The organism is Pseudomonas sp. PDM28 (genome assembly GCF_019219115.1).
In the GTDB taxonomy this organism is placed as follows: Bacteria; Pseudomonadota; Gammaproteobacteria; order Pseudomonadales; family Pseudomonadaceae; genus Aquipseudomonas; species Aquipseudomonas laurylsulfatiphila.
This window is the reverse complement of record NZ_JAHUWG010000012.1, coordinates 169,504-227,174: the sequence shown is the minus strand read 5'-3', so window position 1 is coordinate 227,174 and position 57,671 is coordinate 169,504. Positions and strand designations below refer to the sequence as shown.

The 57,671-nt window shown below is 59.5% G+C and carries 52 protein-coding genes (2 of these 52 only partly in view); 27 read left to right on the top strand and 25 right to left on the bottom strand.

The annotated features are described in order from the left end of the window. A protein-coding gene (locus KW841_RS26225) for a hypothetical protein (protein WP_218480298.1) crosses the window boundary here: on the top strand, window positions 1–548 show its 3' portion. Its footprint begins 1,282 nt before the window's first position; 548 of the gene's 1,830 nt are visible here — the last part of the coding sequence; its start codon lies off the left edge, out of view; the stop codon is at window positions 546–548. 6 nt (window positions 549–554) lie between these two features. Here the strand turns inward: KW841_RS26225 and KW841_RS26220 are convergent, their stop codons facing one another. Then, window positions 555–896: a hypothetical protein gene (locus KW841_RS26220; protein WP_007970902.1), complete on the bottom strand. Its 342-nt coding sequence runs from the start codon at window positions 894–896 to the stop codon at window positions 555–557. A gap of 303 nt (window positions 897–1,199) precedes the next feature. Beyond that, window positions 1,200–3,638, bottom strand: a complete 2,439-nt coding sequence (locus KW841_RS26215) for a Lon protease family protein (RefSeq protein WP_218480297.1) — start codon at window positions 3,636–3,638, stop codon at window positions 1,200–1,202. Window positions 3,639–3,918: 280 nt separating this feature from the next. Between KW841_RS26215 and KW841_RS26210 the strand changes: the two genes are divergently transcribed. The 4 genes from KW841_RS26210 (at window position 3,919) to KW841_RS26195 (ending at window position 7,520) form a co-directional block, all read left to right on the top strand. Then, window positions 3,919–4,407, top strand: coding sequence for a DUF3015 domain-containing protein (locus tag KW841_RS26210; protein ID WP_007970900.1), 489 nt, complete (start codon window positions 3,919–3,921; stop codon window positions 4,405–4,407). A gap of 121 nt (window positions 4,408–4,528) precedes the next feature. After that, window positions 4,529–6,382, top strand: coding sequence for a DUF4105 domain-containing protein (locus tag KW841_RS26205; RefSeq protein ID WP_218480296.1), 1,854 nt, complete (start codon window positions 4,529–4,531; stop codon window positions 6,380–6,382). Between the two features lie 216 nt (window positions 6,383–6,598). Beyond that, entirely contained in the window at window positions 6,599–6,955 is a 357-nt protein-coding gene (locus KW841_RS26200) for a hypothetical protein (protein WP_218480295.1), read from the top strand. A 70-nt stretch (window positions 6,956–7,025) separates the two neighbouring features. Next, window positions 7,026–7,520 carry a GreA/GreB family elongation factor gene (locus KW841_RS26195; RefSeq protein WP_218480294.1) on the top strand — a complete coding sequence of 165 codons (495 nt, stop codon included), beginning with the start codon at window positions 7,026–7,028 and terminating at the stop codon, window positions 7,518–7,520. Here KW841_RS26195 and gdhA read toward each other — a convergent pair. After that, on the bottom strand, window positions 7,517–8,854 hold the full coding sequence (gene gdhA / locus KW841_RS26190) for an NADP-specific glutamate dehydrogenase (RefSeq protein ID WP_218480293.1): 1,338 nt from the start codon (window positions 8,852–8,854) through the stop codon (window positions 7,517–7,519). The two genes, KW841_RS26195 and gdhA, sit on opposite strands and share 4 nt — an antisense overlap. A 374-nt stretch (window positions 8,855–9,228) precedes the next feature. Beyond that, entirely contained in the window at window positions 9,229–10,893 is a 1,665-nt protein-coding gene (ettA, locus tag KW841_RS26185; RefSeq protein WP_218480292.1) for an energy-dependent translational throttle protein EttA, read from the bottom strand. A gap of 288 nt (window positions 10,894–11,181) precedes the next feature. On the opposite strand from ettA, the gene KW841_RS26180 reads away from it, so the two are divergent. The 7 genes from KW841_RS26180 to KW841_RS26150 all read left to right on the top strand — a co-directional run bounded on the left by KW841_RS26180 (window position 11,182) and on the right by KW841_RS26150 (window position 21,072). Beyond that, entirely contained in the window at window positions 11,182–15,030 is a 3,849-nt protein-coding gene (locus KW841_RS26180) for an EAL domain-containing protein (protein ID WP_218480291.1), read from the top strand. 233 nt (window positions 15,031–15,263) lie between these two features. Then, window positions 15,264–16,517, top strand: coding sequence for a serine hydroxymethyltransferase (glyA, locus tag KW841_RS26175; protein WP_007970889.1), 1,254 nt, complete (start codon window positions 15,264–15,266; stop codon window positions 16,515–16,517). 319 nt (window positions 16,518–16,836) lie between these two features. Further along, window positions 16,837–17,379, top strand: coding sequence for a hypothetical protein (locus KW841_RS26170; RefSeq protein ID WP_218480290.1), 543 nt, complete (start codon window positions 16,837–16,839; stop codon window positions 17,377–17,379). A gap of 61 nt (window positions 17,380–17,440) precedes the next feature. Next, entirely contained in the window at window positions 17,441–17,992 is a 552-nt protein-coding gene (locus KW841_RS26165) for a hypothetical protein (protein ID WP_007970885.1), read from the top strand. Between the two features lie 307 nt (window positions 17,993–18,299). Next, window positions 18,300–19,613: a C4-dicarboxylate transporter DctA gene (locus KW841_RS26160; RefSeq protein ID WP_218480289.1), complete on the top strand. Its 1,314-nt coding sequence runs from the start codon at window positions 18,300–18,302 to the stop codon at window positions 19,611–19,613. Window positions 19,614–19,661: 48 nt separating this feature from the next. Then, complete coding sequence (locus KW841_RS26155; RefSeq protein WP_218480336.1) at window positions 19,662–20,366, top strand: FadR/GntR family transcriptional regulator; 705 nt, start codon at window positions 19,662–19,664, stop codon at window positions 20,364–20,366. Window positions 20,367–20,391: 25 nt separating this feature from the next. Continuing rightward, a complete protein-coding gene (locus KW841_RS26150; RefSeq protein WP_218480288.1) occupies window positions 20,392–21,072 on the top strand; it encodes a GntR family transcriptional regulator in 681 nt (226 codons plus the stop codon). Window positions 21,073–21,195: 123 nt separating this feature from the next. Here the strand turns inward: KW841_RS26150 and yjiA are convergent, their stop codons facing one another. The 3 genes from yjiA to KW841_RS26135 all read right to left on the bottom strand — a co-directional run bounded on the left by yjiA (window position 21,196) and on the right by KW841_RS26135 (window position 24,609). Then, entirely contained in the window at window positions 21,196–22,167 is a 972-nt protein-coding gene (gene yjiA / locus KW841_RS26145) for a GTPase (RefSeq protein WP_218480287.1), read from the bottom strand. 162 nt (window positions 22,168–22,329) lie between these two features. Then, window positions 22,330–22,527 carry a YbdD/YjiX family protein gene (locus tag KW841_RS26140; RefSeq protein WP_007895266.1) on the bottom strand — a complete coding sequence of 66 codons (198 nt, stop codon included), beginning with the start codon at window positions 22,525–22,527 and terminating at the stop codon, window positions 22,330–22,332. 15 nt (window positions 22,528–22,542) lie between these two features. Further along, window positions 22,543–24,609, bottom strand: coding sequence for a carbon starvation CstA family protein (locus KW841_RS26135; RefSeq protein WP_218480286.1), 2,067 nt, complete (start codon window positions 24,607–24,609; stop codon window positions 22,543–22,545). Window positions 24,610–24,769: 160 nt separating this feature from the next. Here KW841_RS26135 and KW841_RS26130 point away from each other — a divergent pair, with 160 nt between their 5' ends. Continuing rightward, window positions 24,770–25,138, top strand: coding sequence for a PilZ domain-containing protein (locus tag KW841_RS26130; RefSeq protein WP_218480285.1), 369 nt, complete (start codon window positions 24,770–24,772; stop codon window positions 25,136–25,138). Between the two features lie 128 nt (window positions 25,139–25,266). Here the strand turns inward: KW841_RS26130 and radA are convergent, their stop codons facing one another. Continuing rightward, window positions 25,267–26,634 (bottom strand): DNA repair protein RadA, encoded by a 1,368-nt coding sequence (gene radA / locus KW841_RS26125; RefSeq protein WP_104451380.1) that lies wholly within the window; start codon window positions 26,632–26,634, stop codon window positions 25,267–25,269. Window positions 26,635–27,240: 606 nt separating this feature from the next. Here radA and mscL point away from each other — a divergent pair. Continuing rightward, the gene (mscL, locus tag KW841_RS26120) at window positions 27,241–27,654 is read left to right on the top strand and encodes a large-conductance mechanosensitive channel protein MscL (protein WP_007981043.1); all 414 of its coding nucleotides are present in this window, start codon (window positions 27,241–27,243) and stop codon (window positions 27,652–27,654) included. Window positions 27,655–27,695: 41 nt separating this feature from the next. Here the strand turns inward: mscL and KW841_RS26115 are convergent, their stop codons facing one another. Next, window positions 27,696–28,472, bottom strand: a complete 777-nt coding sequence (locus tag KW841_RS26115) for a ferredoxin--NADP reductase (protein ID WP_218480284.1) — start codon at window positions 28,470–28,472, stop codon at window positions 27,696–27,698. Between the two features lie 307 nt (window positions 28,473–28,779). Between KW841_RS26115 and KW841_RS26110 the strand changes: the two genes are divergently transcribed. Together KW841_RS26110 and KW841_RS26105 are read left to right on the top strand one after the other, a co-directional pair. Then, the gene (locus KW841_RS26110) at window positions 28,780–29,493 is read left to right on the top strand and encodes an autoinducer binding domain-containing protein (protein WP_218480283.1); all 714 of its coding nucleotides are present in this window, start codon (window positions 28,780–28,782) and stop codon (window positions 29,491–29,493) included. A 175-nt stretch (window positions 29,494–29,668) separates the two neighbouring features. Continuing rightward, a complete protein-coding gene (locus KW841_RS26105; RefSeq protein ID WP_218480282.1) occupies window positions 29,669–30,793 on the top strand; it encodes a methyltransferase in 1,125 nt (374 codons plus the stop codon). A 64-nt stretch (window positions 30,794–30,857) separates the two neighbouring features. Here the strand turns inward: KW841_RS26105 and KW841_RS26100 are convergent, their stop codons facing one another. The 3 genes from KW841_RS26100 to KW841_RS26090 all read right to left on the bottom strand — a co-directional run bounded on the left by KW841_RS26100 (window position 30,858) and on the right by KW841_RS26090 (window position 33,546). Beyond that, the gene (locus tag KW841_RS26100; RefSeq protein WP_007975773.1) at window positions 30,858–31,025 is read right to left on the bottom strand and encodes a DUF2474 domain-containing protein; all 168 of its coding nucleotides are present in this window, start codon (window positions 31,023–31,025) and stop codon (window positions 30,858–30,860) included. A gap of 73 nt (window positions 31,026–31,098) precedes the next feature. Continuing rightward, window positions 31,099–32,106, bottom strand: coding sequence for a cytochrome d ubiquinol oxidase subunit II (cydB, locus tag KW841_RS26095; RefSeq protein WP_218480281.1), 1,008 nt, complete (start codon window positions 32,104–32,106; stop codon window positions 31,099–31,101). A gap of 3 nt (window positions 32,107–32,109) precedes the next feature. Then, window positions 32,110–33,546, bottom strand: a complete 1,437-nt coding sequence (locus KW841_RS26090; RefSeq protein WP_218480280.1) for a cytochrome ubiquinol oxidase subunit I — start codon at window positions 33,544–33,546, stop codon at window positions 32,110–32,112. Between the two features lie 484 nt (window positions 33,547–34,030). Between KW841_RS26090 and KW841_RS26085 the strand changes: the two genes are divergently transcribed. Then, a complete protein-coding gene (locus tag KW841_RS26085) occupies window positions 34,031–35,281 on the top strand; it encodes an MFS transporter (protein WP_218480279.1) in 1,251 nt (416 codons plus the stop codon). A 5-nt stretch (window positions 35,282–35,286) separates the two neighbouring features. Here KW841_RS26085 and KW841_RS26080 read toward each other — a convergent pair whose 3' ends face one another. After that, window positions 35,287–35,838: a DJ-1 family glyoxalase III gene (locus KW841_RS26080; protein WP_007975779.1), complete on the bottom strand. Its 552-nt coding sequence runs from the start codon at window positions 35,836–35,838 to the stop codon at window positions 35,287–35,289. A 68-nt stretch (window positions 35,839–35,906) separates the two neighbouring features. Further along, the gene (locus tag KW841_RS26075) at window positions 35,907–36,353 is read right to left on the bottom strand and encodes a DUF4879 domain-containing protein (protein WP_218480278.1); all 447 of its coding nucleotides are present in this window, start codon (window positions 36,351–36,353) and stop codon (window positions 35,907–35,909) included. A 222-nt stretch (window positions 36,354–36,575) separates the two neighbouring features. Here KW841_RS26075 and KW841_RS26070 point away from each other — a divergent pair, with 222 nt between their 5' ends. Further along, complete coding sequence (locus KW841_RS26070; RefSeq protein WP_218480277.1) at window positions 36,576–37,871, top strand: NCS2 family permease; 1,296 nt, start codon at window positions 36,576–36,578, stop codon at window positions 37,869–37,871. Next, complete coding sequence (trmA, locus tag KW841_RS26065; protein WP_102702072.1) at window positions 37,868–38,947, top strand: tRNA (uridine(54)-C5)-methyltransferase TrmA; 1,080 nt, start codon at window positions 37,868–37,870, stop codon at window positions 38,945–38,947. The genes KW841_RS26070 and trmA overlap by 4 nt, the downstream gene beginning before the upstream one ends. A 52-nt stretch (window positions 38,948–38,999) precedes the next feature. Here the strand turns inward: trmA and KW841_RS26060 are convergent, their stop codons facing one another. Then, window positions 39,000–39,446: a DUF2442 domain-containing protein gene (locus KW841_RS26060; RefSeq protein ID WP_218480276.1), complete on the bottom strand. Its 447-nt coding sequence runs from the start codon at window positions 39,444–39,446 to the stop codon at window positions 39,000–39,002. Further along, complete coding sequence (locus KW841_RS26055; protein ID WP_218480275.1) at window positions 39,443–39,871, bottom strand: DUF4160 domain-containing protein; 429 nt, start codon at window positions 39,869–39,871, stop codon at window positions 39,443–39,445. The genes KW841_RS26060 and KW841_RS26055 overlap by 4 nt, the downstream gene beginning before the upstream one ends. A gap of 226 nt (window positions 39,872–40,097) precedes the next feature. Here KW841_RS26055 and KW841_RS26050 point away from each other — a divergent pair, with 226 nt between their 5' ends. The 3 genes from KW841_RS26050 to KW841_RS26040 all read left to right on the top strand — a co-directional run bounded on the left by KW841_RS26050 (window position 40,098) and on the right by KW841_RS26040 (window position 42,450). Beyond that, window positions 40,098–41,009, top strand: coding sequence for a LysR family transcriptional regulator (locus tag KW841_RS26050; RefSeq protein WP_218480274.1), 912 nt, complete (start codon window positions 40,098–40,100; stop codon window positions 41,007–41,009). A 140-nt stretch (window positions 41,010–41,149) separates the two neighbouring features. Further along, window positions 41,150–41,590: a type II 3-dehydroquinate dehydratase gene (gene aroQ / locus KW841_RS26045; RefSeq protein WP_218480273.1), complete on the top strand. Its 441-nt coding sequence runs from the start codon at window positions 41,150–41,152 to the stop codon at window positions 41,588–41,590. 5 nt (window positions 41,591–41,595) lie between these two features. Beyond that, window positions 41,596–42,450, top strand: coding sequence for a shikimate dehydrogenase (locus KW841_RS26040; protein WP_218480272.1), 855 nt, complete (start codon window positions 41,596–41,598; stop codon window positions 42,448–42,450). Window positions 42,451–42,528: 78 nt separating this feature from the next. Here the strand turns inward: KW841_RS26040 and KW841_RS26035 are convergent, their stop codons facing one another. Continuing rightward, window positions 42,529–43,206, bottom strand: a complete 678-nt coding sequence (locus tag KW841_RS26035) for a TetR/AcrR family transcriptional regulator (protein ID WP_116581842.1) — start codon at window positions 43,204–43,206, stop codon at window positions 42,529–42,531. A gap of 102 nt (window positions 43,207–43,308) precedes the next feature. Then, window positions 43,309–45,210 carry a 3-dehydroshikimate dehydratase QuiC gene (quiC, locus tag KW841_RS26030; RefSeq protein WP_218480271.1) on the bottom strand — a complete coding sequence of 634 codons (1,902 nt, stop codon included), beginning with the start codon at window positions 45,208–45,210 and terminating at the stop codon, window positions 43,309–43,311. 345 nt (window positions 45,211–45,555) lie between these two features. Between quiC and KW841_RS26025 the strand changes: the two genes are divergently transcribed. Next, complete coding sequence (locus tag KW841_RS26025) at window positions 45,556–46,893, top strand: MFS transporter (RefSeq protein WP_218480270.1); 1,338 nt, start codon at window positions 45,556–45,558, stop codon at window positions 46,891–46,893. Between the two features lie 126 nt (window positions 46,894–47,019). On the opposite strand, the gene KW841_RS26020 is transcribed toward KW841_RS26025, so the two are convergent. Then, window positions 47,020–47,904 (bottom strand): DMT family transporter, encoded by an 885-nt coding sequence (locus KW841_RS26020; protein ID WP_218480269.1) that lies wholly within the window; start codon window positions 47,902–47,904, stop codon window positions 47,020–47,022. Between the two features lie 125 nt (window positions 47,905–48,029). Further along, window positions 48,030–48,806, bottom strand: a complete 777-nt coding sequence (locus tag KW841_RS26015) for an IclR family transcriptional regulator (RefSeq protein ID WP_015096932.1) — start codon at window positions 48,804–48,806, stop codon at window positions 48,030–48,032. A 166-nt stretch (window positions 48,807–48,972) separates the two neighbouring features. Here KW841_RS26015 and KW841_RS26010 point away from each other — a divergent pair, with 166 nt between their 5' ends. After that, window positions 48,973–49,866 carry a neutral zinc metallopeptidase gene (locus KW841_RS26010; protein WP_218480268.1) on the top strand — a complete coding sequence of 298 codons (894 nt, stop codon included), beginning with the start codon at window positions 48,973–48,975 and terminating at the stop codon, window positions 49,864–49,866. Beyond that, entirely contained in the window at window positions 49,867–50,826 is a 960-nt protein-coding gene (locus tag KW841_RS26005; protein WP_218480267.1) for an alpha/beta fold hydrolase, read from the top strand. A gap of 141 nt (window positions 50,827–50,967) precedes the next feature. Here KW841_RS26005 and KW841_RS26000 read toward each other — a convergent pair whose 3' ends face one another. From KW841_RS26000 to KW841_RS25990, 3 genes are all read right to left on the bottom strand, one after another. Then, entirely contained in the window at window positions 50,968–51,561 is a 594-nt protein-coding gene (locus tag KW841_RS26000; RefSeq protein ID WP_218480266.1) for an HAD family hydrolase, read from the bottom strand. Then, window positions 51,558–52,427 (bottom strand): acyl-CoA thioesterase II, encoded by an 870-nt coding sequence (gene tesB, locus KW841_RS25995; protein ID WP_007975794.1) that lies wholly within the window; start codon window positions 52,425–52,427, stop codon window positions 51,558–51,560. Before tesB ends, KW841_RS26000 begins: the two co-directional genes overlap by 4 nt. A gap of 105 nt (window positions 52,428–52,532) precedes the next feature. Next, the gene (locus KW841_RS25990) at window positions 52,533–53,102 is read right to left on the bottom strand and encodes a GNAT family N-acetyltransferase (protein ID WP_218480265.1); all 570 of its coding nucleotides are present in this window, start codon (window positions 53,100–53,102) and stop codon (window positions 52,533–52,535) included. 79 nt (window positions 53,103–53,181) lie between these two features. Between KW841_RS25990 and KW841_RS25985 the strand changes: the two genes are divergently transcribed. Then, window positions 53,182–54,102: a histone deacetylase gene (locus KW841_RS25985; protein ID WP_104451362.1), complete on the top strand. Its 921-nt coding sequence runs from the start codon at window positions 53,182–53,184 to the stop codon at window positions 54,100–54,102. A gap of 190 nt (window positions 54,103–54,292) precedes the next feature. Continuing rightward, window positions 54,293–55,534 (top strand): TIGR03862 family flavoprotein, encoded by a 1,242-nt coding sequence (locus KW841_RS25980; RefSeq protein WP_218480264.1) that lies wholly within the window; start codon window positions 54,293–54,295, stop codon window positions 55,532–55,534. A gap of 131 nt (window positions 55,535–55,665) precedes the next feature. On the opposite strand, the gene KW841_RS25975 is transcribed toward KW841_RS25980, so the two are convergent. Both KW841_RS25975 and yedA read right to left on the bottom strand, forming a co-directional pair. Further along, a complete protein-coding gene (locus KW841_RS25975; RefSeq protein WP_007975800.1) occupies window positions 55,666–57,006 on the bottom strand; it encodes a DEAD/DEAH box helicase in 1,341 nt (446 codons plus the stop codon). 78 nt (window positions 57,007–57,084) lie between these two features. Beyond that, window positions 57,085–57,671: the 3' portion of a drug/metabolite exporter YedA gene (yedA, locus tag KW841_RS25970; protein ID WP_218480263.1), read on the bottom strand. The gene runs 343 nt beyond the window's last position; only the last 587 of its 930 coding nucleotides appear in the window; the start codon falls outside the window, past its right edge; the stop codon is at window positions 57,085–57,087.

Here is a 57,671-nt window from a genome sequence, read left to right as displayed (position 1 = left end):
CCCATCTGCGCAGCTTCAACGATGAACTGCTGGGCACTTCGCTCAACCCCGGTGAAAGCCCGGTGAGTTTCTTTACCGAAGACGCGCGTGGTAAACGCGACGAACCGATCGAGCTGCCACCCGAGGCTTACCAGATCGATCCACTGCGCGGCACCATCACCTACGATCTGAATCTGTTTCCGGAAACGCCGGCCTACGCAGTGGGCTCGATGCCACTGTTCCTGGCCACGATCGAGCAAAAAACCGTCGATACCCGTCAACTGCCCAAAGGCCTTGAGCTCAAGGACAATGCCTTGGTGGTGAATCTGAAAGCATTTCCCGCCCAGGACTGGCGCTTTTTCGCCAAGGACGACAGCGGCAATTACTTGAAGGAAATTCTATCGGTCAACCATGGCGCGAACGCACAAGGCCGGGCGCAATTTGCCGTGCATTACTTCTACGGGCAGCCTACGCGCCTGGAAACCTATCAGCGCACTGACCTCGCCACCGTGCAATATGGTTTCGAGGTCAAACTCGACAAGGCCGACATGACACGCCTTGATCAATAGTGCGACTCAGTGCTCGGGGTGAAACTCGAAGCCGCCCAGGTTACGGCAGCGACCACCGTTGATTTCCCGCAATTGGGCTTGCAGGTGCAGGCACCAGATTTGCGGATCGTCGGCCAACTCGTAGCCGTGCAAGGTCAGGCTTTCAACGATGGTGTCGAGGATTGATTCAGCGGCGATCGGGCCATGGAACGGGCCTTGGGCCTTGATGGCCGAAGGTTGTTCACCGGCCATTCCGGCGGCGAACAACAGAGTCCACATGCCCGTGTCTCCTGCCAACGGACGGATGGCACACTCGATACGGGTCACAAGGCCCAGGCATTGACGGGTGAGGCAGAGGTTGCGCGACATGGCGGCGACCCTCGGTAGATCCGGTATTCAGCCCCCATGTGAAGGCTGTTTCGATCCTGTGATTACTGTCGATATCCCTGAGCAGAGAATAGAAGAAAAGTCTGGCTTGCAGGCCGAGGCAAGACCGAAAGGCGCCGAATGGTCATAGTGTGAATATTGACGTCATTTCGACGACGCTCTCCGGTGTTCACACAAACAAAATGTGGGAGCGGGCTTGCTCGCGAAGGCGGCGTATCAGCCAACATAAATGTTGAATGAAAAGACGCTTTCGCGAGCAAGCCCGCTCCCACATGGGTTACCGCATCAAGCAGGCTTGGTTTCCGCCAATGCTTCTTGCGCCAACTCCTTCTCGGCTTCCTTCAGATCATCCTCGCTGATCATTTCCGCGATAACCCGCAAGCGTTCCACGACCCGTGCGTTCACGCTGCCTTCAGGGAACTCGCCATTCTCGTCCGGTTCGCCGGCCGGCTCGCCAACCAGCAAACTCAAGGCTTCGTCGGCCTGACGGACCGCATAGACATGGAACTGCCCCGCACGCACCGCCGCCAGCACCTTCTCGTCGAGCATCAGCGTGGCGACGTTGGCGTGGGGAATGATTGCCCCCTGCTCGCCCGTCAAGCCGCGGGCTTCGCACAGACGGAAGAAGCCCTCGATCTTCTCGTTGACCCCGCCCACCGCCTGCACTTCGCCGAACTGGTTGATCGAACCGGTGATGGCAAAGCACTGTTTGAGCGGGGTTTTCGACAAGGCCGAGATCAGAGTGCAGGCTTCGCCCAGGGACGCACTGTCGCCATCGACATAACCGTAGGATTGCTCCAGGGCGATGCTTGCGGAAATCGCCAGCGGGAATTCCTGGGCGTAGCGACTGCCCAGATACCCCGTGAGGATCATCACGCCCTTGGAGTGGATCGGTTGGCCGAGGTTGACCTCGCGCTCGATGTCGACAATACCGCTGCCGCCCGGGTACACCGTGGCGGAAATCCGCGCCGGCACACCGAAAGCCGAGTCGCCGACCTCCAGCACGGTCAAGCCGTTGCACTTGCCGACCGCTGCGCCGTCGGTGTCGATCAGGATGATCCCGGCCAGCATGTCGTCGAGAATCCGCGCCGAAACCCGCCCGGTTCGCGTGGCCTTGGCCTTGAGTGCCCGTTCGATGTGCCCGGAGTCGGTCATTTCATCACCGGCCAGGTGGCGGATGAAATCGGCCTCGCTGACCAGCTGGAACAAATCACCGATACGCGCCGACAAGCGCCCCTGATGCTCGGCCAGGCGGGCACTGTAAGTCGCCAGACGCGCCACCGCATCGGCGGTCAGCGGTGCCATGCCTTCTTCGGAAGTACGGGTTTTGAGCAACTGGGCGAACTGCTCCAGGCTCTCGTCGACCATCGGGATGTCCTCGTCGAAATCCACCAGGACGCGGAACATCTCCTGGAAGTCCGGATCGAGGTCCTGCAGCGTGTAATACAGCTGACGGGCACCGATGATGACGACCTTGACCTGCAGCGGAATGTGTTGCGGTGTCAGGGTCACGGTGGCCAGACGACCCAGCTCGCCCAGCGGTGATTCCATTTTCAGCTTGCGCGATTGCAGGGCGCGTTTCAGCGCGTCCCACACGAATGGCTCGCTGAGCATTTTGTCCGCTTCAAGGATCAGGAAACCACCGTTGGCCCGGTGCAAGGCCCCCGGCCGCAGTTGGCGGTAGGTGGTGTACAGCGCGCCCTGGTCGGTGCTGTATTCGATACGACCGAAGAGGTTTTCGTAGGTCGGGTGCGGCTCGAACACCACTGGCGCACCGCCGCTGGCCGAGTGACCGACCACCAGGCTCGGCGCGTATTGTTCTTCCAGCAACTTGCGGGCGACTGCGTCGGTCTTGCTGTCGTCCACCAGTTGCTCGACCACGGTCTTGAGCAAATACACCTGCATGGCTTGCAGATAGCCGCAAACCGCCGCGTTCTCGGCGTACTTCTCCGACAATGGCGACAACAAGGGCTGCAAGGCCAGAGTGATGGTTTCTTCGTTCAGATGACGCAACTGGTTGCTCGACTCACGCTTCCATTGCGGCAGGCTGGCGAGCTCTTCGTTGAGGCGCTCCTCCAGGGCCGAAATATCTTCGTGAAAGCGCTCGCGTTCGGCTTCCGGCAACTGGGCGAACTCAGCTTCATCCAACGCCTTGCCATCGCCCATCGGGGTGAAGGCGATATTGCTGGCGTCGCGGTAGAGCGCGACGTCTTTCTCCAGCGCCAGACGCTCGATGACGTCCAGAGCCTTGTCGTAGCGCTGGTTGAAGGCGCGGTCGATGCCACTTTTCTTCTGTTGGTAGGACGGATGCTCGAAGACAGCCGGAAACGTCGCCAGCAGGTTGTCGATCAAGCCGTTGATGTCACCGATGAAGGCACCGGCAGTGCCCGACGGCAGTTCCAGTGCGCGCGGCTCCCGCGGCTCATCAAAATTGTTGACGTAGACCCAGTCCGCCGGAGTCTGCAGGCGCTTGCCTTCGGCCTTGAGGTAGCGTTTGACGAACGAGAACCGGCCAGTCCCCGGCTCGCCCATGACAAATACGTTGTAACCGGGGCGTGGCATGGCCACACCGAACTGCAAGGCTTCGACCGCACGTTCCTGGCCAAGCACACCGCGAAAGGGCTCCAGATCATTGGTGGTAGAGAAGCTGAACTGTTCAGCGGAAAACGGACGGGTCAGCGCTTCGGGCGCTAGACGCAAGCTGGCAGCAACAGGATCAGGCATCGGGCTTCCTTAACAATCAGGCGGGGCAGATGGCAGCATTCTGGCGCTGCCCATGCCCGACTGGCAAGGAGCGCCGCAGGCCAAAGCATAGACAAGCACAAACCCCGTCGTAGAGCCGCGCCAAATCACTGTTTGCGACGATTGTTTTTACAAAAAATCACGGAACCCCGCGATCGTGCCTAAACTCCAAACTGCGCGGCTGGACTAATGACCGGCCCACTGGCACCAGACGGGCCAGAACCCCCTGTCAAATTGGTATGCACATAAAGAGAACAAAGCTATGAAACGGATTCTTCTTGGTACTCTCTTCACCGCTGTATCCATCAACGCCATGGCTCAGGCGCCAGGCGGCCCGGATTGCGGTTGGGGCAACATGCTGTTCGAAGGCCAGCGTGGTACTCCGGCTCACTTCCTGGCATCCACCACCAACGGCACTTCCGGCAACGCAACCTTCGGCATGACATCCGGCACCAACGGTTGCGCAACCAATGCGTCGCTGACCTACGGCGGCAAATCCTGGTTTGCCATGAACGGCATGATGAACGAACTGTCCGAAGACATGGCCAAGGGTCAGGGCGAAGCGCTGACCACCTATGCCGTGGTACTGGGCGTAGCGCCGGAAGACCGTGCGCACTTCGCCGCCGTCACTCACGAGCACTTCCAGCAGATCTTCAGCAAGGCTGACGTGACGGCCGAAGATGTGCATACCAACACCCTGGCCGTACTCAAGGCCGACCCTCGTCTGGCCAAGTACGCAACTCAAGCTTAAGCTCGACCCGCCCCGCTTCTTTCGGGAAGCGGGTTTTGTTTTTTGGACCTGCCCCCTTTTCGGGTAATGCCAACCATCAATTGCGCTGGTCCTGATTTTCTTCCTGTTTAAGTTGCCATCTATGCTCAAACGCCTTGCCTGGCTGGCGCTCTGTGTCTGCGCCCCACTGTCCGCCGCGCCCCACATCGACCCACAACGCTTGCAGCAACTGGCCAACGACCCTTTCTGGATATCCCTGGGCCATTACGAAACCGCCAAGCTCGGCGGCTGGCGCAGCTATGTCAGCGACCGGAAATTCTTCCTCGCCGCCGATGGCAATGAACATCCGGACCATGAACTGGCGGCGACTGTACAAGCCTTGTACGCCCCGGCCAGTGCCGGTGAACAACACGCACAATGTGTCTACCCGGCCCGCACCCGCTGGCTGAAGGAACAACTCGACCTGACCGGCCTGCCAACGCCGGACTGCGCAGCGTTCAAGCAATGGTTCAAGGACGTCTCGCCCGACAGCGCGGTGATGATCTTCCCGGCGGCTTACCTGAACAGCCCATCCTCGATGTTCGGCCATACCCTGCTGCGCATCGACCAGGCCGAAGTGAAGAGCGACAAGACTTCGCTGCTCAGTTACGCGATCAACTTCGGCGCCTACATCGAGGGCTCGGACAACAGCATCATTTATGCCTGGAAAGGCCTGATGGGCGGTTATCCCGGCCTGTTCGCGATGGTGCCCTATCAGGAAAAGCTCTCGGAATACCGCAGCCTGGAAAACCGCGACCTGTGGGAGTACCGCCTGAACCTGACCCCACAGGAAACCGCGCGCATGGTCGAGCACGTCTGGGAGTTGAAGCAGATCAAATTCGACTATTTCTTCTTCGACGAAAACTGCTCATACCGCTTGCTGGAACTGCTGCAAGTGGCTCGCCCGGGCCTGCGCCTGACCGAACAATTCCCGCTCACGGCCATCCCCACGGACACCGTCAAGGCCGTGAAAGCGGCCGGACTGGTGGAATCGATCCAGTATCGCCCGTCCCGGGAGCGCGAGTTGCTCAGTCGTGCCGAGCCGTTGAACCCTGAAGAACAGCAATGGGTGCTGAAAGTCAGCGCCGACCAGAAACAACTGCACGACCCGGCGTTCAAGGCACAACCCCGCGATCGCCAGGCGCTGATCATCGATGCCGCCTATCGCCTGGAGCGCTATCGCGCCAACGGCCAGGAACGCGATCCGGCGCGCGCCCAGCGCAGCTTCGAACTGCTGCGGGCGATCAACCAGAACCCGGCACCGGAGTTGAGTATCCCGCAACCCGGCCTACCTGAAGACGGTCACGAGTCGCGCACCTGGCAGCTCGGTCTCGGCACCCGTGGAGACAAGGCCTTTGGCGAGTACGGCCTGCGCATGGCTTATCACGACCTCAATGACAACAGCGAAAGCTTTCCCCTTGGCGCGCAGATCGAAATCCTGCAATTGAAACTGCGCCAGTACGAAGGAAACGACTGGCAGGTGCAGCAACTGGACCTGGCAACCATTCGCTCCCTGACCCCGCGTAACGAATTGCTGCAACCGCTGTCATGGCAAGTCACGGGCGGCCTGGAACGGGTGCCGGGCAAGCACGATGACCAAACCCTGGTCAGCCATGTCAACGGCGGTGGTGGTGGAACCTGGCAACTGAGCGAGGACATGCTCGGATTTGTCCTGGGCACTGTGCGTGTCGAGCACAACAACGACTTCGCCGAATTCATCGCGCCGGCCGCCGGTTTCAACAGTGGGGTGCTGTGGAAAAACCCGCTGGGCAATCTGAGCCTCGAAGCCAGGGGCGATTACTTCACCAATGGTGAAGTGCGCCGCAGCCTGAGCCTCAATCAGCAATGGGAAATCTCCCGCAATCTCGGACTGCGCTTGAGCGCCCAGCGAGAGTTCAGCCATCTGGCGTCGGCCGAGAACGAGGTGATGCTTGAGCTGAAGTGGTACCACTACTGACCCGGAACGCAAATCCCTGTGGGAGCGGGCTTGCTCGCGAAAGCGGTGTGTCAGTCAGCATTAATTTTGAATGACAGATCGCATTCGCGAGCAAGCCCGCTCCCACAGGGGGGGGTACGTGGCGTTCGACAAAAAGCGTACACAGCTTTCACATACACCCGACGAATCCACCTCTAGACTTTCTCTATGGGCCACGTATCGGCCTCGGAGAGTGAAATGTGGCGGCGTGCAGGATGGTTGGCTGTGTTGTTACTGATCGCAGGTTGCCAGTCAACCCACGAAGCCCTGCTCGCCAAAGGTTACCCGCCCGCCTTCGCCGATGGCTTCGATGACGGTTGCAGCAGTGGCCGGCAGGCTGCCGGGGCAATCAGCGGAGAATTCCGCAAGAATGTCCCGCGCTACCTCAAGGATCCGTTGTACGCCGAAGGCTGGAGTGATGGCTTTCGTCAGTGCCAGGCCATGCGGGATAACCAGGACAGTGGGGATGGGCGCAATAGTCATCTGCAAGAGCGCGACAAAGCCTGGCAACAACAGAAAGACCAGGACGCTGCCCGGGCCTATCACTCGCCGTAAGTCGCTTTCAGACATCCAGTGAAACCAAATGCCTGCGACCATGGCCCAAATCCTATATCGGGAGAATTCCATGAGCCGTGCCTTCGTCAATGAAGATAACGCCGCCGCGCAAGCCGATCAGCCCGTCGAACGCCAGGTCAGCGCGCAGCCCAATTACGTCACGCCGCAAGGCCTGAGACTGTTGCAGGGTAAAGTCGCCGAACTGCAAAGCCTGCACGCCGAACAATCGGCAAAAGGCGAGCAGGCCGACAAGCAGCGCCTGGCCGATCTCGAACGCGACCTGCGTTACTTCAAGCAGCGCCTGGGCAGCGCTCAGGTAGTACCCGCCGCGACGTCGACCGAGAAAGTACAGATCGGCAGTTGGGTGATTTATGCCGATGAACACGCCACCGAACGCCGGGTACAACTGGTGGGCGAAGATCAGGCCGATGCCGCCCACGGCCTGATCAATTGGGGTTCACCGCTGGGGCGGGCACTGCTCGGTGCACGACTCAACGACGAAGTGCTATGGCAGCGCCCTGCCGGGGATCAACTGATTGAAGTGATCCGTATCGAGCCGACTTAGACCACGCCCTGGGCCAGCATGGCATCGGCAACTTTGACGAAGCCGGCGATGTTCGCGCCCTTGACGTAGTTGACCCGACCATTCTCTTCGCCGTAATGCACGCAGGCGTGGTGGATCGACTGCATGATCGCATGCAGCTTGCTGTCCACTTCGCCACCGGTCCATGCCAGGCGCATGGCGTTCTGCGACATCTCCAACCCGCTCACCGCCACGCCACCGGCATTGGACGCCTTGCCCGGCGCGAACAGAATGTCGGCCTCGATAAACAGGTCCACCGCCTCCAGGGTGGTCGGCATGTTCGCGCCCTCGGCCACACAGATGCAGCCATTGCGCAGCAAGGTGCGAGCGGCTTCGGCGTCCAGTTCGTTTTGCGTCGCGCACGGCAGCGCGATATCGCAGCTCAGGCTCCACGGAAGCTCACCTGCGCGGAACTCCAGGCCAAAACGGCCGGCCAGCTCACGGATGCGCCCGCGCTGTACGTTTTTCAGTTCCAGCACCGCCAGCCATTGCTCCTCGGTCAAACCGCTTTCGCAATACAACGTGCCTTCGGAGTCGGACAGCGAAATCACTTTGCCGCCCAGGTCCATGACCTTGCGCGCCGCGTATTGCGCGACGTTGCCGGAGCCGGAGATCGCTACGCGTTTACCTTCCACGGCCAGGCCACGACGCTTGAGCATTTCCTCGGCGAAGTACACGCAACCGAAGCCGGTGGCTTCCGGACGAATCAGGCTGCCGCCGTAGCTCGGGCCTTTGCCGGTCAACACGCTGGTGAACTGGTTGCTCAGGCGCTTGTACTGACCGAACAGGAAGCCGATTTCCCGCGCACCGACACCGATATCCCCGGCCGGTACGTCAACGTCCGCGCCAATGTGGCGGTACAGTTCGCTCATGAAGGCCTGGCAGAAGCGCATGACTTCCGCGTCGCTTTTGCCTTTGGGGTCGAAGTCGGAACCACCCTTGCCACCGCCCATGGGCAATGAAGTCAGGGAGTTTTTGAAGGTCTGTTCGAAGGCGAGGAATTTCAGGACGCCCATGTTCACCGACGGATGAAAACGCAGGCCACCCTTGTACGGGCCGATCGCGCTGTTCATCTGGATGCGGAACCCGCGATTGACCTGGACCTTGCCCTGGTCGTCGACCCACGACACGCGAAACATCACCGCTCGCTCCGGCTCGCAGATGCGCTCCAGGATGCCGGAGCTCAGGTAATGCGGATTGACTTCAAGAAAAGGCCACAGGGTACGCAGGACTTCTTCGACAGCCTGGTGAAACTCGGGTTGATCCGGGTCGCGTTTTTTCAGGCGCGCAAGGAAGGATTCGACGGATTCGATCATGGAAAAGTCTCGGCAAATTTATTGTCGTTGGAGGAGATTGAGCCGGACTGTAACAAACGATTCGCGCACAAGAACAGAGCAAAATGTCGCATTAATGAAATTAAATGGTGCGCAGGATATAAATAAACCCGATTTTCCTGGTCATTTATGCACCTGAATGGGGAGAGCAACTCAAGTCTTGCACCAACAGTTACATCGCCATCGCTGGCAAGCCAGCTCCCACAAGTTTTGTAGCCGAGCACACATTTTGGGCATTACCCAAACCCTGTGGGAGCTGGCTTGCCAGCGATGAATGCGCCACGGTATCCCTGAAAAAAACCAACACAAAAAAAACGGAGCCCGAAGGCTCCGCTCTTTATGCAACCAACCCGAAATCAGGCCAGCTTCTTGTGCCGTACACGATGCGGCTGGGCAGCCGCTTCGCCGAGGCGCTTTTTACGGTCGGCTTCGTACTCGGTGTAGTTACCTTCGAAGAACACCGCTTGCGAGTCGTCTTCGTACGCCAGGATGTGCGTCGCGACGCGGTCAAGGAACCACCGGTCGTGGGAGATCACAATGGCGGCGCCCGGGAAGTCCAGCAGGGCCTCTTCCAGGGAGCGCAGGGTTTCAACGTCGAGGTCGTTGGACGGTTCGTCGAGCAGCAGGACGTTGCCGCCCTCTTTCAGGGTCAGGGCCAGGTGCAAGCGACCACGCTCACCACCGGACAGGTCCTTGACGAACTTCTGCTGATCGCCGCCCTTGAAGTTGAAGCGACCGACGTAGGTGCGCGACGGGATCTCGTAGTTGCCGATGCGGATCTGGTCGGAACCGTCGGAAATCTGCTGGAACACAGTCTTGCTGCCGTCGAGGTCTTCGCGGCTCTGATCCACGCAAGCCAGTTGCACGGTTTCGCCGACTTCGATGCTGCCCGAATCCGGCGTTTCCTTGCCCATCAGCATGCGGAACAGGGTCGACTTACCGGCACCGTTACCGCCGATCACGCCGACAATGGCGCCTTTAGGCATGGAGAACGACAGGTTGTCGATCAGCACGCGGTCGCCATAGCCCTTGGTGACGTTCTTGAATTCGATGACCTTGTCGCCCAGGCGTGGACCGGCCGGGATGTAGATCTCGTTGGTTTCGCTGCGCTTCTGGAATTCCTGCGATTGCATTTCTTCGAAGCGTTGCAGACGAGCCTTGGATTTCGACTGGCGGGCCTTGGCGCCTTTGCGCACCCACTCCAGTTCTTCCTTCATGGCCTTTTCATGAGCCGACTGCTGCTTGGATTCTGCAGCCAGACGATCGGACTTGGCTTCCAGCCAACCCGAATAGTTGCCCTCGTACGGAATGCCCGCGCCGCGGTCGAGTTCCAGAATCCAGCCAGCGACGTTGTCCAGGAAGTAACGGTCGTGCGTGATCGCAACCACAGTACCCGGGAAGTCGTGCAGGAAGTGCTCGAGCCATGCAACGGAGTCGGCGTCCAGGTGGTTGGTCGGTTCGTCGAGCAGCAGCATGTCCGGGGCGGACAGCAGCAGGCGGCACAGAGCCACACGACGTTTTTCACCACCGGACAGAACTTCGACCTTGGCATCCCAGGCCGGCAGACGCAACGCATCGGCAGCGACTTCGAGCTGACGCTCCAGGTTGTGGCCGTCGCTGGCTTGCAGGATGGCTTCGAGCTTGGCCTGTTCGGCGGCCAGCTTGTCGAAGTCGGCATCCGGATCGGCGTAGGCCGCATAGACCTCGTCCAGACGCGCCTGGGCGTCCTTGATCACGCTGACCGCTTCCTCGACCACTTCACGCACGGTCTTGGTCGGATCCAGTTGTGGTTCCTGCGGCAGGTAGCCGATGTTCAGCTCCGGCATCGGACGGGCTTCGCCCTCGAATTCGGTGTCGACGCCAGCCATGATTTTCAGCAGCGTGGACTTACCCGAACCGTTGAGACCGAGTACACCGATCTTGGCGCCGGGGAAGAACGACAGAGAAATGTTTTTCAGGATTTCCCGCTTCGGCGGAACAACTTTGCCCAGCCGATGCATGGTGAATACGTATTGAGCCATGGAGAACCTAGGGTCAGTGACTGATGAATGATTGGAGCGCAGGCAATGCCCGGCCAGACCGTGCGCGTCGCTCGCTTGAGGCTATCAATACGTGCGCGCTGAAAAAGTCTGAGTCTAGGAGCTGGAACGCTCCCGCGTAACCGGCAAAGCTACCTTAATGACCGGTGGCAGTCCAGCCGACGGGCTGGGGCTGGCACTTCGCCACAACTCAAGGCATGCTAGCCGCCCTTCGGGCGTCCGGCTTATAGTGCACGTCGCGCCAGTCCAGCCAAACCGCAGGATTACAGCTTGTCCAATGTCCCTCCGTCCCTGACTTCCAGTGCGCCGACCACAGCGCCCGGCTCCCCCCTGCGCGGGACCTTGAAGGGCACCTTGGCGACACTTGCATTGTTGCTGCTGGCATTGCTGTTCTGGCAGTTGTTCGATCAGTTGCGCGAAACCCAGAAAAACCAGCGTCAATACACCATCGACTACACCGCCGATCTGGCCGCTCAGGTCAGCCTGAACATGGCGCTCAACGCGCAGATCGCCCTCAACCTGTTGCCCATCGTCGAGCAACCGCAGGATGCCGATGAACTGCAGGCACTGCTGCGCAAGCTGCAACAGTCGCTGCCGGAACTGCGCAGTCTGGCCTTGCTCAGCCCCTCAGGGAAAGTCATCAGTGACAGCGCTCCCGACAGCGAAGACAGCGACTACCTGGGTGAACTGGTACGCCGCAGCCATGCTCAGGCGCACTACTTCAGCAACGCCACCGATGGTTCTGTGGTGCATTTATTGTTGCATCAGGCCAGCGGCAGTTCCCGGGGCTACTGGGCATTGCGCCTGACACCGACCTTCTTTTCGTCCTTGACCAAGCAAAGCGAGACCGGCAGCCGTCCGTTGTGGCTGGTGGAAAACCGCATCAATCATCAGATCATCAGCCGTGACGAAGGGTTGCCCTCGGTCAATCCGGGCACGCTGACCGAGGACGATATCGCCAACAGTGTACTGACGGTTCCGCTGAGCAGCAGCGATTGGCAATTGCGCGGCTTGTTTGACCGTCAGCGCGTACTGGAAGAGCTGCTGCCGGCATTCATCGGCAAATGCCTGCTGGGCCTGGCGTTTTCCATGCTGCCGTTCATCGCTTTGCTGAACACGCGCCGGCGTCAACGCCAATTGAATGAAGGCCGCCGGCGTTATCAGGACATCTTCGAAGGCACCGGTGTGGCCTTGTGTGTCCTCGACATGTCCGGTCTGAAGAGTTTTTTCGACAAGGCACAACTGCAGGACAGCGAACAACTGCGAGCGTGGCTGGCGGTCCCGGAAAAACGCCGACAACTGGTGCAGGAACTGCGGATCACCGAGGTCAACCAGGTCGCACTGCAGTTGCTCAATGTCGATAACGCCAGTAAAGCCTGGAAACTGCTGATCGACGGCCATCCGCTGGACGGCACTGCCATCGGCAACCAGGTGCTCGACGCAGTGCTCAATCAGCAGCAACAGCTTGAGCTGGAAATCAAATTGCAGGATGCCGGCGGTCGCGACCAGCACCTGTGGCTGGTACTGCGCCTGCCGCAAACCCAGGACGATTATAAATCGGTGATTTTGAGCATCACCGACATCACCAGCCGCAAGCTCATCGAGCTGTCGTTGCAGGAGCGCGAAGGGTTTTGGTCGGACGTGGTGCGCACCGTACCGGATCATCTTTATGTGCAGGATGTGATCAGCCAGCGCATGATCTACAGCAACCACCATCTGGGCCAGACGCTGGGTTACAACCGCACCGAACTGCACCAGATGGGCGAATACTTCTGGGAAATCCTCCTGCACCCCGAAGACGCCGACTATTACCACCGCTCCCGCCAGGTCCAGCGCCAGACCGGTTATCGCCAGTTGATGCAGTGTCAGTTGCGTTTCCGCCATCGGGACGGCCAGTGGCGACGCTTCGAGATTCGTGAGCAGGCACTGGCGCGGGACAACGAGGATCAGGTCACACGGATCATCGGCGTGGCCAAGGACATCACCGACCAGATCGAAGCCAGCGAATCCCTGCGCGACAGCGAGCAGCGCTACCGCATGCTCGCCGAAAGCATCAGCGACGTGATTTTCTCCACTGACAGCCGCCTCAACCTCAATTACGTCAGCCCTTCGGTACAAGCCGTGCTGGGCTATGACGCCGAGTGGATTTTCCAGAACGGCTGGCAGTCGACCATCGCCAACCCGCAACAACTGACCGGCATCTACCACCTGATGGACCGGGTCAGCAAGGCGCTGGACCAGCCGGACCAACTGGCGGTATTACGCAGCCAGGTACAAACCCAACTGTTCCTGTTCGATTGCCTGCGGGCCGACGGGCGCAAGATCCCGATTGAACTGCGTCTGGTGTTGGTCTGGGACGAACACGGGACGTTCGAAGGCGTGCTCGGCGTCGGCCGCGACATCAGCCAGCAACGCCGGGCCGAAAAAGACTTGCGCATGGCCGCCACGGTATTCGAGCACTCGACCTCGGCGATCCTGATCACCGACCCGGCCGGCTACATCGTCCAGGCCAACGAAGCTTTCAGCCGTGTCAGCGGCTATGCCGTGGAGCAGGTGCTCGATCAGTTGCCGAACATGCTGACCGTCGACGATCAGCAGGAAGCCCACCTGCGTTATGTGCTCAAGCAATTGGGCCAGCACAGTACCTGGGAAGGCGAAGTCTGGCTCAAGCGCCGCAACGGCGAGCATTACCCGGCCTGGGTCGGGATTACCGCCGTGCTCGACGACGAAGGCGACCTGGCCAGTTATGTGTGTTTCTTCAGCGACATCAGCGAGCGCAAGGCCAGCGAGCAGCGGATTCATCGCCTCGCCTACTACGACGCCCTGACCCACCTGCCCAACCGCACGCTGTTCCAGGATCGCCTGCACACGGCACTGCAATCGGCCGAACGGCAGAAGTCGTGGGTGGTGCTGATGTTCCTCGATCTCGATCGCTTCAAGCCGATCAACGATTCCCTGGGCCACGCCGCCGGCGACCGCATGCTCAAGGAGATGGCCACGCGCCTGCTCGGTTGCGTAGACGATGACGACACGGTGGCGCGCATGGGCGGTGACGAGTTCACCTTGCTCCTGCAACCGCGAGCCAATCGGGAGATTGCCCTGAACCGGGCCATTCACGTGGCCGAACAGATTCTCGCCAGCCTGGTGAAACCCTTCGTGCTCGAGGGCCGCGAGTTCTTCGTCACGGCCAGTATCGGCATCGCCCTGAGTCCACAGGACGGCAACGAACTCAGCCAGTTGATGAAGAACGCCGACACCGCGATGTACCACGCCAAGGAGCGCGGCAAGAACAACTTCCAGTTCTATCAGGCGGACATGAACGCCAGCGCCCTGGAGCGACTGGAACTGGAAAGCGATTTGCGCCATGCCCTGGAACAGAATGAATTCGTGCTGTATTACCAGCCGCAGTTCAGCGGCGACGGCAAGCGCCTGACCGGTGCCGAGGCGCTGTTGCGCTGGCGCCATCCCCGCCGCGGGCTGGTGCCGCCGGGGGATTTCATTCCGGTGCTCGAAGAGCTCGGGCTGGTGGTGGATGTCGGCGACTGGGTGATCAGCGAAGCCTGCCGTCAACTCAAGGCCTGGCATCAGGCCAGGGTACGGGTGCCGAAGGTGTCGGTGAACATCTCGGCGCGGCAGTTCTCCGACGGCCAGCTCGGTACGCGAATCGCCACCATCCTTAAGGAAACCGGCCTGCCGCCGGCGTGCCTGGAACTGGAACTCACCGAAAGTATCCTGATGCGCGAAGTCAGCGAAGCGATGCAGATCCTTGACGGCCTGAAGAACCTCGGCCTGAGCATCGCAGTCGACGATTTCGGTACCGGTTACTCATCGCTCAACTACCTCAAGCAGTTCCCGATCGACGTACTGAAAATCGACCGCACCTTCGTCGACGGACTGCCGTCGGGCGAACAGGATGCGCAGATCGCCCGGGCGATCATCGCCATGGCCCACAGCCTTAACCTGGCGGTGATCGCCGAGGGTGTGGAAACCCACGAGCAGCTGGATTTCCTGCGCGAGCATGGTTGCGATGAGGTCCAGGGTTACCTGTTCGGACGACCCATGCCGGCGGGCCGGTTCGAAGGGCAGTTCAGCAATGATGCGCTGTTCATGTTCGACTGACTGGTTGCGGTGAGGCTGCGGGCCTCATCGCTGGCAAGCCAGCTCCTACAGGGTCTAGCTGTTGAAACACGGACATTTGTGGGAGCTGGCTTGCCAGCGATGGGGCCTGCACAGGCACCGCATATCCGCTCATGAAGCCCACTTGTCTGCGACATGATGCCGTTTCATATGCCATCTAAAACCCATTGGGTTAGAATGCCCCCCTTTTCCGCCCCCGATCCCTGAGGACCGCCATGTTCAGCCGTGATTTGACTATTGCCAAGTACGACGCCGATCTCTTTGCCGCCATGGAGCAAGAAGCTCAGCGCCAGGAAGAGCACATTGAGCTGATCGCTTCGGAAAACTACACCAGCCCTGCGGTGATGGAAGCTCAAGGCTCGGTACTGACCAACAAGTACGCCGAAGGCTACCCGGGCAAGCGCTACTACGGTGGTTGCGAGTACGTCGACATCGTCGAGCAACTGGCTATCGACCGTGCCAAGGAACTGTTCGGTGCCGACTACGCCAACGTTCAGCCGCACGCCGGCTCGCAAGCCAACAGCGCCGTTTACCTGGCCCTGCTGTCGGCTGGCGACACCATCCTGGGCATGAGCCTGGCGCACGGCGGTCACCTGACCCACGGTGCCAGTGTTTCGTCCTCGGGCAAACTGTACAACGCCATCCAGTACGGCATCGACGCCAATGGCCTGATCGACTACGACGAAGTCGAGCGCCTGGCCGTTGAGCACAAGCCGAAAATGATCGTGGCCGGTTTCTCTGCCTACTCGCAGATCCTCGACTTCCCACGCTTCCGTGCAATCGCCGACAAGGTTGGCGCGTACCTGTTCGTCGACATGGCCCACGTGGCCGGTCTGGTCGCCGCTGGCGTCTACCCGAACCCGGTTCCATTCGCTGACGTCGTGACCACCACCACCCACAAGACCCTGCGCGGTCCACGTGGCGGCCTGATCCTGGCTCGCGCCAACGCCGACATCGAGAAAAAACTGAACTCCGCGGTATTCCCGGGCGCCCAGGGCGGCCCGCTGGAGCACGTGATTGCAGCCAAGGCGATCTGCTTCAAGGAAGCGCTGCAGCCTGAGTTCAAGGCTTACCAGCAACAAGTGGTGAAAAACGCCCAGGCCATGGCCAGCGTATTCATCGAGCGCGGTTTCGACGTGGTTTCCGGCGGTACTCAGAACCACCTGTTCCTGCTGTCGCTGATCAAGCAGGAAATCTCCGGTAAAGACGCCGACGCCGCTCTGGGCAAAGCGTTCATCACCGTGAACAAGAACTCCGTGCCAAACGATCCACGCTCCCCGTTCGTCACCTCCGGCCTGCGCTTCGGCACTCCGGCTGTGACCACTCGTGGCTTCAAGGAAGCAGAGTGCAAGGAACTGGCCGGCTGGATCTGCGACATCCTGGCTGACCTGAACAACGAAGCGGTGATCGACGCCGTTCGGGAGAAGGTCAAGGCCATCTGCAAGAAACTGCCGGTGTACGGCGCTTAATCAGCCCTGTTCAATCGCAGTTAAAAAACCGGCACTTGTGCCGGTTTTTTTACGCCCGGGATTTCTAACCACCTATTACAACACCCTTGCGAATCGATACTAATAGCCTCGTAAAAAACAGCCCCACGAAATACATACTCCATCTAAATAGCAGCCCTGAACATTACCAATTAACACCTATTATTTTGAAACACAACCAAGACCCAAACTTTAAAACCTCATGATAACCTCCACCAAAGTCGCTAAAAACAACGAACAGCCCGACTTACTTACAGCCCACCACGAGAATTATTAACGCATCACGGAAGAGTATTAGATCATGCAAAACATGGATGTAAATCAATCGTTCACCGCGCAACTTTTTGTCAATAGCACGCCGATAGCCATATCCCGCAAGATAATTGAAAAGAAGCTCGCGGCTCCTGAAGTCTCAGAGTATTGGGCCGGAGTCTTCCGAAAGCAACTCATCTATTCCAACAATCTCCTGAGTTACGGCGAAGAAGTAACCCCCGAAACCTTCCTTTTCGCTTATCACGACGATGTCTATACCATCAAGATTGCAGACGAAAACGGTCAGTTCACAAATACTGCAAGCATGGAGGGTGAACTCCGTAACTTAACAGTCTTCGATGGCGATGACCCTACCTATTTTCGGATCATTCACCAGGGCGGATATGCGAAATTAGATGACATGCCAAACGAACTCAATAGAATTCGCTTACGATCCGGACCGCAACACCGGGAGGTTCTAACCTATGGCGATCAACCTAGTTTCCCGGTGCTAACCGATCTAAAGAATCGCGGCCGAACTTTGTTCCTTGAACTGAAAATCCTCCAACGCCATGTTTCATCAGCACTCTGAACACACTGTAATTTAAAACAACCAAAAACAAACACCCGATCTCACGGAAGAGGTATACATCATGCAAAATACAGACACTCAATCATTCACTGCCAAACTTTTTGTCGGTGACAAACCAGTGGCAGAAGCCCGCAAGGTCATATCAAAGCTGCTCGAAGATCCCGAACTTGCAAATGAATGGCGCGAATTTCATCAACTCATACTTAACGACAACCCCCAAGAACTGAGCTACGGGGAAGGTGTCACCCCCGAAATCTTCTTGTTCACCTATCACGACGACGTGTACACCATCAGGATTAAAGAGAGAGACGGAGTCGGAGAGTTCACTAAAACTGCAAGCATGGAAGGATCGCCTCGCAACTTGAGCATGTTCACTGGAGATGACCCAACTTACTTCCGCATCCTTAACAGTGACAGCGTTGTTGTGAAACTGGATGAAATTCCAAACGACGTCAGTGACATCTATCTTGCAACCGGGCCGCAACGCCGAATGGTTCACACCTATGGCGGACCACCCACCTTTCCAGTTTTCACTGATGACCAAAACCGCGGCGGCAGTCTTGTAGCTTTCAGACTGCAGATTATTGAGCGCAACGTCCCCGGTGTAGGTTGAGCAATCGGCAATAAGTCAGGGCAATAAACCTCCCGCTGTGAACCATCTCTCAAAGGTCCAGCAGTGACACCTGATGCCAGTCAGCCCAGCCGACTGGCATTTTTTCATATGAAAAGGGTCAAGGTCGGGGCTTCCCACACAACTGGTAAGACCGGTCATGCCAATCGTGCAATTTTCGCTTGCGAATCCCACAAAACAGCGCCTAGACTGCGCCTGCACTGGACATACCGGTAAGACCACAATAATTAAGTCCTGAATCTGATGCGCTTCAGCGTCGGCAGCCAGGACACCGACCAGGATTCCTCCCATGCTCAGATGGTGCTCGCGTTCAATCTTCCTCCAAGTGGTTCTCGGACTGGTGCTCGGCATCGTCTGCGGGCTGACCCTTCCCGAATACTCCGCCCAACTCAAACCCCTCGGCGACGGCTTCATCAAGCTGATCAAGATGCTCATCGGCTTGATCGTGTTCTGCGTGGTGGTCAGCGGCATCAGCGGTGCCGGCGACCTGAAAAAGGTCGGGCGCATCGGTCTGAAATCGGTGATCTACTTCGAAGTGTTAACCACCATCGCCCTGGTGATTGGCCTGGTGTTCGCCTTCAGCACTGGTATCGGCAGCGGCGCGAACATTCACCTGGAGCAGCTTTCTGCAGCCGACATGGGCGATATTGCCCAGCGCAGTCAGCACATGCACACCACTACGCAGTTCTTGATGGACCTGATTCCGACTTCGGTGATCGGTGCCTTTGCCGATAACAATATCCTGCAGGTCCTGCTGTTTTCAGTGTTGTTCGGCAGTGCACTGAACCTGGTAGGCGAGGCGGCATCGGGTATTTCGCGGCTGATCAATGAACTCAGCCATGTGATCTTCCGCATCATGGGCATGATCGTGCGACTGGCACCGATCGGTGTATTCGGTGCGATCGCCTTCACCACCAGCAAATATGGCCTGGACTCGCTGCAGCACCTGGGCAGCCTGGTCGGCCTCTTCTACCTGACCTGTGTTGCCTTCGTGGCCCTGATTCTCGGCCTGGTGATGCGCCTTTCCGGCTTGAAGATGTGGCCGTTGCTCAAGTACCTGCGCGAAGAACTGCTGATCGTCACGGGCACCGCTTCGTCCGACGCGGTGCTGCCACAAATCATGCGCAAGCTTGAACACCTGGGCATCGGCAGTTCGACGGTCGGGTTGGTGATTCCAACGGGTTACTCGTTCAACCTCGACGGCTTCTCGATCTACCTGACCCTGGCCATCGTGTTCATCGCCAACGCCACCGGCACGCCGTTGGCCATGACTGACCTGCTGACCATTCTGCTGGTGTCGCTGATCACATCCAAAGGCGCCCACGGCATCCCCGGCTCGGCGCTGGTGATTCTGGCGGCCACCCTGACAGCCATTCCGGCAATTCCGGTGGTGGGTCTGGTACTGGTGCTGGCCGTGGACTGGTTCATGGGCATCGGCCGGGCGCTGACCAATCTGATTGGCAACTGTGTGGCAACCGTGGCCATCGCGCGGTGGGAAAAGGACATCGATGTACAGCGGGCGAACAAGGTACTTTCCGGCCAGGCGGGTTATACCTTTCAGCCGAGAAAACCGGTTGCTCAAGCGGCAGCCAAAGAATTCTGAATGATCGCCGTGCCTGCCGACCGCAGGCACGGCTCGTGGAGCGAACAAGTGATTACCTCATCAACCGTCGTCAACTCAGTGGTAGAAAAACTTCGGGCCGCTTTGGCCCGAGGTCAGTGGCGCTCCGGCGAAATGCTGCCGGGGCAACGTGAACTGGCCGAACAACTGGGTATCAGCCGTCCGAGCCTGCGTGAAGCCGTCATCGTTCTGGAAACCCTCGGGCTGGTGCGCTCGATGCCGGGCAAAGGCGTGGTGGTGCTCGAAGCCAATCTCGCCGACAGCCAGGCGCACGACAATGCGGTGGCCGCAGCGAGCCTGGAAGACGTGCTGCAACTGCGCTACACCCTTGAGCCATTCATCGTCGGCCTCGTCGCGCAATCCATCAGCAGCAAGGAGGTCGGGCAACTGCGTCTGACCCTGATGGACATGCGCGAAGCCCTGGAGGCCCATGACAGTGAAGCCGGCGTAAACGCCTACATCGCGTTCCACGAAGAATTGTTCACGCTGACATCGAACCCGATCTTCCAGAGTGTGGTGCAGCAAACCAGCAATGCCCTCAAGCAAAGCGCCGAAGTGTTGCGCAACTCCCCGGAGCATCTGGCCGAGCGACTTGAAGAAAACGAAGCCGTGGTGCGGGCCATCCGCAGCAAGAACAGCGCCCAGGCCAGCGCCGAGATGCGCCGGCACATCCTGCGCGAAGGCCAACGCATGGGTATCGAACTGAACATCCCGGAAGACAACCTCGGCAGTTGAAACCTCTTCGAACTGGAGATCGGCCATGAACAGCTTCGCCTCGCCACAAACACTCGCCACCCTGCCCGTCCGCCCTTCAGTGGATGATCTGTATTCGCGGGTCCTCGAGGCCATTTTCGAACAGCGCATCCATTCGGCCAGTCGCTTTACGGAAGAAAGCCTTGCACAGATGTTCGGTGCAAGGCGCAGCGACATGCGTGAGGTGCTGATGCGACTGTCCCATCAGCACATCATCCTCCTTCGCGCCAACCATCGTCCCCGCGTCACCGAGCCTGATGCCGAGCAGACCCGGCAGACACTGCATGCCCGGCGACTGGCCGAGATCATGCTATTGCGCCTGGCGGCTCAGCGAGCGTGCGCGCAAGACTTGAAGCGCCTGCGGACACTGGTCGAAAACGAGCGTCAATGCGCCGAGCGTGGCCGGGCGATTCGTTTGTCGGGCGAGTTTCATTTGCAGTTGGCAAAAATGGCGGGAAATGCACCGCTAGCGCATTTTCTTGAGAGCCTTGTGCCACTGACTTCGTTGGCGATTGCGCAGTGTGAGGAGCAGATGCACAGTTGTTGTGCCTGGCAGGATCATTTGGCGATTATTGATGCTGTTGAACGTGGAAATACTGCGACAGCGACCATGCTGATTAACCGGCATCTGGATCATCTGGAACAGACACTGCTCAATACAACCCGTGAACATTGTGTTGCCGGCTAGATTGCATCGCGGGCAAGCCCGCTCCCACAGTGTTCGAGGATGAGCACAGACATTGTGTTCAACCAGAAACCTGTGGGAGCCGGGCTTGCCCGCGATGGCGTCCTCAAAGACGCCATAAAAACCTCAGACCGCCGCCACCCGTGCAAAACCCTCACGAATCTTTTCCTCCGGCAAATCATCGGCAATGAACACGATCACGCTCTCGCGCACTTCGTCTTCAGCCCACTCGGTATCCCAGTCGAATCCATAAAGCTTCAGTACCCCCTGAAACACCATGCGCCGTGGTTCACCGAGGATGCTCAATACGCCTTTGTAGCGCAGCAACTGCTTGCCATGCTCTTCCAGGAGTTCGTTCATGAACTCGCTGAGCTTGTCGATATCCAGCGGCTTTTCAGTGCGCAGGACCAGACTGGAAATACGATCGATGGACGGTGCCTGGCTGACCGGTCGCAAACTCACACCGCCACCGAGGTCGGCATTGAGATTGAAACCGCGCACATCCAGCAATTCAGCCAGGTCGATCTTGCCGTGGTCGACCACGCGGATCGGGGCGCGACGGTTGATGCGGGTCAGGCGCTCGCTCAACCCGCTGAAGGTCGGCTCGTCTACCAGATCGCGCTTGCTCACCAGCAAGCGGTCGGCGAAACCGATTTGTGCCTGGGCGATGGTCTGGGTCAGGTGCGAGTCGGCATGTGCCGCGTCGACCAGCGTGATGATGCCGTCGAGGATGTAGCGCTCGCGCAGTTCTTCATCGATGAAGAAGGTTTGCGCCACGGGTGCCGGGTCGGCCAGGCCGGTGCATTCGATCACCAGGCGGTCGAAGGCAATGTCGCCCTGATCCAGACGTTCGAGCAACAGATAAAGCGCTTTGGTCAGGTCGGTATGGATGGTGCAACAGACGCAGCCGTTGGAGAGTGTCAGCACCTGGACCGGTTCATCACCCAACAACTGGGTATCGATACCGGCGTCGCTGAATTCGTTCTCGATCACGGCGATTTTCAGGCCGTGCTCGGCCTTGAGCAGGTGGCGCAACAGGGTGGTCTTGCCGGCGCCGAGGAAGCCGCTGAGGATCGTGACCGGGATGGGGGAGGACAAACTGGATCTCCTTTTTCACAAGATGAAAACACAACACAGAACAAATGTGGGAGCGGGCTTGCTCGCGAAGGGGTTGTGTCAATCGACATGAATGTTGAATGACACACCGCTTTCGCGAGCAAGCCCGCTCCCACAAGGATTGCCGTTAATCCGAAAGCCGGATCAACAGCACTTCGGCCCACCCTTGCCACCGTAACGGGCTTCCTGACGTTCGCGGAAGAACATCTCGTAGCTCATCACCGGTTTGTCCGGGTGCTTGGTCTGCATGTGCTCGACGTAGTTGTCGTAGTCGGGCATGCCGACCATCAGGCGCGCGGCCTGACCGAGGTATTTACCGAGGCGACTCAGGTCATTGAACATGATGCAAATCCTCGATCACGCTTCCGGCAGAGCCTGGAATGGCGCTTCTTTATCCGTACGCTCTTTGCTGCCCCAGGCGGAAATACCGATCTTGAGCGCATAGAACAGGATACTGAACACCACGCACAGGAACAGCGCGGTCAGCGTCGCGTTGGTATAGGCGTTGAAGATCACGTGCTGCATCTGCGTGATGTCCTTGGCCGGGGCGAGGATCTGGCCGTTAGCCAATGCATCGCTGTATTTTTTCGCCAGGGACAGGAAGCCGATCGCCGGGTTGGCGTCGAACAGCTTGATGAAGCCGGCGGTGGTGGTGCAAACCAGCAACCACATGGCTGGCACCAGGGTCACCCAAATGTAGCGCTGGCGCTTCATCTTGATCAGCACGACGGTGCCGAGCATCAGCGCAATACCGGCCAGCATCTGGTTGGAGATGCCGAACAGCGGCCACAAGGTGTTGATGCCGCCCAGCGGGTCGATCACGCCCTGGTACAGCAGATAACCCCACATGGCCACGCAACCGGCGGTGGCGATCAGGTTGGCGGTCCAGGACTCGGTGCGGCGCAGGGCCGGCACGAACGAACCGAGCAAATCCTGAAGCATGAAGCGCCCGGCACGGGTACCGGCGTCGACCGCAGTCAGGATGAACAGCGCTTCGAACAGGATCGCGAAGTGGTACCAGAATGCCATGGTGTTCTCGCCCGGCAGAACACTGTGCAGGATCTGCGCGATCCCCACCGCCAGGGTCGGCGCACCACCGGCACGGGCCAGGATGGTGGTTTCACCAATGTCATGGGCCACTGCTTGCAGGGCTTCCGGCGTGATCGCAAAGCCCCAGTTACTGACGGCTGTCGCAACGGCCACCACATCACCGCCGACCACGGCCGGCGGGCTGTTCATGGCGAAATACACGCCAGGCTCGATTACCGAGGCGGCGACCATCGCCATGATGGCCACGAAGGATTCCATCAGCATGCCGCCGTAACCGATGTAACGGGCATTGGTTTCGTTATCCAGCAGTTTCGGTGTGGTCCCGGAAGAGATCAGCGCATGGAAACCAGAGACCGCGCCACAGGCGATGGTGATGAACAGGAACGGGAACAGACCGCCCTTCCAGACCGGGCCGGTGCCGTCGATGAATTGGGTCAGGGCCGGCATTTTCAGCTCGGGCATGGTCACCAGGATGCCAATGGCCAGGGCGACGATGGTGCCGATTTTCAGGAAGGTCGACAGGTAGTCACGGGGCGCCAGGATCAGCCACACCGGCAACACCGCCGCGACAAAACCGTAACCGATCAGCATCCAGGTGATTTGTACGCCAGTAAAGCTGAACGCCTTGGCCCACACCGGATCCGCGGCAATCTGCCCGCCGAGCCAGATCGAGCCCAGCAGCAACAGCACGCCGATCACCGAGATCTCACCGATGCGACCCGGGCGGATGTAACGCATGTAGATGCCCATGAACATCGCGATCGGGATGGTCGCCATCACCGTGAAAATGCCCCAAGGGCTCTCGGCCAGGGCCTTGACCACGATCAGCGCCAGCACCGCGAGGATGATGATCATGATCAGGAAGCAACCGAACAGCGCGATGGTACCGGGGATGCGACCCATTTCCTCGCGGACCATGTCGCCCAGGGAGCGGCCGTTGCGGCGGGTAGACATGAACAGGACCATGAAATCCTGCACCGAACCGGCCAGCACCACACCGGCGATCAGCCACAGGGTGCCAGGCAGGTAGCCCATCTGCGCCGCCAGCACCGGACCGACCAGCGGCCCCGCGCCAGCGATGGCGGCGAAGTGGTGACCGAAGAGAATGTGTTTATTGGTCGGAACGTAATCCAGACCGTCATTGTTGATCACGGCGGGAGTGGCCCGTCGCGCATCGAGTTGCATGACACTGTTGGCGATGAACAGACTGTAGTAACGGTAGGCGACCAGATAGATGGCGACGGCAGCGACCACGATCCACAAGGCATTGATTGCCTCGCCTCGACGCAATGCCACGACACCCAGGGCGCACGCACCTACGATTGCCAGCACCAGCCAGGGCAGATGGCGTAGCGGGCTATTATTATTTTTCATTTTATTATTCCAGCCAGAGTGGACAAGAAAGACAGCCACCCCGAGTTTAGCGCTCCTGACGGCAAAGACCATACCCCGACATAGGTCTGGACACCTGCCGGCGCTGGCAGCCTTGAAGAATGCAGGTCTATAGTCAGCGTACATCTACGAGGATCGCGCCATGAGCGAGCACCCTGCCGACCGTCGCCGCTTCAAACGTATTGCGTTCGATGCCCGAACTGACTTGAGTCAGGGTGAGTTCACCTGGCCGGTGAAGTTGATTGATCTGTCGCTCAAGGGGGTGCTGATCGAGCGACCCGATCCGTGGTTGGGCAATCCGCAGCAGGATTTTCTGGTCGATATTCATCTGGGCGAAGACGTCGACATCACCATGGATGCGCAACTGGCCCACGATGACCACGGCCAACTCGGCTTTGTCTGCCTGCACATCAGTCTGGAGTCCATCGAACGGCTGCGACGGCTGATCGAGCTCAACCTCGCGGATCCGCAGGAGCTGGAACGAGAATTGGGTGCGCTGATCGAGATCTAGCCATCAGCGAAAATCATTGTGGGAGCGAGCTTGCTCGCGATGGCGGCTGTTCAGTCAATAAAGAGATTGTCTGAACCAATGCTTTCGCGAGCAAGCTCGCTCCCACAGGTTTGTGTTCCACCTGCAAGTCACTCGAACAGTGCATCTAGCGCCTGTTCCAGGCGAGTGACCGCAATAATCTGCAATCCTGCCGGCGCCTCCTTCGGCGCATTGCCCTTAGGCACGATGGCCCGCTTGAAGCCGTGCTTGGCAGCTTCTTTCAAACGCTCCTGACCGCTCGGCACCGGTCGCACCTCACCGGAAAGCCCCACTTCACCGAACACCAGCAGATCGTGAGGCAGCGGCCGGTTGCGCAAACTGGACATCACCGCTGCCATCAATGCCAGGTCGGACGCCGTTTCGAGCACCTTGACCCCGCCGACCACGTTGAGAAACACGTCCTGATCGTGGGTTGGAATGCCACCATGACGGTGCAGCACCGCCAGCAACATCGCCAACCGGTTTTGATCCAGCCCCAGCGTGACCCGCCGCGGGTTAGCCAAATGACTGTCGTCCACCAGCGCCTGTACCTCCACCAACATCGGCCGCGTGCCTTCCCACGTCGCCATGACCACACTGCCCGGGACTTCTTCCTGGGCACGGGTCAGAAAAATCGCCGAAGGGTTGGAGACTTCTTTCAGGCCCTTGTCGGTCATGCCGAACACGCCCAGTTCATTGACGGCACCGAAACGGTTCTTCACTGCCCGCAGGAGACGCAAGCGCCCGTCGGACTCGCCTTCGAAATACAGCACAGTGTCGACCATGTGCTCCAGAACCCGAGGCCCCGCCAGCGCGCCTTCCTTGGTGACGTGGCCCACCAGGAAAATCGCCGTACCGCTCTGCTTGGCATAACGCACCAGCAACGCCGCGCTCTCACGCACCTGGGATACACCACCCGGTGCCGATTGCAGTTGCTCGGTAAAGATCGTCTGGATCGAGTCGATCACCATCACTCTGGGCTTTTCCTGACGGGCCGTGGCGATGATGGCTTCGATGCAGGTTTCGGTCATGACTCGCAGTTGATCCTGAGGCAACCCCAGGCGTCGCGCACGCATGGCCACTTGCTGCTGGGACTCTTCACCGGTGACGTACAGCGCCGGCATGCTCTTGGCGAGGTTGCACAATGTTTGCAACAGAATGGTCGACTTGCCGATGCCCGGATCGCCACCGATCAGCACCACCGAGCCATCCACCAGACCACCACCCAGAACCCGGTCGAGCTCGCTGGAAGCGGTGGAGAAACGAGGAACTTCTTCGACACTGACTTCAGCAAGTGTCTTGATCTGCGCCTGCTGGCCGGCCCAGCCGGTACGACCGCTGGGGGCGGCTGCCCCGCCGCTTTCCACCATGGTTTCGGTGAGCGTGTTCCAGGCCCCGCATTCACCGCACTGGCCGGCCCATTTGGGGAAGGTTGAGCCGCACTCGGTGCAGCCGTACATGCGCTTGGCCTTGGCCATCGGAACTCCCGGAAAAAAACGCGATGATAGCTCAGCTGAGGCATACGAGTGCGGCTAGATATTTTGTAACCCTTTGATGATTCCAAACTGCCTTATTACATTCGTGCTTTTTTTGAAATGCGACTGCCACATAAAACTTTGTATAAGTTTTTACCCAACACGCTCAACAAACACTTGAGGCACGCCTTACTGCCCTCTTTAAAAACTTATACAAGATTTAGTCATTTATACACCTGATGCATAACTTCAAAAAACTCAAACAAAGCGAGCCTTAAACTAACGAAACAGTTAACTGCATTGCAACTGCAATAAATTTTCAACACCGATTTTCTTTTTTTAACAACTACCCGAACATTTTCAACATCCCAACTCAAGGATGCCCTTCAACCTGGTTCGCTCAGACAGCGAAGTCATATTGCTGAAAAAAAGCCGAAAGCGAACCGCCGCAGAAGGGCTGGCCGGCCCGCAAATGAGATCAATCGGCGAGTTCTCCATGACCACCCAGATCGATTGCTGGCAAGCACGGCAGGCCGTTGATTCGAGCAGAATGCGATTGGCTGATTTACACTGCGCTCATCAACCTCATCTGTAACAAGGAAATAACCTATGGGCGTGCTAAACGAGTTCAAGGCCTTCGCGGTCAAAGGCAACGTGGTCGACATGGCCGTCGGCATCATCATCGGCGCAGCCTTCGGCAAGATCGTCACATCGTTTGTCGGTGACCTGGTCATGCCGCCAATCGGGATGCTGATCGGTGGCGTGGACTTCAGTGATCTGGCTATAACGCTCAAGGCAGCAGAGGGTGCGACTCCGGCGGTGGTGCTGGCTTATGGCAAATTCATCCAGACCATCATCGACTTCATCATCGTCGCCCTCGCGATCTTCGTCGGCGTCAAGGCCATCAACCGCCTGAAGCGCGAAGAGGCTGTGGCTCCGAGCCTGCCGCCGGTTCCCACCAAGGAAGAGGAGTTGCTGGGCGAGATCCGCGACTTGCTCAAGGCCCAGAACAACCGGCCTTGACCGCTCCCGCATAAAAACGGCGCCTTCGAGGCGCCGTTTTTTTACCAGAAGTTTTCCACCGCCACCTGACCGGGTCGCCGGCTGAGGCTCAAGTGCATGTCCCGCTGTTTAAGCAGCTTGCGCGTATCATCGATCATCTGCGGATTGCCGCACAGCATGACCCGTGAGTGTTCAGGTGTCAGCGCAACACCTGCGGTGCGCTCCAGCTCGCCGCTTTCAATCAGTGTGGTGATCCGCCCATTCAATGCGCCAGGATGCTGTTCACGAGTGACCGTGGTGATGAATTGCAGTTTGTGCGCGTACTCGGCCAGATAGTCACGTTGCGTCAGCCCCGCGATCAGTTCCTGATAAGCCAGTTCCCGGCCTTCACGAACGCTATAGACCAGGATAATCCGCTCGAATCGCTCCCAGACTTCGAAGTCCTGCAGTATCGACAGGAACGGCGCCACGCCGGTTCCGGTGGATAACAGCCATAGATCGCGCCCATCGACAAAACGGTCCGGCGTCAGGTAGCCAAAGGCCTGGCGGTCGATCAGCAATTTGTCGCCAACGACCAGCCGGCTGAGCTCGCTGGTAAACTCACCACCTGGTACGACAATGGAAAAGAACTCAAGGAACTCGTCAAAGGGTGAAGACACCATGGAGTAGGCGCGCCATACCGTGCTGCCATCAGCCCTGGTGACGCCCAACCGGGCAAACTGCCCCGCCCGAAAACGAAACCCCGCATCCCGCGTGGCACGCAGGGTAAACAGGTTCGGGGTCAACGGATGAACCTCGAGCAAGGTCTGACGGGTAAATTTTTCTTCGCTGACGGACATGGACGGCTCCAATCAATAGATACCTCAGTGTCCCGCAAAGACGGCAGCATAAACACAGACATTTTGTAGTGTTATTGAGTGTGCAACTTATTGATTATTCGACTCGAGAAACACCAGTCAACTTGAAATGACACATGGCATTTAATATTTCACACACGGCTTAAGAACCTGGCACACACTTTTTCAGCCGTTAAAAGAGCAAAATCATCGAACTACAATTATCAGATATGTCCTACACTCCGTCACGTGCCGGATCTCCGATCCAAAACCAGCACCCTCCGGGAACATACTGTTGGAGACCCCGTATATGGAAATCTGGAAGGAGTCACAGCTTCAACTGCTTTCTCAAACACAGGACATTAATACGGCCTATCGAATATCACTGAATTTTGTCAGGAACCTTGGATATAAATTTTGTGCCTTTTCAACCATTTCAGCGAACAGTCGCACTGATTGCTGCCCCGTCAACCTGAACAACTATCCACACGACTGGAACACACAGTATGAACAAAGCAATGCCAGCGAGATTGACCCCGTAGCGGCCTATTGCAATCACTCCATGCTACCCGTGCTCTGGAGCAAAGAGCTCTTCTGCGCAACCCCGTGGTTATGGCAACTGCTGCAACAGCAAGGCTTGGCGCATGGCTGGTCGCAAGCAATCCACGATGAAGAAAGCGGCCTGCGCAGCATTCTCAGCCTGGCCCGAAGCCATTGCCCGATTTCAGCCTATGAGCTGTACGAGAATCTTGGGTTCTCGGTGTTCATCAGTCGCCACCTGCACACCCTGGCGATCGGGATGCAACCAAAAAAACCGGTCCGTACTAACGCGCCCCCCTTGTCACGGCGGGAAATCGAAGTATTGAAACTGTCGGCCGATGGCAAGACGGCTTATGAAATTGCCAGGATCCTCAACTTGAGTGAACGCACGATCAACTTTCATGTGCACAGGGCTATCGAAAAGCTCGGCGTCAACAACAAGATGGCGGCAGTCATGGCCGCGAACCGGTCCGGAGCCATCTGAAAGCGCCCGACAGCGGGAAAACCTGCGGGTAATCCGATCAAAAAAAACGTACCATTTGCGGTCCCTCCTGAGTGATGGCGTGTAGACCTTCACGACGCAGTACACTCGGACGGCTCCGCCCGCACCAACGCCTTAGGGCAGCGGGACATCCGTTGATTACCCAGAGCCCCGCCCCATGCCTTTGCTCGAAACACCCTTCGCCAGCCTCGACCTGATCCGCCAGCCAGAACAGCAGAATGAACCGTTGCAAGCTTTCGATGCGGCTGATGAATACCTGCTCAATTATCTGGCCGAGCAGCAGCCAACGGCCGAGATGCGGGTATTGGTGCTCAACGACAGTTTCGGCGCGTTGGCGGCCAGCCTGGCGGGCAAAGTGCGGGTGGTCAGCAGCGGTGATTCGTTCCTGGCCTTGCAGGGCCTGGAAAAGAACCTGGTGCGCAACGGCCTGGCGTTTGATGCGGTACCGAGCGTCCCCTCCAGCGAGGCCCCTGTCGGGCCATTCGACTGCGTGCTGATCCGCGTACCGAAAACCCTGGCATTGCTGGAAGAGCAACTGATCCGCCTGCAAGGGCAACTGGCACCTGGCGCCCAAGTGATCGCCGCGGCCATGATCAAGCACCTGCCCCGGGCGGCGGGCGACTTGCTGGAGCGTTACATCGGCCCCGTGCAAGCCTCGCTGGCGGTGAAGAAGGCGCGGTTATTGATTGCCACGGCAGAAGACAAAACCCCGGTTGTGTCGCCTTACCCGACGCGGTACAGGCTCGACGAACCCGCTATCGAACTGCTCAACCACGCCAATGTGTTTTGCCGCGAAGGCCTGGACATCGGCACCCGGGCGTTTTTGCCACACCTGCCGAAAAACCTTGGCTCGGCGCGGGTCGCCGATCTCGGTTGCGGCAACGGTGTCCTGGCCATCGCCAGCGCCCTGCAAAACCCCGAGGCCCACTACACGCTGGTGGACGAGTCGTTCATGGCCGTGCAGTCGGCCGCCGAAAACTGGCGCGCAGCGTTGGGTGAACGGGAAGTGACCGTACGTGCCGGCGATGGCCTGGCCGGCCAGGAACCGCAATCGCTTGACGTGGTGCTGTGCAATCCGCCGTTTCACCAGCAACAGGTCGTGGGCGACTTCCTGGCCTGGCGGATGTTCCAGCAAGCGCGCGAGGCGCTGGTTGTGGGCGGCGCGCTGTACATCGTCGGCAATCGTCACCTGGGTTACCACAGCAAGCTGGCGCGTTTGTTCCGTGGCGTCGAGCAAGTGGCAGCCAATCCGAAATTCGTGATCCTCAAGGCGCGAAAGTAACAGGCAAAAAAAACCCTCCGGTCGGAGGGTTGTAAATCCGCGCCTTGAGGCTGCGGGGGAGATGTCAGTGCGTCGTCAGACCGGCCGCGTTCATGAACAAACGCATCAGGCTGGCGACAATGAACAAGGCACCCACGCTGCCGACCCAGATCAGGGCCAACCAGCCGAGCCGCTGCCACAGCGGTTTTTTTTCGGCTTCTTCAATGTCGTGCAGGGAATGTTTGGCTGCCATAACGTCAATCCTCTTCAAGATTGATGGCGTCGCATCCGACGCCATCGCGAGCAAGCTCGCTCCCACAACAGGGCTAGTGATAACCGTCTTCATGAGTGACCTTGCCGCGGAACACGTAGTAGCTCCAGAAGGTGTAGCCCAGGATGAACGGGATGATGAACAGCGTGCCCACCAGCATGAAACCCTGGCTTTGCGGCGGTGCGGCGGCATCCCAGATCGAGATCGACGGCGGGATGATGTTCGGCCACAGGCTGATGCCCAACCCGCTGTAACCAAGGAAGATCAGCACCAGGGTCAACAGGAACGGCGTGTAGTGCGCATTGCGGGCCACGGCACGGATCAATCCGTACATTGTCACCAGCACCAGAATTGGCACCGGCATGAACCAGAACAGATTCGGCATGGTGAACCAGCGTGCGGCAATTTCCGCGTGGGCCAACGGAGTCCAGATGCTGACGATGCCGATCACCGCCAGCAGTACGAAGGCCAATGGCCGTGCCAGGTCATGCATCTGCTCCTGCAACTTGCCTTCGGTCTTCATGATCAGCCAGGTGCAACCGAGCAACGCATAGGCCACCACCAGCGCCGCGCCACAGAACATCGTGAACGGTGTCAGCCAGTCCAGTGAACCACCGGCGAATTGCCGGTTGACCACCGGCAGCCCATCGATGAACGCGCCGAGTGCTACACCCTGGAAGAACGTCGCGGTGACCGAGCCACCGATGAACGCCTTGTCCCACAGGTGACGCTTGTCGTCTTTGGCCTTGAAGCGGAACTCGAAGGCTACGCCGCGAAAGATCAGCCCAATCAACATCAGGATCAGCGGCAGGTACAACGCGGAAAGCACCACCGAATAGGCCAGCGGAAACGCGCCGAACAACGCCGCGCCCCCCAACACCAGCCAAGTCTCGTTGCCGTCCCAGACTGGGGCGACGGTGTTCATCATCACATCGCGATCGGTCTTGCCCGGAATGAACGGGAAGAGAATGCCGATGCCCAGGTCGAAACCGTCCATGACCACGTACATCATGATGCCGAAGATGATGATCACGGCCCAGATCAGCGGAAGATCAATACCCATGATTCAAATCTCCTTGGTCAGGCTGTGGCCGGCTTCGGCGTGATCATCGTCGGCGGCGGACAGCGGACGGGCCGGTGTGCGTTTCTGGCCGGGACCTCCGTCGTTGGTTTCCTTGCCTTCGTCGATCTTCGGCCCCTTGCGCACCAGGCGCATCATGTAGCCAAGTCCGGCGCCAAACAGGGCGAAATACACCACGACGAACAGGATCAGGGTGATGCTCATCTGCATGACGCTATGGTTGGACGACGCATCCGCCGTGCGCATCAGACCGTAGACCACCCAAGGCTGACGGCCGATTTCGGTGGTGAACCAGCCGGCGAGGATCGCAATCAGGCCGGACGGCCCCATCCACAACGCCAGGTACAGGAACGGTCGCGAGGTATAGAGGGTGTCGCGCTTGCGCAGCCACAGGCTCCACAACCCGGTGAAGATCATCAGCATGCCCAGGCCCACCATGATCCGGAACGACCAGAACACAATGGTCGAATTTGGCCGGTCTTCAGGCGGGAACTCCTTGAGGGCCGGGACTTGCTTGTCCAGCGAGTGAGTCAGGATCAAGCTGCCCAGGTACGGAATCTCGACAGCGAATTTGGTTTTTTCCTCCTTCATGTCCGGCCAGCCGAACAGGATCAGCGGAGTCGCCTCGTTACCCTTGTTTTCCCAGTGCCCCTCGATCGCGGCGATTTTCGCCGGCTGATGCTCAAGTGTATTGAGGCCGTGGAAGTCGCCGATGACCGCCTGGATCGGCGCGACGATCAACGCCATCCACATGGCCATGGAGAGCATTTTGCGGATCGCCGGGTTGTCCTTGCCGCGCAGCAAATGCCAGGCCGCGGAGGCCCCCACGAAGAACGCCGTGGCCACGAACGCCGCCGTGGCCATGTGCATCAGGCGATACGGGAACGACGGGTTGAAGATAACTGCCAGCCAGTCGGTGGGGATGACCTGCCCGTTGACGATCTCGAAGCCCTGCGGGGTCTGCATCCAGCTGTTGGAGGCGAGAATCCAGAAGGTCGAGATCAGCGTACCAATGGCCACCATCACGGTGGCGAAGAAGTGCAGGCCACGCCCGACCTTGTTCCAGCCAAACAGCATGACCCCCAGGAACCCGGCCTCGAGGAAGAACGCCGTGAGCACTTCATAGGTCAGCAACGGCCCGGTAACCGATCCGGCGAAGTCCGAGAAGCGGCTCCAGTTGGTACCGAACTGATAGGCCATGACCAGGCCGGAAACCACGCCCATGCCGAAGTTGACGGCAAAGATCTTCGACCAGAAATGGTAGAGGTCACGGTAGGTGTCGTTATGGGTTTTCAACCACAGGCCTTCGAGTACCGCCAGATAACTCGCCAGGCCGATGGTGATGGCCGGAAACAGGATGTGGAACGAGATGGTGAACGCGAACTGGATTCGGGCGAGATCAAGTGCCTCTAAACCGAACATAAGTCTTCCTCTGTCAGGTAGTACGGCTGCTGGCTGGAAGCCTGCACCCACGGCCCCCACGGAAATGGAGTGTGGCGAATCTCTGTTTGTTCTTTTTTTGCACGCATCACAACGCAGGGAGTCTGGCCTTGCGGCCGCCGGATCAATTCCTTTTGTGGGTTTTGATCTGGATCAATCAACGTTGAAAGAGTAGTCCCAATTTCGGGGGTGAACCGCGTGGTCTTTTGCCGCGTGACAAGTTGCCTCATGGCCTTGGTCACGAGCTGCAATACATTCCTGTGGGAGCGAGCCTGCTCGCGATAGCAACCTGTCAGTCAACATCAACGCTGAATGTCACACCGCTATCGCGAGCAGGCTCGCTCCCACAGTTAATGGCAGTGTTCTCGATATCGATGTCTGGCTAACTAAATTTTTTGTCATGGCAACTTCTTGTTACAGGTTGGTGATAATCTCGCTGCTCCCCTCTCCCCAGATTTCCCCGCAGATGCCCAGCCAAGAGCCCTTGCTGTTACGTCACCATCGCCCTTTTCTCGCGTTCTGGCTGGCCCGGGTCTTTACCGCCAGCGGCTTCCAGATGCTCACCGTGGCCATCGGCTGGAACCTGTATCAATTGACCGGCAACGTGCTCGACCTGGGTCTGGTTGGCCTGGTCGAGTTCGCCCCGCGCGTGCTGTTCATGCTGCACACAGGGCACGTCGCCGACCGCTATGACCGGCGCAAGGTCGCGGCGATCTGCCAGTCCCTGCAGGCATTGATCGCCCTGTCGCTGGCCATCGGCAGCGCCACCGACCATGTCACTCGGGAAATGATCTTTATCCTGGCCTTCCTGCTCGGCGCCGCGCGCTCCTTTGAAATGCCGACCACCCAGGCCCTGCTGCCAAGCATCGTGCCTAGCGCACTGTTTCCCCGGGCAGTGGCCGCCGCACAATCGGCCCAGCAATCAGCCACCATCGTCGCCCCGGCCCTCGGCGGTTTGCTTTACGCCTTCGGCAGCGTCTGGGTGTATGGCCCGACGGTGCTGCTTTATGTCATTGCCTGTTCGCTGATGCTCAACCTGCCGGCCCGGCAGACGCCGCTGAACAAGGGCAAGGCGACACTGGATTCACTGCTCGCGGGCATCCGCTTCATCCGTAGTCGTCCGGACATTCTCGGGGCGATCTCCCTCGATCTGTTCGCGGTGCTATTGGGTGGAGCGACAGCACTGCTGCCGGTGTTCGCCAAGGACATTCTGCTGACCGGCCCGTGGGGGCTGGGCCTGTTGCGCTCGGCACCAGCAGTGGGTGCGCTGCTGATGTCGCTGTTCCTGGCGCGGTTTGCCGTGGAGCGCAATGTCGGGCGGGTGATGTTCACCGCCGTGGGCATCTTCGGCGTGGCAACCATCGCCTTCGGCCTGTCGACCTCGTTCTGGTTTTCCCTGGCGGTGTTGGTGGTGTTGGGCGCGGCAGACATGATCAGCATGGTGATCCGTGCCTCTTTCGTTCAACTGGAAACCCCGGACGAAATGCGCGGCCGGGTCAGCGCCGTGAACGGTCTGTTCATTGGTGCCTCGAACCAGTTGGGCGAATTCGAATCGGGCCTGACGGCCCACTGGTTCGGCACCGTGCCAGCCGTGGTCATGGGCGGGATCGGCACGCTGGTGGTGACCGGGGTGTGGGTCAAACTGTTCCCGACCCTGGCCAGCCGTGATCGCATGCACGTGGCTAAAGATGAAGAGAAGCAAGAGGCGAAAGTCTAAACCGGCTACACCAACAACTCCCCCGCCACCGCCGCACGTGTGGCTTTGCCGCAGAGTTGCTCCACCAGCGCCAGGGCAAATGCCAATGCGCCAGCCGAGCCCTGGGCGGTGATGCAGTTGCCATCGACCACTACCGGTTGATCGACGAAGTTACAGCCCAACAGTTGATGGCTGGCCGATGGCAGGCAGGTCATGCGCCGTTGACGCAAAACGCCAAAGGCTTGCAGCGCGACGGCGGGCGCTTCGGCGATGCCGGCGAACAGGCGACCGGCTGCCGCCTGATCCTTGATCAATTGTTGCAGGGGTTGATGGGCAGCCAAGTGCTGCGCCCCCACTGCGCCACCCGGCAAGGCAATCAGGTCGAAAGGCTGCGCCAGCAAGTCCACCAGCATGGCATCGGACGTCAGCCGAGTGCCGCGGGCGCAAGTGAGCATGCGCCGCCCTTCGATACTGGCCACCACCACTTCTATTTTGGCGCGGCGCAGTACGTCGATCAGGGTCACGGTCTGCAGGTCATCGGTACCCTCGGCGAGGGCAATCAAGGCTCTAAAAGTCATCGGGCACTGTCCACGGAATGATCTTTTAAGCGTAGTCAGCTTTCCCGCGCCTTGTTCGAGACATGTGGCTACTGGATGTAAAGCTGCGTCGACATCGTATTGCCGGGCGCATTGATCGAGGTATTGCTGAAGGTCAGAGTGCCTTCCTGTTTGCCAGCCAGATCGAGTGCATACAAATAGCCGACGGTTTTTTCCCCGGGGGTGCAACTGGTCAGGTTGCCGTTCTTGAACGCGCAGACCGGCGTACGCGTGCCGTTCACCTCAAAACCGTCGATGGCGATATGGGCCTCACGCCCGTAACCCACTTCCAGCACGTACACCGTGATGTTCGGGCCATTGTGATCGCAGCGCGTCCGGGTTTGCCCTTCGTCGATATTTTCAACGCCACAGGACGGCGAAGCGACTTTGAGCACTTTCAATTGACTCAATGGCGGGGCCGATGCCGCCGTGGCCGTTTGGGCCCCGAGAAGCAACGCCATCAATACGCCGAACACGCTAACCAGACGCCTTTTCATGCAGTACGTTCCCCCCCGAAAAACCAGCGCGCAGTATGGCGCACTTGGCTTTGACGCAAAACATCGACGACGATCACCGCCATAAGCAGCCATATTCCCAAGCTACTGGTATGATGCGCGGCTTTTTCCGGCCCACAGTAATTTCCAGGCGCGTTCTGCTGCCTGTGCTTTGCTGTTGAGGTCGATACATTCACGGCGCCCGGCGCGCCACGGGGAGCAGACATGCTGGAAAGGCTGTTTCAACTCAAGGCACACAACACCAACGTGCGGACCGAGATTCTGGCGGGCGTCACGACCTTTTTGGCCATGGCCTACATTCTGTTCGTCAACCCGAGCATCCTCGGCGAGACCGGCATGGACAAGGGCGCGGTGTTTGTCGCCACCTGCCTGGCCGCTGCCATCGGCTCCACCGTCATGGGCCTGATCGCCAACTACCCGATCGCCCTTGCACCGGGTATGGGCCTGAACGCCTTCTTTACCTACACCGTGGTCCTGCACATGGGCCATACCTGGCAAGTGGCACTCGGCGCGGTGTTCATCTCGGCGGTGTGCTTCTTCCTGCTGTCGATCTTCCGCATCCGTGAATGGATCATCAACAGCATCCCGTTGCCACTGCGTTCGGCCATTGCTGCCGGTATCGGCCTGTTCCTGGCGCTGATCGCCCTGCACAACGCCGGCATCGTGGTCAGCAACCCGGCGACCATGGTCGGCCTCGGTGACCTGAAGCAACCGGCTCCGATCCTCGCTACCCTCGGCTTCGCCCTGATCGTCGCGCTTGAGGCCCTTGCCGTGCGCGGCGCAGTGCTGATCGGCATTCTGGTGGTGACCATCGTTTCGATCGTGATGGGCTTCACCCCGTTCGGCGGCGTGATGTCGATGCCGCCGTCGCTGGCACCGACCTTCCTGCAACTGGATATCAAGGGCGCACTGGACATCGGTCTGGTCAGCGTGATTTTTGCCTTCCTGTTCGTCGACCTGTTCGACAACTCCGGCACCCTGATCGGCGTCGCCAAGCGCGCCGGCCTGATGGGCAAGGACGGCCACATGCCGAAAATGGGCCGTGCGCTGATCGCCGACAGCACCGCGGCCATGGCCGGTTCCCTGCTGGGCACCTCGACCACCACCAGCTACATCGAATCCGCCGCCGGCGTGAGTGCCGGTGGCCGCACCGGCCTGACCGCCGTCGTCGTCGCGATCCTGTTCCTGCTGGCGCTGTTCTTCTCGCCACTGGCCTCCAGTGTCCCAGCCTTCGCCACTGCACCGGCCCTGCTGTTCGTCGCCGTGCTGATGACATCCGGCCTGGCCGAAATAGACTGGGACGACATCACTGTCGCCGCGCCTGTGGTGATCACCGCGCTGGCGATGCCGTTCACCTATTCCATCGCCAATGGCATCGCCTTCGGTTTCATTTCCTGGACCGCTATCAAACTGATGTCCGGTCGTGGCCGTGAGCTGAACCCGGCGCTGGTGATCCTGTCGATTCTGTTCGTGATCAAGCTGGGTTGGTTCAACGCATGACTTTCGATTCCCAGGCCTATGCCGTTCAACTCGAAGAAAAGGTCACGCGTTTGCGTGACCTGCTGGCCCCGTTCGATGCACCCGAGCCGGCCGTTTTCGATTCGCCGCTGAAAAACTTCCGCCTGCGCGCCGAGTTCCGCCTGTGGCGCGAGGCCGGCGAGCGGCATTACGCGATGTTTTCCCAGGAAGACAAACGCACACCCATCCTGATCGAAGAGTTCCCGATTGCCAGCCTGCGCATCAACCAGTTGATGCCGCAGCTCAAGGCCGCGTGGCAAGCCAGTGCGGCCCTGAGCCACAAGCTGTTCCAGGTGGAGTTCCTGACCACGCTGGCCGGCGACGCAATGATCACCCTGTGCTATCACCGCCCGCTGGACGAGCACTGGCATGCGGCGGCCTCGAAACTGGCGACGGACCTGAACGTCAGCATCATCGGCCGCTCCAAGGGCAAGCGCGAAGTCATCGGTCACGATTACGTGGTCGAGCAACTGGACGTCGGCGGCCGCACCTTCAGCTACCGCCAGCCGGAAGGCGCGTTCACCCAGCCCAACGGTACGGTGAACCAGAAGATGCTCAACTGGGCGTACGATGCGCTCGGGGATCGCTCCGATGATTTGCTGGAGCTGTATTGCGGCAACGGCAACTTCACCCTGCCCCTCGCCACCCGCGTACGCAAAGTGCTCGCCACCGAAATCAGCAAGACCTCGGTCAACGCGGCGCTGAGCAATCTCAGCGAAAACGCGGTGGATAACGTCACCCTGGTGCGCTTGTCCGCCGAAGAGCTGACCGAAGCCCTGAATGAAGTGCGTCCGTTCCGCCGCCTGCACGGCATCGACCTCAAGAGCTACGAGTTCGGCAGCGTGTTCGTCGACCCGCCCCGCGCCGGCATGGACCCGGACACCTGTGAGCTGACCCGGCGCTTCGACAACATCCTGTACATCTCCTGCAATCCGGAGACCCTGGCAGCCAACATCGCCCAACTGCACGACACCCACCGGATCAGCCGGTGTGCGATGTTCGACCAGTTCCCGTGGACCCATCACATGGAATCCGGGGTGATGTTGACCCGGCGTTGATGGCAGCTGCCAGGCACAAAAAAGCCGTCTTCATGACGGCTTTTTTGGGCACTTACACGACAACATCGACCTTGCGCGGGCGCCCGCCTTTCCTGCCGTTGGCCCGCGCGGCTTCAGACTTTGCGGCGCTGCTCTGGCGACCATTGCGCGAAGCGACGACCGAGGCCGCCATGGCCATCAGCGGCTTGCTCGCAGAAATCATTCCGGCGATAGACACATGCAGGTCCTTGCCTTCATGGCACAGTGCAGTCCCCGCATAGCCGACAGTCAGGCTGGCGTAGTCCTCCAGCTCAAAATCATCGAACTCCGGATAGTTGTCCACGGGCAACAGTACGCCGCAGCCATCTTCGAAGAGCACTGCCAGACAGGGAGCCAGGTAGGTAACCGCTGTCGCTTGCAGGCTATGTTTCCTACGTAATTCACCACGTTCGATGGCCTTGTCCAGGCTACTTTCCGTTACGGGATTATCGGCCTGAACCTTGGTTTTTATCGTTTTCATAACTCGATCTCCACACTTTCCTGTGCACCGATCAGGGACAGCAATGTCTTGTTCGATTCAGGTACGTAGCAAGCCGATCCAATCATATTGGTCGTGCTGACAACCCTTTTCACCACAACGACTTCATTGCTTTGCCAGTCCCACAGTTGATTATCAAGACAGGCCGTTTGTAGTTTTCGCCACCAGATGCCGCGGGCGCGTCGTAAATGGGCGGGCTGCTTGAGCGATTGGCGCAAACCCTCAAGCACCGCCAATAGTGGCCGACGCGACAGCGGAACGACATCCCAGAGCTCGACACCGTTGTGCCAAAAGCTGAACCTGAATCTCGCACTCCACGTCCCCGCTTCCACATGCGCATGAGGCGGACAATGCTCGTCTCGCAACATGATCACTACCGACAGTCCTTTGAAACTGCATACCTTCATGCCAACCCATCCGTTAGGTTATTGAATCCGAGGATTCGACATTCCCGGGAAAATCCGACCGCTGGCATTGGCCGCCGAATCATTTCTTCCGTCCTCAGGCTAGCGCTCTGGTGCTTCCCGGACCTGCGTAACACCGCGCGAATTGGTAAGAAATCCTTTCTTTACAGCGCTGTCACCTGATAAATACTGATCCAGCTTCTTCATCTGATCCCTGGTGTAATCAATCATGCAGCGACAATTCGACGATCTTCAGTTGGGCAGCATTGAGCTGTTTTGCCTGGCCGCCGAGGCTGGCAGTTTTACTGCCGCGGCGCTGGTGGCAGGTGTCACGCCCGCTGCCGTGAGCCGATCGGTGTCGCGCATGGAAGAACGCCTGGGTGTGCGGCTGTTCGCGCGCACCACGCGTAGCGTGAAGCTCACTGACAGTGGTCGCCGTTATTACGAAGAATGTCGCCAGGCCCTTGCGCAACTGGTCGAGGCCCAGCGTGAGGTCATGGGCCAGCAGCAAGTGCCGTCCGGTACTTTGCGCATCAGTATTCCGACCACTTACGCGCATCATCGAATCCTGCCGCTGCTGCCCGAATTCCGGGCGCGCTATCCTGCGGTGAAAGTCGAGTCGCATATCAGCAATCGCAACATCGATTTCGTCGGCGAAGGCTACGACATGGCGATTCGCGTGCGAGCCATCCCGGATTCCGGTCTGATCGCCCGCCAGTTGGAAGATGCCGCCCTGGTGCTGATTGCCAGCCCCGATTACCTGAAACAGGCCGGCATTCCGCAAACCCTCGACGACCTCGAACACCACGAATGCATTCAGTATGAATTGCCCAGCAGCGGCCGGCGCATTGCCTGGTTGTTCAACGATGAAGGCGTACCCCGGGAGATTCTGGCCGAGGGCAACCTCAGTTGTTCCGATGATGTACTGGGCGGGGTGACGCTGGCCAAACACGGGGCAGGGTTGTTTCAGACCTATCGTTTTATCGTGGAAAAGGAACTGGCCAACGGCTCACTGGTGGAAGTGCTCAAGCCCTATGGCGGGCGCTCGCGACCGTTCACCCTGCTGTACCCGCAAAGTCGGCATGTGCCGCTGCGCTTGAGGGCGTTCATTGATTTTCTGGTGGAGCATTTGCCGCGCTGAACACAGAAAGTGTCCGATCATCGCCCACAAACCGCCAGCGTACCCTCTCTTCAATTGACCGAATTAACTAGTTAGTACAATTTATCTCCACAGGCCGAGAACCTTGGCCGATTCCAACAATAATAAGTGGAGAGATTCCGATGTCCCCTATCGTTCTGGTGCTCAACGGCCCGAACCTGAACCTGCTCGGCACCCGTGAACCGACGACTTACGGCCACGAAACCCTGGCAGACATTTCGGCCCTGTGCGGACGCGCCGCCGAAGAGTTTGGCCTGGCGGTGGAGTTTCGCCAGACCAACCATGAGGGCGAATTGCTCGACTGGATTCACGCGGCACGCGGTCGCTGCGCCGGGATCATCATTAATCCCGCCGCATGGACTCACACCTCGGTCGCCATCCGCGACGCCCTGGTCGCCAGCGAGCTGCCGGTCATCGAAGTCCACCTGTCCAACGTGCACGCCCGCGAGCCCTTCCGCCACCACTCGTTCGTATCCGCTATTGCCACGGCGGTGATGGCCGGTTTCGGCAGTCACGGCTATCGCCTGGCACTGGAACACTTCAGTCATCGTTTGAAGGGGTGATCGCCGTGACTCAGAACAACGTGGTACTGGCCGGGCTGATCGGCGCCGGCATCCAGGCTTCCCGCACACCGGCCCTGCACGAGCATGAAGGCGATGCCCAAGGGCTGCGCTACCTCTATCGTCTGATTGACCTTGATCAGTTGAAACTCGACAGCAACGCCCTGCCCGACCTGTTGATGGCTGCCGAGCGCATGAACTTCACCGGCTTGAACATCACCTTTCCCTGCAAGCAGGCAATCATCCCGCTGCTGGACGAACTCTCGCCGGAGGCCCGCGGTATCGGTGCGGTCAACACGGTGGTGCTCAAGGACGGCAAACGCATCGGCCACAACACCGATTGCCTGGGCTTTGCCGAGGGCTTTCGACGAGGTCTGAAAGGCGTTGCCGTTGAACGTGTCGTGCAGATGGGCGCCGGCGGCGCAGGGGCGGCGGTAGCCCACGCCTTGTTGAGCGAAGGCGTACGGCAACTGAGCATTTTTGACGTGGACATCCGCCGCGCCCAGGATCTGGCCGACAACCTCAATCAGCATTTCGGTGTCGCTCTGGCGGTGGCCGGGTATGACCTGCCCAGCGCCTTGGCCCAGGCTGACGGCCTGGTGAACACCACGCCGATGGGCATGAAAAAACTGCCCGGCATGCCGGTGCCGGTCGAGTTGCTTCGAGCCGAGTTGTGGGTGGCGGAGATCGTTTACTTCCCGCTGGAAACCGAACTGCTGCGCAACGCCCGCGCCCTCGGTTGCCGGACGCTGGACGGCGGCAACATGGCCGTGTTTCAGGCGGTGAAGGCATTCGAGTTGTTCAGCGGCGTGGTGCCGGATGCCCAGAGAATGCTTGAGCATTTCCAGAGCATGAATGACTGAAGATCAACAGATCGCAGCCTTCGGCAGCTCCTACAGATCAATGCGATGACGTAGGAGTTGCCGAAGGCTGCGATCTTTTCAAGCCTGCAAATAGCGCAGCACCGACTCGCAAATCATCTCCCGATGACGCTGCTTGATGCGCTCATCCGGCAAGTCGATCTGAAAAATCTCACCCACGGTATGGCGGTTCGAGACGCGATAAAAGCAGAACGAACTGATCAGCAGATGCACATCCAGCGGCACCAGGCCGGTGCGGAATACACCCTCTTCAACGCCCCGACGCAGGATCACATCGAGGGAATCGAGAACGGTGTTGTTCATCGCCCTGATCGCATCGGAGCGCTTCACGTACTCGGCGTTGTGAATGTTTTCGATGCTGACGATGCGCACGAAATCGACATTGCGATCGTGGTGATCGAATGTGAACTCAACCATCCGCCGAATCGCTTCCACCGGTGCCAGTTCGGTAAGGTGCAAACGGCTTTCAGTGCTGCGGATATCGCCGTAAAGCTTCTCCAGCACCTCGACGTAGAGCTGTTCCTTGCTGCCGAAGTAGTAGTAGATCATGCGCTTGGAGGTGTGGATGCGCTCGGCGATGGCATCGACGCGGGCCCCGGAAAGCCCCTGCTGGACGAATTCGACAATCGCCTCCTGCAGGATGTTTTCGCGGGTCTTTTCCGGGTTGTTCTTGCGACTCTTGCGCGGCTCGGTACCGGGTTCTACGGAGACTGCGGGGAGTTCTGAAGTCATTGTCATTGCGGGCTCACGGCCATCACTGCACAGGCTGGCGATTATGGGCTGCGCGGCACGGTGAAGGAAGCCGCGCGGCCCGTGTTTAATCCCGCGTTTACGAATTTCCTACAACTTGGCCTGACGGATGGCTCCGCTTCGGGATTTGGCCATGGCCGCCAGCCGCACCGCAACGTTGGCCGCGCCGTAGCCGGCATATCCGTTTTTACGCTGGATGATTTCAAAGAAGAACCGCCCCTCGAACGGCTCGGTATACACGTGAAACAACTCGCCACCTTGGGCGTCACGGTCATACAGCACGTTGAAATAGGCCAGCTCACTGAGGAACTCATCGTTGAAATCGAAGCGCGCCGCCAGGTCATCGTAGTAGTTGAGCGGGATATCCAGCAGCGGCACGCCCGCCTCTTTTGCACGGCTGACCTGGGCAAAGATGTCATCACAATCAAAGGCAATGTGATGCACTCCGGAGCCGCGATAACTCGACAGCGCGTGTGAGATCGCGGTGTTGCGGTTTTCGGAAATGTTTAGCGGCAAGCGGATCGAACTGTCGCGACTGCGCAAGGCACGGCTCTTCACCAGACCATAAGGATCCGGCAGCACCACTTCATCGTCCGCCTCGAAATCCAGCAGGCTCTTATAGAACAGCACCCAACTGTCGAGGCTGTCGGCCGGCAGCGCCATGGCCATGTGGTCAATGCGCTTGAGGCCGCCGCTGACCGGCGCTTGCGGGTACAGATTGAAGTCCGTGCCATAGACATCGGCGTGTTGATCCACCAGATAGATCAGGCTGCCATCCGGCGCACGCACCGCCGCCAGTTCCAGTTCGTTGGGGCCGACCAGCCCGCGGTAGGGCTGGCCCTTGTAGGCCACGGCGCGGGCCAGTGCGCTGGCGCTGTCTTTGACCCGCACGGCCGTAGCGCACAGCGAAGGGCCGTGGGCTTCGAAAAAGCTGTGGCCGAATGAGTAAGGCTCCGAGTTCAGGATCAGGTTGATATCGCCCTGACGCAGCAGGCTGACGCTCTTGGAGCGATGCTGCCCGGCCTTGACGAAACCCAGTCGCTCCAGCCAATGGGAGAGCTTGGCGCCGAGGCTTTCATCCACGGCGAATTCGAGAAATTCGATGCCGTTGTACTCGCTGGCCTTGGGTGTTTCGAACAGAATCTCAGGGCTGGCCATTGGCTTGGCTTCCTGAGCCAGACGCTCGCGGGTCTTCTCTTCCAGGTACAACAATGAGCGCAAGCCGTCGGCGGCATTGGCCCGTGGCGGCGCGGCGCGGAAACCATCGTTGAAGATTTCCAGCGACAATGGCCCGGTGTAGCCGCTCTGGATGATCGGCGCGAGGAACCCCGGCAAGTCGAATTCACCCTGGCCCGGGAAGCAGCGAAAATGCCGACTCCACTCCAGCACATCCATGGCCAGGATCGGCGCGTCGGCCATTTGCACGAAGAAGATCTTGTCGCCGGGAATCTCGGCGATGGCACTCGGATCGCCCTTGAGCGACAGGGTGTGAAAGCTGTCCAGCAACACGCCAAGGCTTGGATGATCGGCCTGACGCACGATGTTCCACACCTGTTGATACGTGTTCACGTGCCGGCCCCAGGCCAGCGCTTCGTAACCGATGCGTAGACCACGGGCCCCGGCATGTTCAGCCAGCAGGCGCAAATCGTCGACCAGAATCTGTTCATCACCGATGGAGTCGGCCGAGGCGTTGCTGCATACCAGCACCAGGTCAGTGCCCAGCTCCTGCATCAGGTCGAATTTGCGCTCGGCGCGTTCCAGGTTGCGCGACAGCCGATCTCGCCGGCAGCCTTCGAAATCACGGAAAGGTTGAAACAGGGTGATGGCGATCCCGAGATCGGCGCACATCTGTTTAATTTCCCGTGGGCTGCCGTCGTAGTAGAGAAGGTCGTTCTCGAAAATCTCCACACCGTCGAACCCGGCGGCGGCGATGGCTTCGAGTTTTTCCGGCAGGGTACCGCTCAAGGATACGGTGGCAATGGAACGCTGCATGTTTCGACTCCCGGTGGAGGCAATCTTGTTAGGGACATCGCACGCTTTTGTAGGAGCCAGGCTTGCCGGCGATGACGATCTCGCGGACGCTATCGCTAGCAAGCCTGGCTCCTACAGGGGGCGCGTTTAACTTTGAGTGAATTATTGGCTGCGCGATCCCACACAGCAATTCAAAGTGTACTACCCAGTTAGTTTTGTGTTCGATTATCGAACAAAATGGTGGTTGGCGAATTGACGATTTTTTGTCCACTGCCCAACATCGACCCCACATTGAGTCCGGACACGCAGCACCGGCCGCGATGTCCAAAACACCAAATAACAAATTCAAAAAAACGGGTGGTACATATGCTTCCTTCCCAAAGCTCACGCATGGCTCCGGCCATGAGCGTCACTGCCGGCGGTATCGGCGACAAGATCCGCGGCGCCATGGCGGTCGGCAAAACCCGTTGGGGCATGCTGGCGCTGGTGTTTTTCGCCACTACCCTGAACTACATCGACCGCGCCGCACTAGGTGTGATGCAGCCCATCCTGGCCAAGGAAATGAGCTGGACGGCGATGGATTACGCCAACATCAACTTTTGGTTCCAGGTCGGCTATGCCATTGGTTTCGTGCTGCAGGGCCGGCTGATCGACCGGGTCGGCGTCAAGCGCGTGTTCTTCTGCGCAGTGCTGCTCTGGAGCCTGGCAACCGGTGCCCACGGCCTGGCCACTTCGGCAGTCGGCTTCATGGTTTGCCGATTCATCCTCGGCCTGACCGAAGCGGCGAACTATCCGGCCTGCGTGAAAACCACGCGCCTGTGGTTCCCGGCTGGCGAGCGCGCCGTGGCCACTGGTATTTTCAACGCCGGCACCAACGTTGGTGCGATGTTCACCCCGATGCTGCTGCCACTGATCCTGCACGTCTGGGGCTGGCAAGCCGCCTTCCTGTGCATGTCGGCACTGGGCGGGATCTGGTTGCTATTCTGGGGCCTGAAGTACTTCAACCCGGAAGACCACCCGAACGTCAAACAGTCGGAGCTGGACTACATCCAGAACGAAGTCGAACCAGAACAAACCCGCGTCCCGTTCTCGAAAATCCTGCGCATGCGTGGCACCTGGGCCTTCGCCCTCGCCTACTCGATGACCGCGCCGGTGTTCTGGTTCTACCTGTACTGGCTGCCGCCGTTCCTCAATCAGCAATACAACCTGGGCATCAACGTGACCCAGATGGGCATTCCGCTGATCATCATTTACCTTACCGCTGACTTCGGCAGCGTCGGCGGCGGCATCCTCTCCTCGTTCCTGATCGGTCGCGGCGTCAACCCGATCAAGGCGCGACTGATGTCCATGTTCCTGTTCGCCTGCTGCATCATCGGCGTCATCATGGCTGCCGGCTCCAGCAATCTATGGGTCGCGGTGGCCGCCATCTCTCTGGCCATCGGCGCGCACCAGGCCTGGACAGCTAACATCTGGAGCCTGGTGATGGACTACACGCCCAAGCACATGATGAGCACGGTATTCGGCTTCGGCGGTATGTGTGCGGCGATTGGCGGGATGTTCATGACCCAGTTGGTCGGCCATATCCTGACCGTCACCAACAACAACTACACCGTGCTGTTCACGCTGATACCGGCGATGTACTTCATTGCGCTGACCTGGATGTACTTCATGGCACCGCGCAAGATTCCGACCATCACCGACTAAAGAAGTCATCAGTCCCTGTGGGAGCGAGCCTGCTCGCGAAAGCGATACGTCAGCCAACCTCAATGTTGAATGACAGTCCGTCTTCGCGAGCAGGCTCGCTCCCACAGGTCTCTGATCGTGGCCCTCCTAGCGGCGGCTTTGCTGCCAGGCCGCTGCCAATCCGCTGCAACAGATCACGGCAATACCGAGCACGGTGGTCAGTGTCGGCGTGTGGGAAAACAGCAGCCAGCCCAAGAGGCCGGCGAAAATGATCTGGCAATAGCTGAACGGCGCCAGCAGTGCCGGTGCCGCGAGTCGGAACGCCTGTGTCAGGAAGAGGTGAGCCGTCATCCCGCAGGCCCCCAGCGCCAGCATCATCGCGCCATGCACCAGGTTCGGTGTCTGCCAGAAGAACGGCACCAGCGCGCTCATCACCAGCGTGTTGCACAGGCCCGCGAAAAAGTTGCTGGTGGTCGGGCTGTCAATCTCGCTGAGCTTGCGCGTGAGCAGTTGATAGAAGCAGAAAAACAACGCCGAGCAGAACGGCAGCAACACCGCCGGGGTAAACAGATCTCCCCCTGGGTGAACGATGATCAGCACCCCGCTGAAACCGAAAATCACCGCCAACCACTGCCCACGCGTCACCCGCTCGCCAAGCAGCGGTACCGACAGCGCGGTGACCAGCACCGGTGCCAGGAAGTTGACCGACGTGGCCTCGGCCAACGGGATGTACATCAGCCCCGTGGTGAAAAACAGACTGGTGCCCAGCAGGCACAGCGCCCGGACCAGCTGAAGCAATGGCCGCTTGGTACGCAGCACCCGCAGCCCCGACTGCGGCAGGAAAATCCCGGCCATCAGCAAGGTGTGAACCACGTAACGCGCCCAGACCACCATGACAATGGGATAGAAGCCGGAGAGGTATTTGGAAAAGGCGTCGTGGCTGGAAAACAGGAATGTCGCGACAACGATCAGCAGGATCCCTTTGAAGGGCTGATTGACGCCGGAAAGCGGGGTACTGCTGGGCGACGTCAAGACAAAGTCCTTTTATGGGTTGAGGCGAGATATGAATAATTTAGAACCTGGTTCCATTTTATGAAATCTACGACTCAAGAAAGTGGGCGAATACCGCACACTGTTTATTCAAGCAGACTTCAGGTTCAACTGAACAACTCTGATGCCTGGCTCGCCAGTGAAAGCTCATCGGCGTATTTCAACAAGGTCGGCGCCAATTCATGCAATCGCGCGCCGGGCATTCGCGCACTTGGCCCGGCAATACTGAGCACGCCGATGACCCGGCCATCCAGTGGATGACGCACCACGGCGGCAATCGCCGAGGTGCCCACCGCCGAACTTTCCTCGACCCAGGCATACCCCTGCTCCCGCGCCAGACGCAAGCGCTCCAGCAGTTCAATATTCGAACGCGGTGCATTAGGCCCGACGTCTTGAGGCAACTCGGTCCCTTGCCGCTCGACCAGCAACAGCGCCTCGGCATCGCTCATGCACGCCAGCCACGCGTGCCCGGAAGCCGTGTAGAACAAAGGCGCATCACGCCCCATGTCTGGGTCGTAGCGCAGACCGGAACGGGCACCCTGGGACTTGGCGATCCACACCTGGCGCTCCCCCTGGATCACCCCCAGACGCACCAGCTCACCGGTTTCCCCGGCCAGACGATCGAGCACCGGCTGGATAATATCCGCGCCGCTGCCAGACAAGTATCGAAAGCCCATGGCCACCAGCTTGGTCGACAGGTGATAGCGCAGATTGTCCGGATTCTGCCGCACGTACCCCAGGCGAATCAGTTCAGCGAGCAAACGATGAGTCGCGCTTTTAGGAATTTCCAGTTGCTCGGCCAACGTCTGCATCGGCAAACCCTGCGGTTCACCGGTCAGGCTTTCCAGCACGCTGAAGACACGTTCGATCTGACTGCCAGCCATGGTATGTCCCAAACAAAATTTGGCTGATTCTAGAAGAGAAGCCCCACGAAGCAAAATGTGGAACCAGTCGCGCAACCGGCAGTCTGACGACCGGACTGGCGCGGCTCCCACTTGGCAGCAACACTCATCGCACGGCTCGTGACCCGGAACAGAAGAGGATTCGCACATGCTATGGAAAAAAGGCCGACGCAGCGACAACGTGGTCGATGCCCGTGGTGATGATGTCGGCAGTGGCGGCGGCGGGATGCGCTTCGGCGGTGGCAAGGGCCTGAGCCTGACGGCGATCCTGCTGATCGTCGGCATCGGCTGGATCACCGGCCAGGATCCACTGCAAATCCTCGGACAACTGACCGGGCAAATGGACCAGCAATCGGCGCCCGCCACCAACCAGAGCCGCAAGGCACCACCGGCCAATGACGAAGGCGCGGAGTTCGTGCGCTCGATCCTCGGCGACACCGAAGACACTTGGGGCGCGATATTCCAGCAGGCCGGCCGTCAATACAAAGAGCCGACCCTGGTGCTGTTCAGCAACCGCGTGAATTCGGCCTGCGGTCTGGCGACCTCGGCCACCGGGCCGTTCTATTGCCCGGCGGACCAGAAGGTCTATCTGGACATGGCGTTCTTCCAGGAAATGTCCCAACGCTTTTCCGCCGCGGGCGACTTCGCTCAGGCCTACGTAATCGCTCACGAAGTCGGACACCATGTGCAGACCCTGCTTGGGGTGTCCGCAAAAATCCAGGCAGCCCGCCAACAAGGCCGGCAGATGGAAGGCGACGGCGGTTTACTGGTTCGTCAGGAACTGCAGGCCGATTGCCTGGCCGGTGTCTGGGCCAACAATGCGCAGAAGCGCCTGAACTGGCTGGAACCGGGCGACATCGAAGAAGCACTGAACGCAGCGAACGCCATCGGTGACGATCGTTTGCAGCAACAGGGTCAGGGCCGCGTGGTCCCGGACTCGTTCACCCACGGTACGTCGGCGCAACGGGTGCGCTGGTTCAAAACCGGTTTCGCCCAAGGCCAGGTAAGCCAGTGCGATACCTTTGCGACGAAAAATCTGTAAATGAAAAAGTGGTTGTTGGTTGTTCTGTTTACTTGCGCAACGTCCCAGGCCGCCGAGCATGAGGTCAAGGACCTCAGTCCCGGACGCCTGCTGTTGAAATCAGGTGAAATCGCGGTGGGCATCAGCCCCGCCCCGGCAAAAATCGAACGGGTGCTGATCATCCTCCACGGTCGCTTGCGCAACGCGCAAACCTATCTGCAAAGCGGTGAGCACGCGGCCGAACTGGCCGGGCAAAGTGCAACGACTCTGGTGATCGCACCGCAATTTCTCAATGAAACCGATGTTGCGGCTCATCCGGTGGCCGATTCCGTTTTGCGCTGGCAAGGCAATGAATGGATGACCGCCGGCGAATCCACGGCACCGTTTCGGCTGAGCTCCTATGCGGCGCTCGACGAAATCATCGCTCGCTTGGGTGACCGCCAGCAGTTTCCGGATGTGAAGCAAATTGTCATCGCCGGTCACTCCGGTGGCGCGCAGGTGGTTCAGCGCTATGCAGTGCTCGGTCATGATCAGCCAGCCCTCGAGGCGGCCGGCGTACAGGTTCGATACGTGATTGCCAACCCGTCGTCCTATGCCTATTTCGATGAGCGCCGGCCCGTGGCGTTCAGCCACGCCGGTTGCCCGCAATTCAATCGCTGGAAGTATGGGCTAGCGGACTTTCCCGCCTACGCCGAAGGACAAACGCCCACACAACTACAAGAAAAGTACCTTAAGCGTGACATCGTTTACCTACTGGGCCAGCAGGACACAGACCCGAATCATCCGGCGCTGGATAAAAGCTGTGAGGCCAAGGCGCAAGGGCCGTACCGGTTGGCGCGCGGGCGTTTTTACTTTGATTATCTGAAGCGGCTGCAACCGCAAGGGTTGAATCAGCAACTGATTGAAGTACCCGGAGTCGGGCATAACGGGGACGGGATGTTTACCTCGCCGGAGGGGCAGAAGGCGTTGTTTGGTCAGTAGGTGTTGCACTGCCTGGTCTGACGCCTTCGCGGGCAAGCCCGCTCCCACAGGGTTCTCGGCAGTACACAATATTTGTGTTCACTGAAGATCACTGTGGGAGCGGGCTTGCCCGCGAAGGCGTCAGATCAGCCAACCACTTCCTCAAGCCGACAGCATCTGCCGCAACTCAACACAATCCGCCGCATGCCAATCGGTCAATTCCGGCCACGGATTATCCGGCAGGTTCACCAGCACCGTGCGCGCGCCCGCCGCCCGTCCGCAATCCAGATCAAAGCGGTAATCACCGACCATCACCATCTCGCTTGCCGGCACCTTCCACGCTTCGGCCAGTTTCAGTAAACCGCCCGGATGCGGCTTCGGCGGTGCTTCATCACGCCCCAGCACGTCCTCGACCGCAAAGCAGTCGGCCAGGCCAATGGCCTCCAGCGTGACATGCGCCAGCTCCCGGGCATTGCGCGTGAGAATGCCCAGGCGATAACCGCGCCCGGCCAACTCGCGCACCAATTCCACTGCGCCCGGCGCCGGTTTCGAACCGAGTGCCAGGTCCCGTTCGTGCTCCAGCAGCCACGCATGCTTGGCAGCGGCTTCATCGGCCGGCAATGCGGAGAGGTGGGTCAGGATGTCGGCTTCGGCAGGAATCGCCAAGGCTACGCGAATCGCCGCAAAGTCGTGCACGGCCACGGTCAGGGTGCCGTCCATGTCGAACACCCAGTGACGCACGTCGGCCAGGCTCACGCCCAATCCTTGCGGTGACGGATCAAGCCTTCCTGGGTGACCGAGGCCACCAATTGCCCGGCGCGATTGAACACGCTGCCTCGGGAGAATCCGCGCGAGTTGCCGGCCCAGGGGCTGTCCATCGCGTAGAGCAGCCAGTCATCGGCACGCAGATTCTGGTGGAACCACAGTGCGTGATCGAGGCTGGCGACCTGCATGTCCTTGTGCCAGACCGATTTGCCGTGGGGCTGCATCGAGGTGACCAGCAGGCCGAAGTCCGATGCATAGGCGAGCAGGTATTTATGCAGCGCCGGCGAATCGGCCAAAGCCCCGTCGGCACGGAACCAGACGTACTTGACCGGATCGGACGGCAGCGGGTTGTAGGGATCTTTTTCAGTCACCGGGCGGAATTCGATCGGCTTGGGGCACAACAGCTTTTCGCGCATTTTCTCGGGAATCAAGTGCGCGCGCTGCTGGGTCAGTTCCAGCTCCGAGGGCAGGTTTTCCGGGCCAACCACAACCGGCATTTTGCTCTGGTGCTCAAAGCCTTCCTCGTCGTACTGGAATGACGCACTGCACGTGAAGATCGGGTGGCCCTTCTGAATCGCCGTCACCCGGCGCGTGCTGAAACTGCCGCCGTCACGCACCCGGTCAACCTGATACACCACCGGCAACCCGGCATCACCCGGACGCAGGAAATAGCCGTGCATCGAATGCACATGGCGCGCCTCTTCTACCGTCTGACTCGCCGCCGACAGCGACTGGCCGAGTACCTGGCCACCGAACAGCTGACGAAAACCCAGGTCCTGGCTACGGCCGCGGAACAGGTTTTCTTCGATCGGTTCCAGGGTCAGCAAGTCGACCAGATCTTCCAACACTTGGCTCATTCAGACTCTCCTCACGCAAAACATTGCCGCGCAGTCTTGGCTGCAACGGTCGATTCAGTTTCCGGCCCGGGCCAGCATGGGGCCATTGTAAACGTCCGTGCCAGCTTATCCATGCAAGGTTTGCAGCCATTGTTCGCGGCTGATGCGATACAGAACATGCCGACGCAACGGATGATCGGCCTCGAGTCGCGGGTGTTCGAAGTCATCCGCCGGGTCATGGTGCATGCCGATAGCCTGCATGACTTTCTCTGACGGCAGGTTGGTTTGCGTCGTGAAGGCCACCACCTCTTTCAGCGGCAAGCGGTCAAACCCACAGCGCAGAGCGGTCCACGCCGCTTCACTGGCATAACCGAGGCCCCAGTGCTCGCGGGCCAGGCGCCAGCCGATTTCCGTCGCGGGGGTGAATGGTGCGTCGAATCCGACCACATTGAGCCCGGTAAACCCGATGAACTGGCCAGAGTCCTTTCGTTGCAAGGCCCAGAGCCCATAACCATGCTCGGCGAAATGACCACGGATTCGCCCGATCAATGACGCGCTTTCCAGCCGACTCAAAGTGCCTGGAAAGTAGCGCATCACCTGCGGATCGGCACACATCGCCGCGAAGTCCGCCAGATCGTCATCGCGCCACTGGCGCAACAGCAGCCGAGCGCTTTCAAGCTCCAGTATTGGCTCCATCTTGCCCCGCCCCTCCATTTCAATGTCGCCAGTCTACAACGCTGGTAGGATCCTTCTCTCATTCCTACATGAAATGACCATGCCACTGCCGCTGATTTATCACGAAGACTACAGTCCCGAGTTTCCGGCGGATCACCGCTTCCCCATGGACAAGTTCCGCCTGCTGCGCGATCACCTGGTGGACAGCGGCCTGACCCGCGACGCCGACCTGCTGCGCCCGGATCTGTGTCCGGCAGACATTCTCGCCCTCGCCCATGACCCTTCGTATATCGAACGCTACATGAGTGGCGAACTGTCCCGCGAAGACCAGCGCCGCCTTGGCCTGCCCTGGAGCGAAGCCCTGGCCCGGCGCACGGTGCGCGCAGTCGGCGGCTCGCTGCTCGCGGCCGAGCAGGCGCTGGAGCATGGCCTGGCCTGTCACCTGGCCGGCGGCACCCATCATGCGCACTACGACTACCCGGCCGGGTTCTGCATATTCAATGATCTGGCGGTGATCAGCCATTACCTGCTGGAAAGTGGTCGGGTGAACCGAGTGCTGATCTTCGATTGCGACGTGCATCAAGGCGACGGGACCGCACGAATCCTGCACCACACCCCGGAAGCGGTAACCGTTTCCCTGCACTGCGAGAAGAACTTTCCCGCACGCAAGGCCGAAAGTGATTGGGACATTCCGCTGCCCAACGGCATGGGCGATGCCGACTACCTGAAGGTGGTGGACGATGCGCTCAACTACCTGCTGCCGCTCTATCAACCGGATTTGGTGCTCTATGACGCCGGGGTCGATGTGCACAAGGACGACGCCCTGGGTTATCTGAAGCTGACAGACGAAGGCGTCGCCGCCCGCGATGAAAGCGTGATGCGCCATTGCCTGGGCCGGGACATCCCTGTGGTCGGGGTGATCGGCGGCGGCTACAGCAAGGACCGCCAGGCCCTGGCCCGCCGCCACGGCATCCTCCATCACAGCGCGCAGCGCGTCTGGCAGTCATCAGGTTGTCACTGAGTTGTGGATGCTTTACCCACAATGCCTGTGGAGCTGCCTGTGGATAACCTGAGTGAAAGGGTCTGCAGCCCACACGGCGTATAGGGTACAGAATGGTGGTTGTTTTTTAACCAGCGCGGGCAAGCCCGCTCCCACAGTTATCGTGTACTGCTAGAATGCGCGGCTACTCCGCCACACCGCAGCTTTTACCATGACTCAGCCCACCACTTCCCTCCCCCCTCACGTCGCCATCATCGGCGGCGGTCCTGCCGGTTTGATGGCAGCTGAAGTACTGAGCCAGGCCGGGATCAAGGTCGACCTGTACGACGGCATGCCTTCGGTTGGACGAAAATTCCTCCTGGCCGGTGTCGGCGGCATGAACATCACTCACTCCGAAGCCTACCCGGCGTTTCTCTCGCGCTACGCCGAACGCGCCCCGCAAATCGCCCCACTGTTGCGCGGCTTCGGTGCCGATGCGTTGTGCCAGTGGATTCACAACCTGGGCATCGAAACCTTTATCGGCAGCTCCGGCCGGGTGTTCCCCACCGACATGAAAGCCGCTCCGCTTCTGCGCGCCTGGCTCAAGCGCCTGCGCGACAGCGGCGTAGTTATCCACACCCGCCACCGCTGGCTCGGCTGGGACGAGCGTGGCGGTTTGCGCATCGACAGCCCGGACGGCGAAAAAACCGTGCAAGCCGATGCCACCCTGCTCGCCCTCGGTGGCGGCAGTTGGTCGCGCCTGGGCTCGGACGGCGCCTGGATGCGGGCACTGGAGCAGCACGGCGTAGGAATGGCGCCGTTGCAACCGAGCAATTGCGGCTTCGAGGTGCAGGCCTGGAGCGAATTGATGGTCAGCAAATTCGCCGGCGCGCCACTGAAAAATATCGCCATCGGTCTCAATGATGATGTGCCCCGGCTCGGCGAATGTGTGATCACTGCCACCGGGATCGAGGGCAGTTTGATCTACGCCCTGTCGGCGCCTATTCGCGAAGCGATCAATCAGCACGGTACGGCGACGATTCATCTGGACCTGCTGCCCGGCCGGCCTGTGGATAAAGTGCTGGCGGCGTTGAGCAAACCACGAGGTTCACGCTCGATGGCCAAGCACCTGCACAGCCAGCTTGGCATCGATGGGGTAAAAGCAGCGCTATTGCGTGAACTGACCAGCGCCGAGTGCTTTGCCGATATGGCCTTGCTGGCCAAGGCGATCAAGGCATTGCCACTGTCACTGGTGAAAACCCGTCCACTGGACGAGGCGATCAGTAGCGCTGGCGGTGTGTTGTTCGAGGCGATGGATGAGCGCTTGATGCTCAAGCAAATGCCTGGCGTGTTTTGCGCCGGGGAAATGCTCGATTGGGAAGCGCCGACGGGCGGTTATCTGCTGACCGCGTGTTTTGCCAGTGGGCGAGCGGCTGGGTTGGGGATGGTGGAGTGGTTGCGGCACAAAGGCTGAAGACCGAGGCGCGCCCTTCGCGAGCAAGCCCGCTCCCACATTGATCTTCAGTGAACACATAATTTGTGTACGACATGGATCCTGTGGGAGCGAGCTTGCTCGCGATGGCGGTCGAACGGTCGCTGAAGCTATTAAGGCTTACGCTTACGCGGCCCGGTATTGAACACCGGCACTTTGCGCACCGGCTTGATCGAAGGCTCCGCCGGTGCAACCTCTCCGCTATCCACCCACTTGCCAAGATTGCGTTTACCACCGCCACCACCGGAAGCCTTGGGCTTCTTCGGTTTCTTCGGCTTCTTGATCACCTGACCGCTGGCATCGGTGTCCGGTACGCGGTGCTCCGGCTCGAAGTCCGGCTCGTTCTGCCGCTTCAAGGTCTGGCGGGTCAGCATCTCGATGGCCGACAGAAGATTCACTTCATCGGCGCACACCAGGGAAATCGCCTCGCCGGTCGAGCCCGCGCGGCCGGTACGACCGATGCGGTGGATGTAGTCCTCGGCGACGATCGGCAAGTCGAAGTTGACCACCAACGGCAGGTCTTCGATGTCCAGGCCGCGGGCCGCCACGTCAGTAGCGACCAGGATCTGCACTTCACTCGCCTTGAAGCGATCCAGTGCGCGCTGACGGGTCGCCTGGGGTTTGTCACCGTGGATGCCGTCGGCGTTGATGCCCAGCCCCTGGAGTTTTTCCACCAGCGCGTCCACGCCGTTGCGGGTCTTGGCGAACACCAGCACCTGCTTCCACTTGCCCTTGCGCATCAGGTGCACAAACAGTTCCGGCTTGCGCTTCTTGTCCACGGTCACGATCCATTGCTTGACCGTATTGGCCGCCACGTTGCGCGGGCTGACTTCGATACTCAGCGGGTCGTTGAGCATCTGCCCGGCCAGCAGGCGGATGTCATCGGAGAAGGTCGCGGAGAACAGCAGCGTCTGACGTTTCTTCGGCAGCGCGCGATAAATGTTCGCCAGCTCCTCGGAAAACCCCAGGTCGAGCATGCGGTCGGCTTCGTCGAGCACCAGGGTTTGCAGCTGGTTGAACTTCAGCGCGTTCTGGCGGAACAGGTCGAGCAAGCGGCCCGGGGTCGCCACCAACAGATCGACACCGCTGCGCAGCTTCATCATTTGCGGGTTGATGCTGACACCGCCGTACACCGCGTAAGTACGCAGCGGCAGGTTTTCGGCGTACTGGCGCACGGCTTCGTGAACCTGCTCGGCCAGCTCGCGGGTCGGTACCAGGATCAACGCGCGGACCGAGTTGGCGGTGACTTTCGGCCCTTCCATGGCCAGCAGTTGCAACAGCGGCAGGGCGAAACCGGCCGTCTTGCCGGTGCCGGTCTGGGCGGCGGCCATCAGGTCGCGACCGGCCAGCACCGCCGGAATGGCTTGCGCCTGAACCGGCGTCGGAGTCTGGTAGCCGAGCGTCTCGAGGGAGCGCAGCAAGGGTTCGATCAGGCCAAGGGTGGCGAAAGTCATGGGAGTACCGTAGGAAAATTCAGCGCGGGTTGTTCAAAACAAGTGTGCAAAACAAGATGCAATGCCGCGCAGTTTACCCTAATTCACTCGGGATTCTGTCGGCACCACCGTCACCACAGGCTTAACCGGCGCCCGACGCCACTGCGGCAATCCGATCAACACCACAGCACTGATGATCACAGCCATCGCCAGGGCTTCTTCGATGCCGATGGTCTCGCCGACGAACACGATCCCCAGCAACACCGCCACCGCAGGATTGACGTAGGCATAACTGGTAGCCGCCGCCGGGCGCACATGCTTCAACAGGTACATGTAGGCGTTGAAGGCGATGATCGAGCCGAACACGGTCAAGTACGCCAGGGCTGCCCAGCCTTCGATGGGAGGGACCTTTTCCAGGTGTTCACCGCTGACCGCGCTGGCGATCAGCAGCACTACCCCGCCCACCAGCATTTCTACGGCACTGGCCATTGCCCCTTGTGGCAATGGCAAGTGTTTGCTCCATACCGAGCCGAACGCCCAGGTCGCCGCTGCAAAAACCAGCAACGCCGCGCCCAACGGGCTCGATTGCAGGTTCGAGCCCAGGTTGAGCATGGCAATGCCAATCAGCCCGAGCACAATCCCGGCCCATTCGAGACGGGTATTACGTGCGCCCCAGAAATATCCGC

Excerpts from the sequence above, each read along its gene's own strand:
- KW841_RS26220 (WP_007970902.1), bottom strand. The coding sequence starts at position 896 with ATGTCGCGCAACCTCTGCCTCACCCGTCAATGCCTGGGCCTTGTGACC.
- KW841_RS26215 (WP_218480297.1), bottom strand. The coding sequence starts at position 3,638 with ATGCCTGATCCTGTTGCTGCCAGCTTGCGTCTAGCGCCCGAAGCGCTG.
- KW841_RS26210 (WP_007970900.1), top strand. The coding sequence starts at position 3,919 with ATGAAACGGATTCTTCTTGGTACTCTCTTCACCGCTGTATCCATCAAC.
- KW841_RS26205 (WP_218480296.1), top strand. The coding sequence starts at position 4,529 with ATGCTCAAACGCCTTGCCTGGCTGGCGCTCTGTGTCTGCGCCCCACTG.
- KW841_RS26200 (WP_218480295.1), top strand. The coding sequence starts at position 6,599 with ATGTGGCGGCGTGCAGGATGGTTGGCTGTGTTGTTACTGATCGCAGGT.
- KW841_RS26195 (WP_218480294.1), top strand. The coding sequence starts at position 7,026 with ATGAGCCGTGCCTTCGTCAATGAAGATAACGCCGCCGCGCAAGCCGAT.
- gdhA (WP_218480293.1), bottom strand. The coding sequence starts at position 8,854 with ATGATCGAATCCGTCGAATCCTTCCTTGCGCGCCTGAAAAAACGCGAC.
- ettA (WP_218480292.1), bottom strand. The coding sequence starts at position 10,893 with ATGGCTCAATACGTATTCACCATGCATCGGCTGGGCAAAGTTGTTCCG.
- glyA (WP_007970889.1), top strand. The coding sequence starts at position 15,264 with ATGTTCAGCCGTGATTTGACTATTGCCAAGTACGACGCCGATCTCTTT.
- KW841_RS26170 (WP_218480290.1), top strand. The coding sequence starts at position 16,837 with ATGCAAAACATGGATGTAAATCAATCGTTCACCGCGCAACTTTTTGTC.
- KW841_RS26165 (WP_007970885.1), top strand. The coding sequence starts at position 17,441 with ATGCAAAATACAGACACTCAATCATTCACTGCCAAACTTTTTGTCGGT.
- KW841_RS26160 (WP_218480289.1), top strand. The coding sequence starts at position 18,300 with ATGCTCAGATGGTGCTCGCGTTCAATCTTCCTCCAAGTGGTTCTCGGA.
- KW841_RS26150 (WP_218480288.1), top strand. The coding sequence starts at position 20,392 with ATGAACAGCTTCGCCTCGCCACAAACACTCGCCACCCTGCCCGTCCGC.
- KW841_RS26140 (WP_007895266.1), bottom strand. The coding sequence starts at position 22,527 with ATGTTCAATGACCTGAGTCGCCTCGGTAAATACCTCGGTCAGGCCGCG.
- KW841_RS26135 (WP_218480286.1), bottom strand. The coding sequence starts at position 24,609 with ATGAAAAATAATAATAGCCCGCTACGCCATCTGCCCTGGCTGGTGCTG.
- KW841_RS26130 (WP_218480285.1), top strand. The coding sequence starts at position 24,770 with ATGAGCGAGCACCCTGCCGACCGTCGCCGCTTCAAACGTATTGCGTTC.
- radA (WP_104451380.1), bottom strand. The coding sequence starts at position 26,634 with ATGGCCAAGGCCAAGCGCATGTACGGCTGCACCGAGTGCGGCTCAACC.
- mscL (WP_007981043.1), top strand. The coding sequence starts at position 27,241 with ATGGGCGTGCTAAACGAGTTCAAGGCCTTCGCGGTCAAAGGCAACGTG.
- KW841_RS26115 (WP_218480284.1), bottom strand. The coding sequence starts at position 28,472 with ATGTCCGTCAGCGAAGAAAAATTTACCCGTCAGACCTTGCTCGAGGTT.
- KW841_RS26110 (WP_218480283.1), top strand. The coding sequence starts at position 28,780 with ATGGAAATCTGGAAGGAGTCACAGCTTCAACTGCTTTCTCAAACACAG.
- KW841_RS26105 (WP_218480282.1), top strand. The coding sequence starts at position 29,669 with ATGCCTTTGCTCGAAACACCCTTCGCCAGCCTCGACCTGATCCGCCAG.
- KW841_RS26100 (WP_007975773.1), bottom strand. The coding sequence starts at position 31,025 with ATGGCAGCCAAACATTCCCTGCACGACATTGAAGAAGCCGAAAAAAAA.
- cydB (WP_218480281.1), bottom strand. The coding sequence starts at position 32,106 with ATGGGTATTGATCTTCCGCTGATCTGGGCCGTGATCATCATCTTCGGC.
- KW841_RS26090 (WP_218480280.1), bottom strand. The coding sequence starts at position 33,546 with ATGTTCGGTTTAGAGGCACTTGATCTCGCCCGAATCCAGTTCGCGTTC.
- KW841_RS26085 (WP_218480279.1), top strand. The coding sequence starts at position 34,031 with ATGCCCAGCCAAGAGCCCTTGCTGTTACGTCACCATCGCCCTTTTCTC.
- KW841_RS26080 (WP_007975779.1), bottom strand. The coding sequence starts at position 35,838 with ATGACTTTTAGAGCCTTGATTGCCCTCGCCGAGGGTACCGATGACCTG.
- KW841_RS26075 (WP_218480278.1), bottom strand. The coding sequence starts at position 36,353 with ATGAAAAGGCGTCTGGTTAGCGTGTTCGGCGTATTGATGGCGTTGCTT.
- KW841_RS26070 (WP_218480277.1), top strand. The coding sequence starts at position 36,576 with ATGCTGGAAAGGCTGTTTCAACTCAAGGCACACAACACCAACGTGCGG.
- trmA (WP_102702072.1), top strand. The coding sequence starts at position 37,868 with ATGACTTTCGATTCCCAGGCCTATGCCGTTCAACTCGAAGAAAAGGTC.
- KW841_RS26060 (WP_218480276.1), bottom strand. The coding sequence starts at position 39,446 with ATGAAAACGATAAAAACCAAGGTTCAGGCCGATAATCCCGTAACGGAA.
- KW841_RS26055 (WP_218480275.1), bottom strand. The coding sequence starts at position 39,871 with ATGAAGGTATGCAGTTTCAAAGGACTGTCGGTAGTGATCATGTTGCGA.
- KW841_RS26050 (WP_218480274.1), top strand. The coding sequence starts at position 40,098 with ATGCAGCGACAATTCGACGATCTTCAGTTGGGCAGCATTGAGCTGTTT.
- aroQ (WP_218480273.1), top strand. The coding sequence starts at position 41,150 with ATGTCCCCTATCGTTCTGGTGCTCAACGGCCCGAACCTGAACCTGCTC.
- KW841_RS26035 (WP_116581842.1), bottom strand. The coding sequence starts at position 43,206 with ATGACAATGACTTCAGAACTCCCCGCAGTCTCCGTAGAACCCGGTACC.
- quiC (WP_218480271.1), bottom strand. The coding sequence starts at position 45,210 with ATGCAGCGTTCCATTGCCACCGTATCCTTGAGCGGTACCCTGCCGGAA.
- KW841_RS26025 (WP_218480270.1), top strand. The coding sequence starts at position 45,556 with ATGCTTCCTTCCCAAAGCTCACGCATGGCTCCGGCCATGAGCGTCACT.
- KW841_RS26015 (WP_015096932.1), bottom strand. The coding sequence starts at position 48,806 with ATGGCTGGCAGTCAGATCGAACGTGTCTTCAGCGTGCTGGAAAGCCTG.
- KW841_RS26010 (WP_218480268.1), top strand. The coding sequence starts at position 48,973 with ATGCTATGGAAAAAAGGCCGACGCAGCGACAACGTGGTCGATGCCCGT.
- KW841_RS26005 (WP_218480267.1), top strand. The coding sequence starts at position 49,867 with ATGAAAAAGTGGTTGTTGGTTGTTCTGTTTACTTGCGCAACGTCCCAG.
- tesB (WP_007975794.1), bottom strand. The coding sequence starts at position 52,427 with ATGAGCCAAGTGTTGGAAGATCTGGTCGACTTGCTGACCCTGGAACCG.
- KW841_RS25990 (WP_218480265.1), bottom strand. The coding sequence starts at position 53,102 with ATGGAGCCAATACTGGAGCTTGAAAGCGCTCGGCTGCTGTTGCGCCAG.
- KW841_RS25985 (WP_104451362.1), top strand. The coding sequence starts at position 53,182 with ATGCCACTGCCGCTGATTTATCACGAAGACTACAGTCCCGAGTTTCCG.
- KW841_RS25980 (WP_218480264.1), top strand. The coding sequence starts at position 54,293 with ATGACTCAGCCCACCACTTCCCTCCCCCCTCACGTCGCCATCATCGGC.
- KW841_RS25975 (WP_007975800.1), bottom strand. The coding sequence starts at position 57,006 with ATGACTTTCGCCACCCTTGGCCTGATCGAACCCTTGCTGCGCTCCCTC.